This window comes from Njordella calcicola, from assembly GCF_056494125.1.
The window spans coordinates 3,921,662-3,979,332 of the sequence record NZ_CM151396.1; the positions used below are offsets into that span (position 1 = coordinate 3,921,662).

Genomic DNA, 57,671 nt, shown 5'->3' on the forward strand with positions numbered 1-57,671 from the left:
TTCCCGTAAGTACTTCTGCTCATGCGATTGACGCTGTTTCATCAACGGATCGGTAATTGGCAACGGACTGAGCACTTGATTGATGACCCACGCGTAGGGTTCAATCTCCGCACGACGTAAGTCTCGCTGCAGCGCAGCCGCCTCGTGGACCGGTGTCGCTTCAGGAAGTGTGACGATGAGCACTCGAGTGAAATTGGGATCTCGCAGACGTGGAAGAAGATTTTCAACGGCTTCCGGCATTTCGCTCGACTGTCGCGTTACTTCCCGGTGGTAGGCAAGCGCCGAATCAAGCAGGAGAACTGTGTGGCCAGTAGGTGCCGTATCGAGCACGACGAATTTGTTCGTGCCGGCGGCGACTGCGTCGGCGAACGCTCGGAACACGGCAATCTCCTCGGTGCACGGCGATCGCAGATCTTCTTCTAAAAGTGCTTTACCTTGCGCGTCGAGATTTTTGCCAGCCTTGCCGAGGACCTCTGCTGAATACTTGGCTGTTTCCACTTCGGGATCGATACGACTGACCGACAAGTTTGGCAGGCTTTCATCGTTTATCGCTGCAGCGATATGCGCTGCTGGGTCGGTAGTGGATAGATGCACTTCGTATCCACGCTCGGCGATGGCAACAGCGATAGCCGCAGCAACCCTGGTCTTACCGACGCCACCCTTGCCCATAGCCAAAATCACGCCATGACCAGGTGCAACTAAATCATCGATTAGCTCTGATAGTGGTGGCATTAGCCGGTACGCGTTAGCGTCCGGTTCTTGGCTGGATGTGGAGTTAGAAGGAAACCGGGGGCTAACGCCCTGCGGCTGATGGGTGGACTTGCCGAGTCGACGTAACGAATCGATTCCAAGGACTCCGTCGGGACTTAGAGGAACAATGGTTTGCGGAAAGGCCTTTAAGCCTTCTGGAATCGCAGCCAGTGCAACGGTTCCTCGTTGCTCAAGCGCTACCGCATACGGATCGTTAGCATCGACCGCCCTAAACACACCGTTGACGACAAGGTGTTGATTCTTCACGCCCAGTTCGGCCAACTCACCGCTGGTTCGAGTCGCTTCTCGCAGCGCACTTGCTTCAGCACGCGCGACTAACACCAGAGTTGTCACGGCTGGATCGCCGAGCGCTTTCACCGATTCCTGATAAAGCTTCTGTTGGTCCTGCAAGCCGGCTAAAGGCCCGAGGCAACTGGTGCCTGTCGTGTTCTGTTCCATGAAGCCATCCCATGCGGAAGGCAGTGTGAGCAATCGTAATGTGTGGCCAGTTGGTGCTGTGTCGAAGATCACATGATCGAACTCAGCGGTGGCTTTGGGATCGCCAAGTAAGCGTGAGAACTCATCAAAGGCAGCGATCTCGAGCGTACACGAACCCGAAAATTGCTCCTCCATGCTTTTGACTGCAGCCTCGGGTAACAAGCCTCGATAAGGGCCGACCATCCGTTCGCGATACTCGGCCGCTGATTTCTCAGGATCGAGGTTCATCGCAAACAGAGTTGCGATAGCTCGAATCGCGGTTGGGTGGTTACCCAGCGTGACACCTAAGACCTCGTCGAGATTGGACGCTGGATCAGTCGATACGAGCAAGACTTTCTTGCCAGCATCGGCAAGCTTTACTGCGGTCGCACATGCAACCGATGTTTTGCCAACGCCGCCTTTGCCAGTGAAGAAAAGGTTGCGGGTTGGATGTTCTAAAAACTTCATGATACATGTTCCTTATATTGGTCCTTCATCGCCGGCGAAATGTCGGCGATAGGTCAGCGATTGGGCTTTAGCAACAGCCGCTGGTCCCACAACATCCGCCAGCGTTGCTAACGGGCAGGAGTTGCTTTGCTGGCGAACCGGTAACCCATCCTGCTAGATCGTCACGCGATGGATATACGGTTTGGCTGACGATCTCGCCGTCAACTACGACGACTGGCAGGCAGTCGGTCCCCGCGGTGCTTAGCAGTTGGTGAATCGCTTTGTTTTCGATAAAGGCTTGTGGCTGCTGTGCGAGGTTGTATCGCTCGACGTTGTGACCTTGGTTCTTGAGCCAGTCGAGATCCGCTGCGAACTTTGGCAACACGGGATCAACGTCTGGACCACAGACGCCGGTCGAGCAGCACATAGGTTTGTCGTAGACTTGTACAGTTTTCATAACTTTCTCCTCGGAGATTGATTGAAGATTCAAAACGGGAATGGTGTTCAAGGCGTTGGCCGAAGATTGTTTCAGCGCGTGGACTCGTACGCTTGCGGCATAGGCATTGGCATCGAATGATTGCATGACCGAGGCGAGCCCGTCGTGCAAAGACTTTTCGTCTGATCCGCACGAACCGCCGCCACAGCATCCGCCGTCGCTGGCCATGGCGTATGCGTTTAGGTCGGACCCGGTGTCCGTCACGACCACGGAAGCAAAACCAGCTTGTTCCAATTGGCTGCGATAGTCGTCGATAAGAATGGCACCGGAGATGCAACCGACATACGCTTCGACACTTTGCTTGACTTCGCTCGGCAGCTCTTGCTTGAGGGCGATGTCGCTCAGTGCCACGCGTCCGCCAGGTTTCAGCACTCGCAAGATCTCGCGAAACACAGCCAACTTATCGGGCACCAGATTGATCACGCAGTTGCTGATCACGCAGTCGACCGAGTTGTCTGGCAACGGCAAGCGATCGATAGTCGATTGATGGAACTCGACGTTCGTAAGACCTAGTCTCTGCTGACCAGCCCGAGCTCGCTCAAGCATCTCGGACGTCATGTCGATACCGATCACGCGACCCGACGCACCTACTTTGCGAGCAGCCAGGAACACATCCATGCCACCGCCGCAACCGAGATCGACAACGACTTCCCCTTCGCGGATGCCAGCCAGAGCCAAAGGGTTTCCGCAGGACAGACCCATGTTGGCCTCCGATGGCAACTGATTGAGTTCATCTTCGGAATACCCAAACGCCGACGCGATGGACCTGACCGCAGTCGACTCGTTGGATAACGCGCCCTTGGCAACGCCAGCGTATTGGTCCCGCACATCATCAATAATCATCCGCTCGCTCATTGTGTGCTCCTTTGCACGATATCGCCTATCGCCGAAGTACGATAGGTTTGGGTAAAAAAATGTGTACACTCGGGGCGTTGCCCACGCGGTTAAACTGCCTTACAAGTCCGCGATCAGCTTCTTCAATTTGGCCATCGCCTCGTTGTTGATGCAGTAGCAAACGCGAGGCCCGTCGATCTCTCCCTGCACCAATCCGGTTTCCTTCAGGATTTTCAGGTGCTGGGAAACTGTTGATTGAGCCAGCGGCATTTCCTCGACGATCTCTCCGCACATGCAGGAAGTTCGATTCAGCAACAAACGCACAATTCGTACCCGGGCCGGATGGGCCAGGGCCCAACTGAGCTTGGCTAGCTCTTCGGCCCAAGTGACGTCGGGCAACGCGAGTTGCTCGCTGGTCGTGCAGCATTTCTTGGATTCTGCTTTTGCCTTGACCATCGTTTTTCGCTTTCAGACCTCGGATTGCCTTTTGCCACTAAATTGCTTATCGTCGATATACGATACGCGACTTGATTCATTCTGTCAATGCTGATCTTTCAAGTAAGATGGTGTTGCATTTAACCTTCGGGTTTTCAGCAAATGTTTGCTGTCCAACTAAATGCGGTGAAGTCCCGGACTGGTTTAAAGCTCAAAATCGATACAACCGTTAGTGGGGATGCAGGTATTGCATGTGGGACTCCCTCACGGAAATCTCACTGCCGTAAAGGTGACATAATGTTCATCTGACTTACGAGTTCTTGTCACATGTATCGATTAGGCGTCGCACTGATGTTGGCTGCGAGAGAAAGAGCAAAAACGATCCAACAGCTTCGTTCAGGAGCTGCGATGCTAGAGTTCGCGATTTGTCTGCCCATTCTTACAATCCTCGTAATGGGCACGATCGAAACAAGCCGCATGATGTACCTCCGGCAGTCTTTAAAGATTGCCGCTTATGAGTGCGCACGCTTGGGGATCGTCAACTCTGTCACCGCCGAGGACCTACAGGCCCAATGCGACGTGATCCTGCTCGGGCGAAACATCAAAAAATATCAGTTTACTTGCGAGCCCGAAGATCCTCGCACATTGAAGTACGGAGATCTGCTCACAACCAAAGTCCAGGTACGAGCCGAAGATAATGCGATTCTTGGTACTTGGTTTTATAAAGACAAAATCTTCACCGCAGCAGTCACTATCATGGCGGAGAACTGAGCCAGCATCATGCAACCAATAATCGCTAACACCCAGTCTAGAAGAGTTCGCAGAATCCGAAACCGCAGGGGCGCGAGCATCATGATGTTTGTGATGCTGTTCCCAGTCGTCTTGTCGGTGTCTGCCTACACGATTAACGTTTCCTACATGGAGCTTGCGCGTACCGAATTGCAAATTGCGGCTGACGTTGCCGTGCGTGCCGCCGGCCGGACATTAGCGGTCACCGGAAGCCAACAGGAAGCGACCGCTGCGGCGGAATTGTTGTTGCAACGCAATCCGTTCGTAAATCAAACTTTGACGCCGGATGGCATCCAATTGGAATTTGGTGTCTCCACGCGTTATTCGGAATTCGAACGCTACCATTTCCAGCCAGGGCAGAATCCCAATGCAGTTCGCATACGTTCTAATGGCACCATCAATGTCCCAATGCTTTTCCCAACCATGGGTGTTGCGATTGATTTCAAGCCGATCAAGTCTGCGATAAGCACACAAACCGAATTGGATATTGCACTGGTTATTGATCGTTCGGGTTCGATGGCATTTGCGGACAATGAGTCCTCCAATAAAAGCGTGCCCGATGCGGCCCCGATTGGTTGGACCTTTGGAATGCCAATACCTCCCAATGCTCGCTGGTCGGATGCAATAGAATCGGTAAAGCATTTCCTGGATCTGTTGAGCCAGTCGGGGCAAACGGAATCTGTTTCACTGGCCAGCTACTCGCATACTGTTAGCGTTGATCAAGAGCTGACATCCAACTACGCCCAAATCATTCATCACATGAATCTCCACAGCGCCGCGTTTCACGGAGGATGGACAAATATCGGAGACGGCATGATCGCTGGCCTAAGTTCGCTGGCGGACAAAAAGAAAGCCCGACCTTGGGCTAGCCGAGTGATGATCGTTCTGACCGACGGCAATCATAACTATGGCACCGATCCAGTCCTCGCCGCACACATCGCGGCTGAGGAAAACGTGCAGGTCTTCACCGTTACTTTTTCTGCAGAGGCGAACTCTGGCAAAATGCAAGAAGTTGCGGCGATTGGCTCAGGTGAACATATCCATGCCTCCAATGCGGCTCAACTTACCACCGCGTTTGAAGAAATTATTAGTCGCCTGCCAACTCTGATTACTTATTGATCCATTGCTCGTGAAGAAGATGATATCGCGAAAAAAAAAGAGGCTACATCGCAGCGGAGCAGTATTGCTCGAGTTCGCTATTGTCTTGCCGCTCATCTTCCTCTTTTTCGCAGGCGCCATCGAGCTGAATAGGATGCTCATGTTGCAGCACACGGCCGACGCGGCGGCTTACGAAGGTGCCCGCCATGCGATGGTGCCTGGAGCATCGACTCAGGAAGCCATTCAGAAAGCGGAACAACTGTTGAAACAGAACAAGCTGTCTGACTTCCAGATCAATGTTACCCCTGAAACGATCAATGAAGACACGTCTTTGATCTCAGTTCGAGTCGCGATCAATGTTAGTGCCAATACATGGATTTTGCCCAGATGGATTAGTGATCAGGACATTGTCAGCGAAACCACACTTTTCTCTGAACGTCCTCCAGTCGTAAAGCTGACCGAACTGCCTCAAATGAAGGCCAAAGCGCAAAAGCTCAAATCGAAGCCTGCCAAAGGGATCGACCAAAAGTAAATCCGGCCTCCCCTGTTCAAATGCTTCCAGTGTTTGGTCAACATTTAGTTTTAGGGTACGACGGACTTCCAGTCCGCCCAAAAAAGCCTCGCACCGACGAACTGGAAGTCCGTCGTACGCAAGACCTTCAACCCTCAGTTTAAGTCTTGACGAAGCACTAGTGTTTTTGTCAACGTAGGGCTTACGTTATACCGGAGTTGGCCTCGTTTTGGATAAAACAGACTTTTGGATTCCGTCAGTTGGTAGTGCGTTCTGGCAATAAATAATTAGAATCAGTCGTCTTCAACAGCTTGGTCGCCCCTGAAATGTGTACCAAGTAATGCGTCCGCCCCGGGAATTGTACCAGTGACTGATGATCGATCTGCGGAAGTCGAGAAGGAATCTGCGAATGAAGCCTCGCCAATCGTCGATAGGAATGCGCGAGTATCGTTGCGAATTACCTCAGGCGCTCACCAGGGGCAGCATTGGACTTTTGACCGACCAACGACACTGACGATCGGCCGCGAAGCGCCCGCAAACATTCGGTTAGCCAACGAACCCAAGTGCTCTAAGCTGCATTGCGAGCTTCAGATCAATCCGCCCAAAGTTCACTTGGTTGATTTGAATAGCACTCATGGGACAAGCTTAAATGGCATCTTGGTGGCTGAAGCAGTTCTGACCGATGGAGACACGTTTTCCTTTGGCGAGACTTCGGTAGTGGTTCAAGTTCAACCAACACATCCCTCCCAAAAGTCAGCCGAAAGCTCTAGCGATATTCCGACCATTCCCCTGACGCAATCAACTTCAAGCAATACCAATGACAATTTGCCCACAGAACTTTTCTCTGCATCGGGCTCGCCGTCGGGAAGTTTTGCCGAGAGTGAAACTCAGTTTGGTGCCTACGATTTAATCGAGAAGATTGGTGAAGGCGGTATGGCTTCTGTTTTCTCGGCCAAGCATCGCAAGACAGGCGAACAAGTAGCCATTAAATTGATTCAAACGTCAGGGGCACCCTCGGAAAAGATGTTAAGCCTCTTTGTGCGAGAAGCTTCCATCTTGATGAAGCTGAATCATCCACGCATCGTAAGATCCATTGAATTCGGATTTCAAAACCAGCAGCCGTTTCTGGTCATGGAATGGATTCCAACGATCAATCTTTTGGAGTTGGTGGATGCAATGCAGCCCGACCGTAAAGTGCGCATGGGTTGCTGGATCGTATCGCGAGTGCTGCAAGCCCTAGCGCACGCTCATCAGCAAGGTTACGTGCATCGAGATGTGAAGCCAGGCAATATTCTGGCTTATCGAGAGCGGCATCGCTTGCAAGTCAAGCTTGGTGACTTCGGCTTGGCCAAGTGCTACGAAGACGCTGGGCTTAGCGCGATGACGGATCAGTTTTCCTTGCGCGGAACACTCGCGTATATGTCACCGGAGCAGATGCAAGACTCTCGACTCGCTGGTCCCCCGACCGATATCTTTGCGGCTGGCTCTTGCCTTTATCGATTGGTGACTGGCAAGCATCCGCTGATGTCGGCCAATGGAGTCCAGTGCGATTTCGCAATGTTGGAACAGATGGCTTTGCCGCCGCGGTTGATCCAAGTCCTCGCTACCGCGATGAACCACGACATCAAAAAGCGCTATGCTTCCGCAGAGATCATGGAAAGCTTTCTGCAGCCTTTTCATGGCAAGTGAATGCGACTACAAACGCCTGATTCGAATCATTCGGAACGCCACGTCGCCAGATTGGCTTTGTAAAAGCAAGACTCCGGTTTGCCGAACATTGTCCTTGATTTGTTGTGCATAAGCATTTCCACTTTGTGCTGCCTGCCATTGAGTACTTGCGGTGTCATAACTAAGGACCATCCGACCATTGAGCCAGTGCTCTGCTTTCGTTCCGTTTGCGACAATCTTCGATTGGTTCCATTGCATGAGTGGATTGGGAGCTGCACCTACTGGCTCTACTAATCCGTACAGCGAGCCGGTCAGTTGCTGAGGCCCCTGTCGATCTGCATAAGCCTTATCGTCAAGAATCTGATATTCACGACCAGCAGCCACCGTTCCAATAGGAGCTTCGCGATAGTAAACGCCGCTGTTTCCATTAGGCCCGATTCGCCACTCGAATTCGAGTTCGAAATCTCCATAAGCCTCTCGTGAGATCGCATTGGACCGTCCTCCGCTCGCCACAAGCAATCGATCGACTACTTGAAAAGGCCCCAGCGTACTCCAAGCACTGACATCTGAACCATCGAACAAGTAGACCCACTCGGGCAAATCGTCAATCGGCTGTATTGGTGTGACCGGACTGGTAGGAAGTGATGCAGATGGATCGACTTCTGCAGCGGAAGCAATCGGCAGGCTCGCCTCCGGATCCAATTTTACTGCAGGCAGGTCCGCATTGGGTAACATGCTCGCTGCGGCTGAGTTGCTGCTGCTAACTGTCTGCCGCGTCGAATCACCTCGGGATAGCGTCACTGCTGCTACAATGCCTAGGCTCAATAGAACCGCCGCCGCTATGCTAAGCTTTACTTTCGGATTCAATGCTTTTTGCGCCGCCAAGCGCGGTGACTTGCGTTGGCTGTTCGGCGGTTGCGTAATAAGGTTCGCTTTGCCCTCGATCCAACGTGACAACGCTGCCGCAAACTGTTCGCAGTTCAGGAAACGCTCCTCTGGCTGGCGGGCCATCGATCGCAGACAAACCGCTTCCAAATCTTTAGGAATGTCTGGCTTGATGCCGCGCAGCGGAGGAACATTGGCTGTTGCCACCATCGCGACGACCGCATGTGGATTGCCTTCGAAAGGCCGACGGCCCGTTAACAGTTCGTACAGCATAACTCCCAAACTGTATTGGTCGCTCGCGGGGCCGATACGAGCTGTTTCACCGCGTGCTTGTTCCGGTGACATATAGGCGGGCGTGCCTAGCAATGCACCATCCACCGTCATCGCCGAATCATCATTGGTACGTTTGGCTAAACCAAAATCCATCAGGAACGGCATGCCCGCTTGATCTAACATCACGTTGTGAGGCTTCACATCGCGATGGACGACTCCTTGCGTGTGCGCATAGAATAAAGCTTCCGCGAGTTGCTTGACCAGTATTGCTGATTGCCTGTAGCTGAATGGCTTTTGTTTAATGACATCCGACAACGTTTTGCCCGAAATGAAAGCGGACGCAATGTAATATTTGCCATCGGCCTGCCCGCAGTCGTAAGTCGGAACGATATGCGGATGGCTGAGTTTACCGGCCGCTTTCGCCTCGGACAGAAAGCGCTGCACGCGCGCTTTATCAAGCTGATTGAACAGCGGGACTTTTAAAGCGATCTCGCGGTCCATCGCCGGGTCATAAGCTCGATACACGCGTCCAAACCCGCCTGTTCCCAGCAGCGAGCGAATCTCGAATCGCCCGAATTTTTTAGTCTTAGCCGTCGAACTGCTGGCGTCCGTTGAGGAAGAAGTCGAATCGGATGCGACTGAGCGACTTGACTGTTCGACACTGGTATCGCTAGTCGAACGATCGACTTTGGTGTCTAGCACAGCCTCGCTCAGCAAACTAGCCGAGGCGGATTGCGACGGGTCTTTTGATTGAACGGAACTGAGCTTGAACCTCTGGCGGCAGTGAGGACACTGGAGCGTCTTTCCAAAGTGCTCGATGTTAACGCGAATTGACTTGAAGCAACTGGGACACTCTGTTTTTTGTTGCTCAACCATATCTCGCTCGCTTGCCTATTCAACGGTGGACGCATTTGGGGAAGGCTGTTTACGACCAGGCCTTTGGGTCCAATTCTTCATCGCAGTCACTAAGATCCAGATGTACGCTAACAGCAAGAATACCGTCGCGGCGGTTGTCAGGCTGCCTTGCGTAAACATTGCCCAGTCTTCCTTTCGCAACCCGCCTAGTATGGAAGGAATGAAGCTGTCCTGCAACATTCGAACGGCTGCGACGATAGAAGTCAACGATACAAACGCAAGCGGAACCAGCGTCACCCATGCATAACGTCGCTTGTCCCCTTCAAAAAGCACCGATGTCACAATGATCAGCGCGATCGCGGCCAGAAGCTGATTTGCAATGCCAAACATTGGCCAAATCGTCTTGATCGAGCCGGTCCAAATCAATGCGCCCCAGAGCAAGGACACGACCAGACTGCCAATGATCACTCCCGGCAGCCAATCCATGCGTTCCATAGGCTTGATAAACTTTGAAAGGATTTCTTGCAGCAGAAAACGCGCGATTCGCGTCCCCGCGTCGATGGTCGTCAAGATAAATAACGCTTCGAACATAATGGCAAAGTGGTACCAGTACTTCATCAACCCGCCAATGTCCATCGATGAACTAAAGCGAGCGATCGCATTGGACATGATCTGCGACATGCCAACTGCCAGCGTCACGGCTCCACCGGTTCGCCCACGCAAAGTCTCGCCGCCAACTTGCTCTTCTAGGACCGGTAAATTATCGATGTCGGCTCCCATCTGCGTCAGTTTGTCGGCATACTTCTCGACACTCGATATCTCGATATTTATCGCCCAGTAGTCGCCTTGCGGTAGAGATGCCGCTGCGATCAAAGCAACAATCGCCACTAGGCCTTCCAGCAGCATACTTCCGTAACCGATCATGCGGATGTCGCCTTCGCGATTCACCATTTTGGGGGTCGTACCCGAGGAGACCAGAGCATGAAAGCCCGAGATCGCGCCGCACATAATGCATATGAAAACGAACGGAAAGATCGCTCCATTAAAGTACGGTCCACCACCTTCGGCAAAAATCGGATTAATAGCCGGCGCGTTGATCTTGGGATTCGCGATCAAGACGCTGATCACCAGAACGAAAAGAGTGCCCAACTTCAAAATACTGGAGATATAGTCACGGGGACACAGCAGTAGCCAAACTGGCAGAACGGATGCAACAAATCCATAAATGCAGATAGCAAGGATGCATCCTTCGCGGCTAAGCGAAAACCATGGCTCCAGCACTGAACCTGGTATCCAGTTTCCAGCAAACGTGGCCAGCAGCACTCCAGCGGCACCTATGATCGATGCCTCCATCACTCGACCTCGCCGTATACGATACAAGTACAGCCCGACAAACAGCGCAATTGGAATCGTACATGCAATCGTGAACATTCCCCACGAGCTGCCTTTGATCACCTCGGTCGTGCCTTCTGGCAACGTAAGCTGGTTAGGATTCGCCGCCAAGTCTGCGGCCGGGATCCTCAACTGAAAGGCACTGGACCGCGTGACCGTCGAACCGCTTGGGTAGTGAATTTTTGCATTCGGAGCGACCGTCACCATCTGCGGATTGGCTGACGAAGGAGCTGCAAATCCGCCTTCCTCCGTAGCCGACTGAATGACGGTGCCCGTTGGCAGCTTGACTTCCTCGCCGCCCAGTGCTTTTACGACGACCACCCCCAAACCAGACAGCGCGATGATGACAATAAAGAAAATCGCAATCGAAGCAACCGAACCAGCGCTTGCTCCCAACGATCGTCTTGCAAGTTCAGCTAACGATTTGCCATCGTTACGTACAGAACAGGTCAGCACGAGCATGTCTTGGACTGCGCCGGCCAAGCAGACGCCGACCAACAGCCAAATAAACCCAGGCATGTATCCAAATTGAATCGCCAGCACAGGCCCGATCAAAGGCCCCGCTCCGCTGATCGCCGCGAAATGATGTCCGAAAAGCACCCAACGGTTCGTTGGGTCGTAATTCTGGCCATCATTCAAACGGTGCGCTGGTGTCACCGCTTTATTGTCCAGCATGGCGATGCGAACCGCGATGAACTTGGAGTAAAATCGATAAGCGATCGCCATCGTGGCAAGCGCAAAGAGCAACAAAGGAAGGGCTGACATAGATCAATTCACGAGCGTTTGCGAGAAACCCATCGTTCCAGTAACTACGATTTGGTAGAGCACTATATTAAAGGCATGACACGCGACATCCAATAGGCGGAAATGATTCCAAAGACGGATAAACTCAAAAGTAAGACGGTCCACGACTGCAGTGTTTGCTTTTGAGTGAAGCCCCCCAGTCGGCTGACGACCCAAAATCCGCTATCATTCATCCACGAACCGCCCATCGCACCCCAACCAATCGCCAGATACAGATACAAGGGGTGGCAGTCCAACCGCTCGAGCATCAACGGCGCGACGACAATCGACGCCGTCGTTTGCATGGCGACCGTCGCACTGCCCTGAGCGATACGCACAATGGAGGCGATAATCCAAGCCAAAAACAGCAAATTGATTCCACTGTCTTTCGTCGCGATTTCTACCGCGTCACCAACTCCAATCGCTCGCAACATACCCCCAAATGCGCCACCGGCACTGGTGATCAAGATAATCATGCCCGCAGTTTCTAGCGGCGGCCCCACTCGCCTTTCAAGCTCTTTCAAACTCAGTCCCGCTTGGCGTGCCAAGATCGCAAGCGAGATGAACGCGCCGATAAACAAAGCGATATTCTTGTTGCCCAGAAAGTCGATGTAGCCTCGCAGATTACTGAACCCATCTGCTCCGAACAAGTTATAGATCGCAGCACACCACGGCGTCGGTGTATCGCTGGTCGCGCCGCTTTGAACCACCAATGCCAACGATGACAAGCTAATCAGGAATATTGGCAGCAGGACTGGCAGCAGCGACCAAAACAGTGTCGGTAATTCTGATTCCGGAATCTCGCGATCATCCTCAGGAGCCGTCGCGCCATCCAGTTCGACATTTTCACCGGGTCGCACCGGCAATCGTTTGTTGATCCACACGCAAACGTAGTAACCTAAAACCGCTGGGATGATACCACCCAACAATCCTGCTAACAAACTAACGCCGGGATCTAGGTTTAATTTTTCCACCATCACCAATGGACCAGGATGCGGGATGGTCATGGAATGCGTAATCACGCCGCCACAAGCAACGCACATGGCATACAACATGTAATCCTTGCCCGTTCTCTTTCCCAGAGCTTTAGCAAGTGGGGCCATCAGCATAAACATAGTATCGAAGAAGATCGGAATGCTGAGAATGTAAGTGGACCAGAGCAACGCCCAACCCGCTCGCTTCTCACCAAAGATGGCCAGGAATCTTCGAACCACTTTGTCTGCCGCACCGCTTTGCATCAAGCTCATCCCGATGATTGAAGCGAGAGCGATAGATATCGCAACGTCACGTGCTGTGTCCCCGAGCCCTTTGGACGTAAGCTCGATCGTGCCTACCAGCCCCGAGTAAACTTTCTCAACGCCGTCTTTATTGACGATCGTCCATTCGCTTTTGCCTGTCATGATACCGGCCAATAAGGCGGCTAGCAGTAAGGCTAACATCGCATGCATGCGAAGCTTTGCAATTGCGATGATGATAAAGACGATACACGCAATAACGATTGCGAACGGCCACCATGGTTCATTAACGATTGAATACATGTCTTCGATTTGTGGGGCTAGTGGGAGGGCGAGCGCCCGATGATTGCAGCGTCATGGGCAAGCGACGATCAATATTGACCAGCAGGCGTATCGTTAACGAAAGCACCTCGATCCTCGCTGGCACTATAGTAATCTAGATGGACCGCTTTGAGAGCAGGGGGGAGGCTGCCTTCAGCGACTTTCGTTACCAATATCTCGCGTTAAAGTCCGCAAAATTTCCGCCACAGGCAGTTTCATCGCATCCGCGATCCCTTCTTGCGCATGTTCGAAATGCATGGTCGAGCCGTCTGCTTTGTAGAAAGTCGCTGCATGGTCTACACCACACTCCGCCGATTCAAAAATCAAGGAACTGTGGGCGTCGCGTGGAATTGGATTCTCGTTTTCCTCACTGCTGGCGCTATGCGAAACGCGGCTGTCAGGCACCGAAAGCTGCCCACGATTCGCTGCAAGCTGCGTTACACTGGGTTGTACTAATTGTTGCAGTCGGATATGTGGTTGGGTGCCAGCTTCCTGGATATCGACCATCAAGCGTGAGGCACCTGGGCTAGCAAGAAACTTTTCTGCAGTAAACAGCCAAGGATCATAAGTCGCCTGACCCTTGAAGAACTGGATTCTGCCTGGGAAACCGGTCAGCCAAGTGCAAACCTGCGTGAACATCGCAGTCGCTCCGGAGACGACTAAACATTGAACCCGTTGGTCTGTGGACAGTTCGAAGACCAAACGCATCAAGGCCTGATAAAAATTCGAGCCGCCGGGATACTCGGATGTTGTCGATACTATCAAGACGGGATAGCTTGCCGATTTTATCTCGGTTAACAATCGCAACGCGACGCTCTCCAGCAGTGGTTCGGGTTTGATCGTCTCCAACGCATAACATGCTTTCCAAAGCTGCGCTAGCCGCGAATAGGGAAACGCAATAACGTCTACTTCGATCGATCGTTCTGCTAAGGTTGTATGGACGCTTGCCAGCGCATCTTGGGAGTACTCCCCAAGCAGTATTACCTTTGGCGTGCGCAGCGAGTCAGGACAATCGCTGAGTTGTTCGAGAATTCGAGGATGATTGCGCAGCAGAGCGTCATTGCCAACCAAGATCAACAGATCGCTGCGAAAGCGAGCTTCAGCAATTGTGGTCGTCATGGCTCCCGCGGCTTGAACCGCTTGCAACCAGTCGAACGTGGGTTGGCTATGTTGCAAGTCAACAGTCGCATGATAACGCCTTGCCAAATCGATCGCCGCCCGCGACGCTTCCAACGTAATGATTCGGCCTGTAACCAGGACATGGTCAGCTTGGTTGAGCCATTGTGTGGCCAATTCCAACTCGGTCCGGAACTCCGCGGGTTTAAAGCATAAAGCTTGGGAGGGACCGGCGGATCGCTGTCTCGGGTGCAGTCGCTCGTTGCGCAGCGAACATGCATCCAAATGGTTGCCAGGCGTGTGGCTACACAGCAACGAACAATAGATGCAATGCTGCATTGCCGTATCCACTTTAGGGTTCAGGGAAATCAGATTCGTTCCAGAACTGCGGCCGCCATCGCTTCGGTTCCGATGGTGTTGCTCGACCCACGCGCCAAATCTGCTGTACGCAATCCGGCAGCCAAAACGCCTCGCACCGCCGCTTCGATCGCTTGAGCTTCCGCTTCAAGGTGCAAGGAGTGCCGCAGAAGCATCGCGGCCGCGAGAATCGTGGCTAATGGATTAGCGATGCCTTTGCCCGCGATGTCTGGCGCCGAGCCGTGGATAGGTTCATACAGTCCTGGTCCGCTAGATCCCAGCGAAGCACTCGGCAGCATCCCCAGCGAGCCCGGCAGCATCGACGCTTCGTCAGTCAAAATGTCGCCAAACATATTACTAGTGACAACGACATCAAAAGAGCGTGGTCGCGAGAGTAAATGCATCGCCATGGAGTCAACCAAGACAACTTCATATTCCAAGTCAGCAAATTCCTCCTTCATGATCTTGGCAGATACTCGCCGCCACAGTCGCGACGCTTCCAAGACGTTCGCTTTGTCGACCATTGTCAGTTTCTTGCGTCGTCCTCGCGCGGCTTGGGCTGCCATTCGGACGATTCGCTCGATTTCCGGTGTTGTATAGACTGCCGTGCTGAACGCTCGCTCGACACCTTCGCTGATAGTCTCGCATCCAGATTCGCCGAAATACAATCCGCCGGTCAGCTCGCGATAAAACAGGATATCCGTGCCCTCGACGATCTCCCGCTTGAGAGGGGAAGAGTCGATTAATTCATCAAAGCAAACGATGGGACGCAGGTTAGCAAACAGCCCTAACTCTTTGCGAATGCGAAGTAAACCGGCTTCAGGCCGCGTTTTGGCCGAAGGGTCATCCCATTTCGGCCCACCAACAGCTCCAAGCAAAATCGCTTGGCTCGCCTTGCAAGCTTCAACGGTCTTTTGTGGCAGCGGGTCACCGGTTTGATCGATGGCGATTCCACCCAACAAGTGTTCGGGCATATCGAACTGATGCGAAAACTTGTCCGCAATGCGATTTAACACCTTAGCAGCTTGTGCGGTGACTTCTGGCCCAATGCCATCACCGGGTAACAAAACGATCGTCGCTTGCACGAAAGATTTCCTTGGATTTGAGTCGGCAGTAAACAAAATGCATTTATAATCCAACGCAGTCAAAACGCCAAAGGGGGGCAAGTTGTTCCAATTCTTGAGCGTCTGAGTCAGTTTTACCCGTCGAAACGCACTAGCCAAAATCTGCATTCTCGTTTATGGTTCGTGCTCGAAATTGAAATCAACTATCCGCTGTAATTCTCGAGTGAAAGCCTACGAATGACGACAGTGATTATTCTGATCTTTGTGATCGGCTATCTGGCAATCGCCTTAGAGCATCCTATCCGAATCAACAAAGCCGCTTCTGCGATGTTCACCGGCGTTCTCTGTTGGACTCTGTGCGCGATCAACGTCGAGCAATTGTTGCCAGAAAAGACCATTCCCCATTGGTTCGAAGAGTTTTACAACGGGCACAGTGCCGAGTCTGACACGCACTCGGAAACGGACCACGCCGCAGACCACGCGGCCGATCAACCCACAGACGCCGCAGTTTCGACTCCGGATGCGGCAGAAGCGATGACGGCAAGTGCTTCAACCGCCAGTCGTACTGCGGGCGGCGATGCGGCCACCAGTCCCAAATCGGTTCTGGCCACCGCCGACCTATCTGGCAAAGTGGGCCAGGAATCGATGAGCCTACATTACTTGGTTGATGGCCTGCTTGGACATCATCTGTACGAGATCGCCAGCATCCTGTTTTTCTTAATGGGCGCGATGACGATCGTCGAATTGGTCGACGCCAACGAGGGCTTCAGCATCGTGACCGATCGCATTCGAGCGAAAAGTAAAGTGAAACTATTGTGGGTGGTGGCTTGGATAACTTTCTTCATGTCGGCGGTGCTTGACAATTTAACCACGACGATTGTGATGATCTCGTTGCTTAGAAAATTGGTGCACGACCGTCCAACGCGCGCGATCTTTGCAGGGATGGTCATTATCGCTGCCAACTCCGGCGGAGCTTGGTCTGTCATCGGTGACGTAACAACGACGATGCTATGGGTGAAGCATAAGATCTCGACGCTGGCGGTAGTCCAGGAACTGCTGCTCCCCAGCATTGTATGCTTGTTGGTTCCGCTGATCCTTATATCACGGACGATCAAGGGCGAACTGCATCAAGTCGAAGTCTCGGAAAAGCATCACGAAAGCAAAGGCTTGTCGGTCGCTCATCAATGGTTATTTTTAATCCTTGGCATCTGCGGCTTGCTGTTCGTGCCAATATTCAAGTCGGTCACGCACCTGCCTCCATTTATGGGCATGATCTTGGTACTATCAGTCCTCTGGATTGTATCCGAGTTGATTTCCCATACGGTGGATGAGCGGACTCGCAGCTCGACCGGTGTCTTACACGTTCTGCGCAACATTGACATGTCGAGCATCCTGTTTTTCTTGGGGATCCTTTTGGCGGTTAGTGCATTGGGATCGATTGGTTTGCTGGGCAATCTAGCAGTATGGCTCAATGCGACTATCCCATATCAATGGTTAGTTGCCACGATCATCGGTTTGTTATCAGCCATTGTCGATAACGTTCCGTTGGTTGCTGCAGGGATTGAGATGTATGGCAATCAATATCCAACGGATGCGTTCTTCTGGATGATGTTGGCCTTTTGTGCGGGCACCGGCGGAAGCTGCTTGATCATCGGTTCGGCCGCAGGCGTTGCCGCCATGGGATTGGAACATCTTGAATTTGTCTGGTACCTTCGAAAAATTGGCCCATGGGCGCTAATTGGTTACGCTTCTGGCGTAATCACTTACCTGCTGCAAGTATCCATATTGTCATTGTTCTCTTGACGTTTGCTCAACCTTCGAACATGGTTGCCACGCGATGAATACCGAAAGTTCCTCGCCGCGATTTGATTACACTGACGCGGTTCGGTACCTATTCGATCGGATCAATTACGAAAAAGTAGGCCAACGTTCTTACTCCCAGAAGAACTTTCGCTTGGCGCGAATGCATAAACTGCTTTCCGGACTTGGCGAGCCGCATCGTAAGTATCCGATTGTGCATATCGCTGGCACCAAAGGCAAAGGGTCGGTCGCGTGGCTAATTGCAGAATCGTTCCGCCACAGCAATAAACGCGTTGGTCTGTATACCTCGCCGCATATTACAAAGCTTGAAGAGCGATTTTGTATCGATGGCCAACCTTGCACTACCGACCAACTAACGGATTGTGTCAATAAGATCCATCCCATATCCGAAGCGCTGGCTAACAGCGGTGAAGGACAATCAACTTTTTTTGAACTAACAACCGCTATCGGATTTTTGTTGTTCGCGGAAAGCCAAGTGGATGTGGCAGTCATCGAAGTCGGTTTGGGCGGGCGGCTGGATAGTACCAATGTCTGCACGCCCATAGTCTCCGTGATCACTTCGATCAGCTTCGATCATCAAGCTCAACTGGGGAACACGATCCCGGCCATTGCAGGCGAAAAGGCCGGGATCATCAAACCCAAATGCCCAGTGGTCAGCGGCGTGCTGAACCCAGAAGCGATTCCTGTGATCGCGAGGAAAGCGGCCGAATGCGGGTCCGAATTGCGGCAAGCGGGCGTCGATTTTCTTGGTAGCCCAGCCAAACAAGCGACACAGACTACTACCGAACAAACGGAATCAAGTAGTGGGGTGATCGGGCAGCGAATGAATTACGAAGTGCTCAAGCCCGACTGGCCTGCAAGCCAAAGCCGCCAAAACATCGCGTTGAAAATGCTGGGAGACCATCAGATCCAGAACGCTGCGACGGCTTTAGCCGCGATTGACGTATTTTGCGATGCCTTGAAGTGGCCAGTGGACAACGACGCGATTAACGCAGCGTTTGTCTCCACGCAAGTTGCCGCTCGCATGCAGTACTTGCCATTGCAGCCACCTGTGGTGTTGGACTCGGCTCATAATGTTGCATCCATCGATGCGTTATTGAAAGCGATGGATACGAACTTCCCGCGCGGCGCCGAATCGGGCTTGAACCGCGTCATGATTTTTGCGGCCAGTTCTGACAAAGAGTACGAGAAGCTACTGAAGCAACTTATTCCTGCAACCGACACTCTGATTATCACTCAATACTTCAACAATCCTCGCGCAGTCGAATCGATCGCTCTTTATGATTTAGCAATTAGCATTCGCAATGACATTATCGCAGCCTCGCTGGCCCTCGACGCAAAGAGACTAAGCCCCAGCCACGGTCGTCCGGTAGCGGAGGTTCATCGAGCGAAATCGCCTGCCGAAGCGATGCAAATGGCTCGCAGGTTATGCAAACCGAAAGGGATCATTTGCATCACGGGTTCATTTTTTCTCGCCGGTGAGATATTGCCAAGTGTCATGAAGACCGCGACAGCTCCGATTGCATGCGTCTAAACGAGGATGATGCGATATGATTTAGTTATCGAGCGTTAGTAGTACCGCCTTTAGGCGGAATGGCGTTGTGTTGACAGCGTGCATCCGGCTAAAGCCCAATACCGCTAAGTTAGTATTCCAAAAAGGCAGGCTTCCTGCGAGGATCGGAGGTGTTGAATTTCATCACCAAGCAAGGAAGCTGCCATGACTCATGTTCGCACGATCTCTCAATCAAAGCAAGATAAGTTACTTTCACATGAGCGAATTACTTGCCTCAAGAGGACTGTTCGCAGTTGCATGCTGAAAGCCGAAGTACGCCGTCGCAAGCTCGAAAAACGAAGCAGTCGAAAGTGCCCGGCTGACATGATGGTTTGGTTTACGATCGCCTTGTGGCTATATGGCGACGATTGCTACACACACGTGTTTCGCTGGTTGCACCGATTCTCCATTGGGCTCATGCCCTCATCCAGCGCCCTGACTCAAGCCCGAGTGCGGCTGGGCGTTGCAATCTTGGCATTTGTCTACCAGAAGTTGGTTCACTGCCTATGTGATAGCCAGACACCTGATTCCTTTTACGCAGGTCGTAGGCTCGTGGCGGTCGATGGATTTGTATTGAACCTTCCTGACAGTGATGCCAATCGCCGTGCTTTCGGAAGGCCCAAAAACGGAACAGACTTCGGTGCGTTTCCACAAGCCAGGATCATCGCACTTTGCGAAGTGGGCTCGCACGTTTTTATCAACTTTCTTATTAAGCCAATGCGATGTGGCGAAGCGACCATGGCGAAACACGTTTATCGAAAATTGCCAGAGAAAAGTCTACTTTTGTTCGACATTGGCTTTTGTTCGTACCAACTAATGAACCAGGTCATTGATCAGAAGTCGGACTTCCTGGGGCGTTCGAAAATGAACCGTTGTTTCAAAATTATGCAGGTGCTTTCCGACGGAACGTTTCTGTCAAAGATCTATGCCAACGAGTATGACCGGCGCCATGATCGTAACGGCCAAAGCGTTCGCGTGATCGAATACAAATTGGATGACCCTCAGCGTACTGGCCATGGCCAGACGCATCGTTTGCTGACAACACTGCTTGATGAGCATGAGCACCCAGCCCAGGCACTGATAGTTCTATATCACGAGCGTTGGGAAGAGGAGATTGCTATTGATGAGGCTAAGACTCATCTTCGCAATTCCCCAAAACTCCGCAGCCATAGTCCGGCCGGGGTTGTGCAGGAAATCAATGGTTTACTGATAGCACATTTCGTGATTCGCAAGTTAGCACTTGAGGCGGCAGTCCAAGCTGTAGTGTCGCCGCGTCGGATATCATTTACAGGTGCGATCAAGGTACTGCGAATGTGTTTGGTAGAAGCTCCGCGTTCGCAAAAGTTGTTCCAGCCATGGTACAGCAACATGGTCTTGCAGATCAGCCTTGAGGTAGTTGAACCACGTCGCAACCGCCTCAATCCACGAGTGATAAAACGCACACAAAGCAAATGGCCCAAAAAACGCGACGAACACTGTAATTTGCCGCCTCCAACGCACACTTTCCCAGAAACCATTCGCCTGCTAACTTAGCGGTATTGGGCTAAAGCCGTGACTACGAACAAGTCCCCCAGCCAGCTCCTCTGGCTGAAGGCAAAGGTCAAAGGCTAAGAATGTGCCCCCCGGTCGCTCGTGGAACTCGCGGCCGACCGTCCCGAATCTGGACGGTGAAAGACGTAGGCCGGAACATCGGTCGCTGGAAACTAGTCGACGTTACTGACTCAATTTTGTCTTGCGTAATAGGCTTTGCGCAGTTCCGGCAATAACACAACGACCTTGTTACCGGCCTACGTAAGCTCCCGAATCGGTAGGGTGAAGAAAAATCGCGTACGCCTACGGCTGACGGTTAAACGAAATCGATCAGGAATTCGGATCGCCGATCCCTCGAATTGCGACACCCAAACGCCCTGATAGATCCAAAAGCAATTGCCATTGAATCTGGTTGATCGTCACATGAGAACCCGTGCCGCTGACCTTGCTGGAACTCATCACAGCCGCCAAACGGTTGGCTACTTGCTCCAGCAACTCGGACAACTGAGCCGACTGGCAAGGCGAAAGTCGCTCTGGGATCTTGAATTCTGCGCGAGTATTCTGGAGGTGCTTCATCACCATCCCAACACTCGAAGACAATTCAAAGTCGCCATCCTCGGGGGCCACATCCCCTTTGGCTTCGCCCGTGGCCGTTAACGACTCCACGTGATCGGCGATTTCCTCTTTGGAACCAACCAGCAGCACGGAACGCCCTGCCGCAATCACGTCGCCAATGCGGATGATGCGCAACTGGCAATCCTGCCCGTTCACTTGAGTCCCGTTGGTGCTGTCAAGATCGGTCAGGACCAAATGGTCGTTGTCTTCCTGGATTTTGATGTGGTAACGACTGATTCGCTCGTCGTTCAACTGTACCGCATTGCCCTCTTCACGTCCGATCGTGATAGGTGTTGTGAGATCGCTATAAACCTTACCGCGATCTGCACCTTGTAATACTTGCAGGCTAATCTTTGCCATAAACAGATTCGAGCAGTTCGACCCAACGACGAAGTTTCGTTGACCACCGAAGGGACTCGGTATCAGTCCCATGTCTAGCAGCCAAGCCCACTTTCAAAAACTCAATACAAAACGATACAGTGCATAGTGTAATAGTCCCGCAGCCCAAAACAAAGCCCTAGCAATTAAGCTAATTTCTGAAATAAGTGATGCTTTTCTTCAATCTTCGGCTCAGACAACCCAAAGCGTGCGATCGGCAGCAGCAGTCCTAGCGGTCATTGCCACTTTCCAGCACTGCCATGAATGCTTTCTGCGGGATATCGACCGATCCGATCGACTTCATGCGTTTCTTGCCTTCCCGCTGCTTGGCCCAAAGCTTCTTTTTGCGGGAAATATCGCCACCGTAACACTTCGCGGTCACGTTCTTTCGCATCGCAGGCACGGTCTCCCTGGCGATGACCCTGGCTCCTAAAGCAGCCTGTACCGCTACTTCAAACATGTGGCGGTCAATCTCCTCCTTCAGCTTCTTCACAACCGCTCGCCCGCGACGGTCGGCATCGCGGCGGTCACAAATAATCGCCAACGCATCGACTTTCTTGCCATTGACCAAAATATCAAGTCGCACCAAATCCGCTGTTTCGTAGCCGATGATCTCGTAATCCATCGTCCCATACCCGCGCGTTGCACTCTTCAGTTTGTCATGCAAATCATAGATAACCTCCGCCAACGGTAGATCGTAAGTGATCAGTGCTCGCGTTCCCGACAGGTACTCTTGTGATTTCAGCACGCCTCGTCGATCCTGACATAACGTCATGCAAGTCCCGATGAACTCCGTAGGCAACACAAAGTTCACGCGCACGATCGGCTGACGGAATTCCTCAATCTCTCCACTATCAGGCACATCTTGCGGTTTATGAATCTCCATCCTCTCGCCCGAGCGAGTCAAAATCTCATAAGTCACATTGGGCGCAGTTTGGACCAAGTCTAAGTTGCATTCGTTCTCCAGCCGTTGCTGAATGATCTCCATGTGCAGCAAGCCCAGAAATCCGCAGCGAAATCCAAACCCTAACGCATCGCTGGTCTCCGGAGCGAACTCAAAACTCGGATCATTAATGGCAAGTTTCTCCAGCGCATCGCGCAGCTCGCTAAACTCCTGACCATCGCTGGGATACAAGCCGCAGTAGACCATCCGCTTGGGCGCTTGATAACCAGGCAGAGCGGGCGTGTTCTCATCCGCCGCGGCGACGACCGTGTCACCAATGTGAACATCCTTCAGCGACTTGAGATTACAGATCAAATAACCGACCTGCCCCGCTCGCAAACGATCTGACTGCTGGCGTTGCGGTACGAAATGGCCTAACTCCAAACATTCATGGCTGGCCGCCATCCGTTTGAAACGCACTTTCTGACCAACGGAAACCGTGCCCTGCATGATTCGACAATAAGTGATCGCGCCGCGATAGTCGTCGTAATGCGAATCGAACACCATCGCCTGCAACGGCGCGTTCTCATCGCCGGACGGAGCGGGAATCCGCTCGACAATTGACGCTAGCAACTCGTCGATACCAATGCCTGCTTTGCCGCTGCACAATACCACTTCGTCCGGATCGATCCCGAGAATCTGCTCCATCTCCTCCTTGACTTCATCAACCCGCGCATAAGCCAAATCGACCTTGTTGATGACCGGAATGATCTTCAAGTTATGTTCCATCGCCGCATAAGCGTTGGCCACCGTTTGCGCTTCGACCCCTTGAAAGGAATCGACCAGCAGCAGTGCTCCTTCGCAGCAAGTCAACGAGCGCGAAACTTCATACTGGAAGTCAACGTGACCTGGTGTATCGATCAAGTTCAACTCGTACGGCTCACCTTGATGAATGTGCTTGAGCGTAACCGCTTTGGCTTTGATCGTGATCCCGCGCTCGCGTTCAAGATCCATCGCATCCAGCAATTGCTCTTTCATTTTGCGCAGTTCGACGGTACCAGTTCGCTCCAACAGTCGATCGGCCAACGTGCTTTTGCCGTGGTCAATGTGAGCGATGATACAAAAATTGCGAATATGAGAACGTGGAACGGGTGCCATTCAATCATCCAAATGAGCGGTCAAAATGCCACCGAATCTTTCGGCGGTGACATATCCAATGCAATGATATAGCCTTTGCAACACTCCCATTATAATCGACGCGACAAATTCCCCGAAGTCCAAAGCGTATCGCTTCTGGGCCATCTACAAAGGACGTGCTGTAGGCCGGAACAAGGTCGCGTGGGTCCGTGCCGCAACTGCGCAAAGCTCATAGAGCAATGGCTGAGTGAGTTAGCGAGCGTGGACTAACCTTAAGCTACCGATGTTCCGGCGGCATTGGAGTGGGCTTTACTTGTTACCGGCCTACGCACCAGATCAGTTTCGTTTAACCGCGCGGGTATCGCCCCGCGATCGTGGTGTCGCGCAGAAGTAACGCGGCCCGCTGGGCACGCGGTTAAACGAAAACGATGAACAGCTAGTTCTTTGCCACTAAGCGTTTGGCAATTTCAGGGGGCACGAATTTTTCTAAAGCGCGACCGTCAGACAAGGCCGCGATCTGCTTGATCAACGAACTAGAAACGTGAGCGAACGTCTCGTCGGCCATCAAGAATACCGTTTCAATCTTTTCATCCAGTTGGCGATTGGCCATCATCATCGTGAACTCGCCCGCAATATCTGTCAGCGGTCGGACGCCACGAATCATCACTCGCGATCCACAACGTCGCACAAAATCGACCGCTAAACCATCAAACGATTCGATCCGCACGTTGCTCCAACGCGTCGTAACTTCCCGCAGCATCTCCAAGCGCTCTTCGACAGTAAAAAGCGCTTGCTTGGTCGTGTTGATCCCGACGCCCACTATGACTTCTTCATATAACGCGGCACTACGCTCAATAATATGCAAATGCCCCAGCGTGACTGGATCAAACGAACCTGTGTAAACCGCGACCTGCGAAGATAACTCGGAATCAATATTCATGAATCAAATGAACGGAACGAAGTGGCTGGTAGTGCGCTAGGTCGCTTGAATCGCATCGATCAAACGCTCGATGTCATGGGCATCATTATAGCCATGAACGGCGATGCGTAGCTTCCCGTGACGTACACTGAGAATAACATTTTGAGAAAAGCAGCGGTTCCGCACGGCTTGGCTGTCTTGGTCGGGGATCTCAAAGCTCAGAATGCCAGAGTAATTTTCTTCAGGGTACCGCCGATCGACCACCGCACCGATTTCAGTAAGTCGCTGCTGGGCCACCAACGCATTCTGCAGGATTGCGTCTGCAAAGCCGCTTGCCTCTCGATGGCAACCGCAATCCAGCAGCGTTTGGACGGCCGCTCCAAAGCCAATCATGCCCACCATATTGGTCGTGCCGCCTTCAAAACGCGATGCCGCGGGCTTCAACGTCATATTCTGGTTGCCGAACTCCGCCGCCCCCACAACGCTATTCCAGCCGATCATCTGGGGAGCGATTCGATCAAGATTACGCTGAGCGATATACAGCAACCCCGCGCCTTCGGGCCCCAACATCCATTTGTGTCCATCGGCCGCCAAGTAATCGATTTGCAACGCTTCGACGTCGATGGGAAAAGCGCCCAGGCCCTGAATCGCATCGACGAAGACTTGAATTCCGCGAGCGTGAGCTTGCTGGATCAGCGGCTGCAAATCCAAACGAAATCCGGTTGCGTAGCCGACCCAACTGACGGCAATCAACCGCGTCGAATCGTCTGCCCGCTCGAAAATCGACTCCAATTTCACTTCTCCAGTCGGCTCAACCTCCGCCAGCCTGACGTCGACGCCGCGGCTTAGCAGGAGCTGCCAGGGCAAAAAATTGCTTGGAAATTCATTCGCCGGCACGACAATCGAATCGCCCGGTTTCCAGCCCAGGCCATTGGCGACAATGTTGATGCCGTACGTCGTGCTGGGGACAAGACAAATTTCGCTGGGCCGAGCGTTCAGCAAATCAGCGCACGCCTGTCGAGTTTGCTGGGCGGCCTGATGCCACTCCAGCCAGTGGGCGTCGCCGGAGGAGTGTGCCTGGTGCAGCCACCTGGAAATCGCTTGGCTGGCTGCAATTGGAAGCGGGCTGACAGCCGCATGATCAAAATATGCGTAATTCGCTACAACCGGCATCTGAGAACGCAGTTTTTGAGAATTTGCATTAACTTTTGTTCGATAATTTGGCATTGGGCAAGTAAGGTAATTCTATTCGATGTCGTAAGGGGTCAGTAGTGTTGCTGATTTCTTGGGGCGGCGATCCTCTCCAAAGCGAAACGTTTGCATTGGATGCATTGCCACTACGTGACACGTCAAAAACTTCAACTATACTAGCCGCGACTTAGTTTCCTTTTTCGTCCTAGCAGCGTTTTTCCAGCAATTCATCGAGGTTCTTGATGCCAAGGGTTCTGTGCATTATAGGCTTGATCCTTTCCGGCCTAACTGCGCTGCTATTTTTGTTGGATTTGATTCTGGGCAAACCTTTTGGTGGTCACAGTATCACCATGGACATTGTGTTCCTGGTCTGCTCGCTTGCAGTCGCGACGCTCAGCTTTCTGACTTTGCGCGAAACCGTCTAAACACTTGGGCTTTGCTTGCGGCCAATCCCCACGTCGAGCCGCCGGAAATCTCCGCGGCACGCAGCAAGTTGCCCGGCGATGTATTTTCCATTTGTGGGAAATACCCGGTCGATTGCCGCCTACGCTTTTCGAACGATTAGTCCCGATCTGTCTTCGTCTAACCGCCTTGGGCATCGCCCCGCGTTGACTGTGCAAGTCAACTGAAGTCCGCGAACTGCTTCAGATACGTATACGATTGACGCAACGAATCAATTCTAGTCTGCAAGCTGCCTTCATAAGATCGATCTTCAACTTCCACGCACACAGGACCACGATACCCCGAATCCAAAAGCACTGAAAAGAACTTGCCCCAATTCACATCGCCCAAACCTGGAAGTTTCGGCGTATGGTACTCATTAGGATGCGCAAGTATTCCAACCTGATTCAGCTTGTCACGATCCAAACGAACGTCTTTCGCATGCACATGGAAGATTCGATCGGCAAACTGTGTCAACGGCAACAGATAATCCATCTGCTGCCAGACTAAGTGCGAGGGGTCATAGTTCAAGCCTAAATTGGGGCTGCCTAGATCATCAAACAGTCGCCGCCAAACTTTGGGAGAGTTCGCTAGATTCTTCCCACCCGGCCATTCATCGGCAGTGAACAGCATGGGACAATTCTCGATACCAATCTTAACCTCATGCCGTTCTGCTAAATCAACGATCGGCTTCCAGGTCTTCAACAAACGGGGCCAGTTTTCGTCGACGCTTTGTTTCTCATTGCGACCAATAAAGCTGGTGACTCGATGGATTCCTAATCGCGGAGCAAACGCAATCAATCGCTTCAAATGCTCGACCGCGACTTCCGCCACCGCTTCGTCGGCGGTTAGGCAGTTTGGATAGTAACCTAGGGAACTAATCGACACGCCCGTATCCGCTTGAACCTTCTTGAGGTGTTCAATCTGCGCATCATCGCACTGGTCCAAGTTGATATGGGTAATGCCTGAATACCTGCGTTCCGCTTTACTCAGCGGCCAGCACATGGTTTCAACGCAGCGAAATCCAATCTTGGCTGCGGTTGCAAAGACTTCTTCAAATGACAAATCAGGCAAAATAGCACTTGCAAACCCTAGCTGAATCACAGTCGCGCCCTCAGATAAATGGTGAACCAAATGAGTAAGCTATCAGTTTACCATCTCAAGCTTGGACGAAACTACCGCTCGAACCATTTTACGATCTGGACAACCATGTAAGGATTCGCTGTGGCCGATTTATCATGCAAGGATGTCGCGCTGCGAGCCAAGTCCAGGAACTGAGATTGGTACTTGGGATCGTTCGTCGCTTGGGAAAAATACATCAGGTTCTCGGCCGTCACACTCGAACCGCTGGGGGTTGGCCCATCGACGGGATCTTGGTACCGAATAATCACTTCTGCATGCTCACGAGAGGGGAAAAAATAGCCGCCTGTCGCTTCATCGCAGAATAATTCGTGCTGAATATCTTGCCAGTCAACCGCTGCCGCCAGCCAACGTGGATCCTGTGTCGCTTGATGCAGTCGCAGCAGAGCTTGAATCACATACGCGTAATCATCAAGATAGCCCAACGTCGCCGAGCTATTAGTTTCTAAAGTCCGTCGCAATCGCGGTGGTTCATTTTGGACTCGAACTAGCAACTCGTCCATCGCCTTTTGGCTGGCAGAGATAAAGTCTGGCCGCTCGAACCGCCAGCCTACTTCCGCAAGCGTTCCAATCATTAACGCATTCCAGTTGGTAAGTAGTTTGGGATCGGTCGTCGGCTTGGGAGATTGCGTCCGAAGCTCCAGCATTTGCGATTTGGCAACCTTAAGTCGCTCCATCCACTCATTAACAGACACACCGTCGTTGTCCGCCAACTCTTTTAAGCTTAACGGCCTTTGCAATACATGCTGGTCGGATTCGAAGTTCGCGGAATCGGTAAGCCCATAGGTCTTGGCGACCAAGTTATAGTCGGCGATCGTCGCTTGCGCCTTTTGAAGCTCTTCTACATTCCAAGCGTAGTACGTGCCCTCTTGGCCATCGCTGTCAGCATTCACCGAGGCATAGAACAACCCGGTGTTGTCGCGCATCTCATTGAGCACGAACTCACAGATTTCAACGGCCGTCGATCGATAATCGGAGCGATCGTGCTCCTGAGCCGCGGATGCGTAGACGCGAGCCAACAATGCATTGTCATAAAGCATCTTCTCGAAGTGAGGAATTCGCCAGTAGCGATCGGTCGAGTAGCGATGGAAACCACCTGCCAAGTGATCGTAGATTCCGCCCGCGGCCATGGCATCGAGCGAGGTGGTCAACATCGCAAGTGCTTCTTGGCGTTGCTGCGGCGAAGCGACGTTGCTTTGCGTTCGATGAATCAGGAAACTGAGTACGTTCGGCTCAGGAAACTTAGGTAAGTTTGCATTGGAGGGACTAAAGCGGAATCCACCGTAGTCAGGATCGTAATCCGCAGCGATAGCTGCTTGAGTTTTGGCCGCCATAGCTACATAGGCCTGGGAGATATCTTGATCTGTAGATTGTTCGACCAGTTGGCGTTTGGCCTGGCGAATTGCGGCCGTGACCGCTTCGGCTTGTTCGATCATGCCCGCGCGGTTTTCCCGCCAAACCTTTTGAACGTGCTGAATAATGCCTAGAAAACCTGGCAGCCCGTCGCGATCGCCATCACGTGCAGGAAAGTAGGAACCGCCTGTTATGGGCTGAGCGTCCGGAGTGAGGAAGACCGAAAGCGGCCAACCCGCTTGGCCAGCCGTAAGTTCAACGGCCGCTAAATAGATTTGATCGACGTCCGGTCGTTCTTCGCGATCGACTTTGATGCAGACATAATGTTGGTTCAGGTAAGCCGCTATTTCCGGGTCGCTGAATGATTCACGTTCCATGACGTGGCACCAATGACAAGCGGAATAGCCGATCGATAAAAAGATCAGTTTGCCTTCCGTTTTCGCTTTGCGGAAAGCCTCTTCTCCCCAAGGATACCAATCGACCGGATTGTGTACATGCTGCAGGAGGTAAACGCTTGATTGGTCGCGCAGATGATTTCCCGCTGGTGCTTGAGCGTCCAAGTTTGGCAGTACTCTGGGCATGAAGTGCCATAGAATCAGCCAGCAAAGCAGATGCCTGCCGAATCGCGAAAGTTGCGAGAGTTGATGTGGCGTGTGTTGGACGTAAAGCATAGTGGGCAACGTTCAGCTCAGGAGTTTCGAAGAGACGCCTGCCGGAGTCGGATCCTTGCAAAGCATTGATTGTAGCGTAACACGCGACCGTCCGACGAAGCTCAAGGTAGTAGGCACACTCCGTGTGCCGTAACAGAATTCTGCGAACGGCCCACGGAGTGTGCCTTCTACTTTACGGCCCACGGAGTGTGCCTGCTACTCTACGAAAGCTCTTTGCGTGACAACCAATCCGTAATCGAATGCACGATGTATCCCGTCCCGCCCGCGTCGCACCATGCCTTAGGCTTATCTGCGAACGCTGGCCCAGCCAGATCAATATGAGCCCACGGAGTATCATCCACAAACTGCTCTAAAAACTTTGCCGCCGTGATCGCTCCGCCCCAACGGCCATCGCCAACATTCTTTAAATCAGCCACCTTCCCTTGCACTTGATCATCAAACAACGAGAACATCGGCAACTGCCATATATACTCGCCAACACGCTGTGCGGATGCTTCAATCTCCGACGCGAAATCCTGATTGTTGACCATCAAGCCGCCAACATCATTTCCCAGTGCAACGACACACGCGCCCGTCAATGTGGCAAAATCGATGATGTGGCTGGGCTGCTTCTCGAGCGCCACGTCTAACACGTCGGCTAGGACCAACCGCCCTTCCGCATCCGTGTTATGAATCTCGATCGTCTTGCCCGCGCGGCTACGCAACACATCGCCCAATTTATAAGCGTTACCAGAAATCACATTCTCCACCAAACCCACCAGCGCGATGACAGGTCGAGCGATCTGGAGTTTTGCTATGGCAAACATAATCCCTACAACGGTCGCCCCCCCGGCCATATCGCACTTCATCGTCAACATCGATTCGCTGGGTTTGATCGACAGCCCCCCGGAATCAAAGGTAACGCCTTTTCCGACCAGCGCAACAGGTGGCAAATGTTTGCCCGCTTCCGTCCCCGGATACTTTAGAAACAGCAGTCGCGGCGGTTTGTCGGACGCTCGACCAACGGCCAACATCGTTTCGCAACGTTCTGCCTTCAAGCGGTGTTCGTCCCAAACTTCGCTTTGCAGATTCGTGCCCGATAATTGCTCTAAAGTTTGATCGACAAACGACGCAGGATACATGTGGTTTGGAGCCTGATTGACTAAGTTTCTTGTCATGGCAATCCCAGTCGCGATCGCTTCGCCGGGAAGCGTATTTAGCTCCTCTGCTGCGAAGACGATGATCTGCTTTGGTGGATTCAGATTCTTTTTGTCGCGGTAAAGATCTTGCCCGATCGCGCCGGTCAAGCTGCCGACGATAACCGCATCGACATTCGGCTGCTGGTCGCTGCGAAGCGGGAAGCCGGCAAGGCCCACTTTGTCATACTGCTTGGCGCTAACTTGCTTGATCGCTGCGGCAGCCGCACGGTAGAGCGTTCGAGGTTCGACTTCTTTGCCTATACCGATGGTAACGACGCAGCGAGCCGCGATTTGCTCCGGATTGAACCAGACTGAGGTCTTCAGTCCATCTTTAGAGACCAACCCTTGCTCGAGCGCCTTGCGAAACTTGCCGCCAATCAGCCGATCGAATTGATCAATCGCCGATCCTTCAAGGATTTCGTCTTGAACTCCAACGATTAAAACGTCCAATTCCGCGTTAAACGGGTTATCGCCAGAGCGGGTCAGTTGAGTATCTAATTTCATGTGCAAGAACCGTTTAAGCAAATTGTTCACGAGCATTTCAAAATTGTTCTGCATGATAAGATACGCTGGTCAGAACGATTTGTAACCCCATCAAAGTTGGAACCCATGAGCGGCTTTCGAAGCACCCGCGCTGTCGTCGACGATCTCATTCGCCACGGACGTTGTATTGTTGTCGAAGAACCGATTTCACCAAATCTAGAAATGGCCGAAATCCAGCGTCGTGTCTACGCGTCCGGCGGTCCAGCCGTGCTTTTCGCCAAGCCGATCGGGACGTCGTTTCCCATGGTAGCGAACTTGTTCGGGTCTCTGGCGCAAGCTCGGTTTATCTTTCGACATACCATCGACCAAGTCCGCCGAGCGATCGAATTGAAGATTGACCCCACCGCGTTTTGGAAGAACCCATGGCGCTATCGGTCGGCTCCGCTGGTCGGACTGCGCATGAACCCACGGCAAGTGCGACGCGGCGGCGCGGTGCGAGCTCATACCATCCAACTTTCTCAGCTACCGCAACTAAAGTCTTGGCCTGACGATGGCGGCCCGTTTGTGACGCTGCCCCAAGTGCTCTCACAGTCGATTGGTGCAACCGGTTTTCGCGATATCAATTTGGGGATGTACCGCATCCAGATGGCCGGAAACGCCTATCAATCCGATCGCGAAATCGGATTGCACTATCAGATCCATCGGGGAATCGGCGTGCACCATCAAGCGGCCATTGCAGCCGGTTGCGACCTACCGGTAACGATCACCGTCGGTGGCTCGCCAGCCATGACCGTCAGCGCTGTCATGCCATTGCCGGAAGGGATGAGCGAACTGACGTTTGCCGGCGCGCTGGCGGGGCATCGCATCCCGATGATAACAGAACAAGGCGTTGCACCGATCTATGCGGATGCAGATTTTGCGATCGTGGGTAAGATCAACCCACAACGCACATTGCCCGAAGGGCCCTTCGGCGATCACCTCGGCTACTACGCAAAACAACATGATTTCCCCGTCGTGGAGGTCCAAAGGGTCTATCATCGGTCAGGAGCAATCTGGCCATTCACGGTCGTGGGCCGACCACCGCAGGAAGATACAACCTTCGGCGAGCTTATCCACGAACTGACTGGGCCGATCTTGCCAACTGTGCTACCGGGAGTGCATGGCGTGAATGCCGTCGATGCCGCGGGCGTTCACCCATTATTGCTGGCGGTCGGCAGCGAAAGATACTTACCTTATCGAAAACCCAATCGACCCGCAGAATTGCTCACGCAAGCCTGCGCGATCTTGGGACAAGGCCAACTGTCGCTGGCAAAGTATCTGTTGATTGTGAACAAGTTTGATGAACCGAACATCGATGTGCATGACAGTGAAGCGTTCTTCCAACATCTGCTGGCCCGCGTCGATTGGACTGGCGACCTTCACTTCTTGACCCGAACAACGATCGATACACTCGACTACAGTGGCGAAGGTTTTAACGAGGGTTCAAAGCTAATCATCGCAGCCAATGGCACTCCGCGGCGCGAGTTAGCGGGTAGTCTGTCATCCATTTTGAAGCTCCCGAGCTGCGTGCAGCAGATAGCGTTCTGCGGCAAAGGAATCCTAGCAGTCGGTTTGACGAAGGAAGCCCAGGCGTCTGCTGGCATCTCCGGCTTTGTGGAACAGTTCAGTGATCTGTATCGCGGGGGTGGGCCGCAAGTGCAAGCCGCCTGGAACGAGATACCTTGGATTGTGGTGGTAGACGACGCTGCATTTACAGCCCGTAGTTGGAAGAATTTTCTGTGGGTCACATTTACTAGATCCAATCCAGCCAAAGATGTATACGGAGTTTGTTTTGCACAGATCGACAAGCACTGGTCGTGCGAAGGCCCGCTTGTGATTGATGCGAGAATCAAGCCGCATCACGCCCCCCCATTGATTGAAGCTCCTGAAGTTACCGCTCGTGTAGACGCACTGGCCGCTCGAGGCGGACCGCTCGCGGCGTATTTGTAGGCGCAAGTTCGTAGTACCGCCTTCAGGCGGATGTTCGTAGTTTGTAGTACCGCCTTCAGGCGGATCTTCGTAGTTTGTAGTACCGCCTTTACAGAACGTCCGGCTTAGATTGGTTCGTTTTTGCGGCGTTCTTCTCGTTTGTAAAGGGTCAAGGTATTCTGAGCCACGACGAGCAGTCCAACTTCCGCTTTGACACGGTCCAGGCCGCAGCCGTTTTGACACTCTTGCCCGCGGTGCCGTTTGCCATCGGCGAAGCGGCGTTCGATCACTTGCGAACGCAAGCGTTGGCTGCGCTTGCCTGCGTCGGTACTCATCTTCGCGGCTTGTTCGTCCAGTAACGCCTGCTCGGTTTGACGCGATACGGTGCGACGTTTACCGCTACCGCCAAGGCAGCGGGCCGCCAACGCACAGCCACTACAACGCTCGGGAAGTTGCTCATAACGAAGCTCCCCGACGCAGCGCCCGTCAGCTCGGGGAACCTGAGCTTCTCGTACTAGTTTCATCGTGTGACCAGCCGGGCAGGTCATTTGCTTGGTCGACTCATCGTATGCGAATTCGCGAGAAGGTATCTGCGCTTGACCACTTGCCGCCTTGCGTCCCAGTAGCATCGTTCCGTCTTGAACCGGTGCATATAAGTCGATGCCCAGAGCTTGGCAATCCTTCAGCTCAAGGATCGAGCAGTAGCCAGAATCGGCATGCAGTGTTGTGAATGTTGACCCGACGATCCACTGAGTCAGCGCGATCATTAAAGCCAAGGTGCCTGCATCCGTGTTTTGCGCCAAAACGTCATAGGCGACGATCACATCGCTGGCACAATCGGTGACGTACTGCGTGTTATACAGCGGTCGAAGAACATTCTTCTTGTCTCGTCCAATCACCGCATCGAGATCCATCGGACTCACTACCATCTTCGATTCGTCACGACGATGGCGGGCGTGTTTTTCGCGGTTTTCTTCGATTTTTCGCAGCAGGCATCCCTTGGCACGCCGCAATCGCTCCAGTTGGCCGTGGCGTCCCGCAGGGGTCGATGCGATCCACCCAGGGACTGGCGACAATGGTTTATTCGAAGCAACTTGATCTTTGTGATCCAGAGAGCGTATGGCACGTTTGAGCTTGTTCAGTCGCCGACTGATTTGTTTGAGACTCAAGATCTGATGGCGAGATGCATGCGCAGCAGTGAAGGTGCCATCGATCGCACACTCTACAGGTTCGATGAGTGATTCACAAATGGCGCTTTGGACTAAACTGCGATGCACTTTGTCGATGAACTTTGCAGCCCGATCGCGGAATGCATACCAGGTGGAGCGAGCTGGCGAGATGCCTTGCCCTAGAAGTTTGCACTGATCGCGGGTTGTCGCGTCCTTGTGCCACTTAGCAGGCGAGGTGTTGCCGTTGAGGATTTCGTAGAGGGCAATCGCCAACATGTTCTGAGGTGGAAATGCGTCCGATCCAGTTCCCCGATAGGCTTGGTACAAGTCGTCCAAGTCGACTTGGCGAATGGTTCTCAGAACAGCTTGCACATGGTCATCGTCTTTGAAACGTTGATTGAGCAGTTGGAGTTCTTGCGAACCGGACTGCAGCAGTGTTTGGGAGAAGTGGACTTTTTAATTGCGGCATTCATGGTTAAATTCCATTGGTGGCCCGTCGGTCTGGAACAATTCATTCGCATTATTAATGCGAAACCCACCATGCCGGCGAGGCCACTTTTTTGCTAGCATCGAAAAATTCTAAGCCGGACGTTCTGTTTAGGCGGATCTTCGTAGTTTGTAGTACCGCCTTTAGGCGGATCTTCGCAAGTTCGTAGTACCGCCTTCAGGCGGATACGGCAGCACGGAACTGAATTGATTCCGCCTAAAGGCGGTACTACAAACGAGTGACTCCCCCCTATTGAACGGTATTGCGGTAAAACGGTTACAGTTCTTCGCATCAAGTGATACTCGTTCACTTGGCGTAGATCGCGCGCAGTATGAACGATTGCTCGTACCCTTCGCTGAACACTCCCAAGCCGAGGCCAGTCTGCACTTGAAACCTTTCTGCGATGTCATAGTGAAACTGGGGCACGAAGATGAATTCCGAGGTGCCATCTTGCTTCGCAGCGAAGTTTGTTTCGATACCCAGTTTGGTATACTCGGTCGTGTCGGCGAACAACGACCAGTTCAAGAGTCGTTCAAAAGTTTTCGAGTTGCCGGGCCCTTCTAGATCCATCCGAGCACCAATCATAAACAGAGCACTCCACGTTTCCGTGAATCGAATACCGCCAAGATAAAGGAGCGTAGAGTTCCAATTCTCCCATTCTGCAGTTGGCTGCACCAGCGCTTGGAATCCATGGATGTATTGATTGTTAAATGCTGTTCCAATTGTCCATTGCACGCCCAATTTGTACTCCTCAAGTGTTGAGGATTCAAACGGGAATTCAAACTCGACTGCGAAGTTGTCCCAGATAGCGTATTCGATTTCCGGAGCCCATTCGATGCCTTTCAAATCGCGAGTCGTTGAACCTGAACCGAACGGGTCGTCGGCAAGATTTGTATTGCGCGCTCGCCATGGAAAGATTGCGAGCGTGTTGAACTCCAGTTCGCCTTGTCGCGCCCCCAGCGGCCGCACCAAATCAAATAACAAAGGCTCTGGCACGCTGACCGCAGGATGTCTCGAATGGGCTGGCGAAGAGGCAGCTTGCTGTGCAAAGCGGCCGAACGAACGAAACTGAATAGGCGATTCGAAAGCGGCCGCTTGACGAACCTCGCTATCGATCGCAGCAGCTTGTCCGATCGCCCAAGGGTCATTAAGGGTCGCACCAATAGCTTCAGTGACCTCTTGCCCCCCTGCGCATGAGATCATGCAACCGACGGCCCAAACAAGTTGGACGGCAGCAAAAGAGACTCTCATTGAAATGGATCGAATCCACAACCGCATCAAACGCAGCTCCGAACGGCGAGTACACTGGAAGCAAAAGGATGAGTTTTGATTGGCATCGGTTGAAAATCAGCCGCGCACATCACAGATTTGTTATCGTCGCCGACCGGCATGAGTCTCCAGCAGCATGCGATGAATTGAGCAGAGTGCAGCGATGTTGCACAGGAAATTTTTGAGATTCGATGAGCTTGGGAGAGCCTACGGAAAACAGGCAAATTGGGTAATAATCGATTGCCGCTACGTACCGTAGCGGAACCTTGAGAGTAAAGCTAGAATTTGCCCTCAGTTGAGCGCCAGTCGTTGCCTTCGAGCAGCTAAATCAATAGGTTTCCGAGGCGTCAATGACGACACTCAACTTCCGAACCATCCCAAGCTAGATATACGTAAAAGTTTTATTGGACGATAGAAATCAAGATGACAACTGAAGACGATCGCGAAGAGATTCTGGAATTGACTCAGCGTTTACTCATGGCTGCGACCAGCGGCGACTGGGATACTTACGCCGAGTTATGTGACCCATCGATCACCTGTTTTGAACCGGAAGCGATGGGCAACTTAGTCGATGGGCTCGACTTCCACCACTTCTACTTCAAGCTTGGTGATGGCGATAATGCCCCAGTACAATCAACCATCGTTGCGCCTCATATTCGAGTCATGGGGGACGTCGCCGTGATCGCCTATGTAAGGCTAACTCAAAAGATTGGCGACAACGGCAAACCCATGACAGCCGCCATGGAAGAAACTCGACTGTGGCAGCGTCAAAAGGCCGGTTGGAAGCATGTGCATTTTCATCGCAGTCCTACTCGGTAGGTGTCATAGCACAGCGGGATCTTTGTTCGTAGTACCGCCTTAGGGTTGGTAGCAAGGGTATTCACGAAAGAGCATCGCCTATATGTATGCACTGGGACGAGGTTGCCTCGAACTGATCATTGCTTGGTTGCTCGTTGGCAGTGGCTTGTACTGGTTCTTTGACGGTCGATTTACCGCGCCTGGACCATTGTACGGAGCCATCATCGGAGGCATGTTGGTCGCGAGCGGTTGGGGCCTCTTTCGTAATGCACTGCAAGCGAGGGGACAAGTCGCTTTGATACGCAGATCGCTGGCAGGTGACTTCCCCCAAGATGGTGCTCCTTATGCTGCCGTTGGATTGGCCGTGCCGTTGAACGAAGCGCTGACCACGCCCTTTCGAAACGTTGCTTGTGTTCTGTATTCGTATGAACTATCGCGAACGGAACGTGTGCGTGTCCGAGGTAGCAAAGGCAGTCGAACCGAGACGCAACGCACGGTTTACATGAGCGGTGTGGCGATGGCACCCTGGGGCGTTCAATCGAAAGCGGGGACCATTCGAGTCATTGGATTTCCGATTCCGGACCAGTTTCCAGAAATCAAATCGGCCGCTACCAGCTATTCCGGCGCGCTGCGAAAGTTCTACGCTGAAACCGCGTTCACGAGAGTCGGTAAATGGGAAGTTGGCAAGCTGTTGGCTCACGCCAAATCGCTGCTGTCCGAAGACGATGGGCAACTGCGAGAGGACTTAGCATTCGCAGAAAGCGAATTCGTGTTTGACAAGCTTGGCTTGGAGGGATGCGATTTGATCGAACAGTGCGTCCCCGTATCTGAGCCGGTCTGCGTTATCGGGACTTACGATTCAGCCAAGGGGGGGCTGCTGAACGAGTGGCGGCATGGTGGCTTGGAGATCATTCCTGGCGACGGATCGGCGGCCGTGGATGCCATGACTGCTCGATGGAAGTTCTATCGATTGATCGCCTTTATTCTGGTCACGCTGGGACTAGCGGGAAGCTTCGGAGTACTGACCCTTCGCGAAAACAGCGAGCCACTGAAAACGCAAAAGGCAGAGCGTTTGAACGAACAGCTTTGGCAAGCGTTCGAAGCCGATGACCTATCTGCCATGGCGGCCGCTTTGGAACAAGGTGCTGCACCGGACCAAAGCGACAAACAAAATCGATCGTTACTTTCGCAGGTAAAATCCAAAGCGATGTTTGACCTGTTGGTCGCACACGGGGTAAAGTTGAACGCGCAGGATGACATGGGCCGCTCTCCTTTGCTGGCCGCTTTTGATCAGCGGAACACGCAGCTTGTGCAGTGGTTACTGGAGGCCGGTGTGGACGTCAATCAACCGCAAGCTGGTTGGCAGCGGACGCCGCTTGAGGCCGCACTGGATCGCGGTGACCGAGCACTTGCGGATCAACTTCGAGCCCAAGGGGCGATTGGTGATTTTGTTGAGAAGAGCCAAGGGCGCGCACTGGAGCCCTTGGAAGTTGCAGCGGTGGAACAGGTTTTGAAACTTTACAGCCAAGCTCTGAATGAAAGTGATTTCGCTTTGGTTGCCCGGATAACGGATCGTTGGCCAGACGAATATTACGAGCGAGTGCAACGCGGCTTTTATGCTAACACACGTCCTGCTCAGTGGATTATTCGGGAAGGTTATCGTGACGGTGCGATTTGTACCGTCGTCGCCGAAGGCGCGAATTTCGTTGGCATTCCCGAGCAATATGTCGTCACGTTGATCAACAAGGATGGCCGCTGGCAAATTCGCCGCGATTACTTTGATGAAACCAGGTCGTTCGCGTTTGAAAACTAGGGTATTCGTATTTCGTACACGAACGTCATTTTGGGACTGCTGTCGGCAAATCACGTAGGCCGGTAACACGGTCGCTTTGTTCTTGCCGGAGCTTCTTCACCCTCCTGCGGGAGGGTCGGCCGCGAGTTCCACGAGCGACCGGGGAGGGCGAGCCGTCTACACGTCCACTTGCCAATTGACAGTGCAACGCTTTCGTTTAACCGTCAGCCGTTAGGCGTACGCGTTCTTCTTCACCCTCCTGCGGGAGGGTCGGCCGCGAGTACCACGAGCGATCGGGGAGGGCGAGCCACCTACGCGTCCACTTGCCAATTGACAGTGCGGCACCTGTCTCATCAAGCCAACGGCTTGTCACAATTGCTGCCGTGGCCGATTCGGCCACGGTTTGCATCTGCAATTGTTCCCTCAGGCCCGGAGGGCCGAGATAATTGATTTGTGCCAGCCCTTCGGGCTTATCGGTCTCACTGAACCCCAAGGTCCGGTGGCCTGCGGCACACCGGCAATAATTGCTACGGCCCTTCAGGCCGCTATCCCAAAATTCTGCCATATATCCCGCCCATCTCGCACCACCGCTCAACTGTCGCTCTCTATAATGGCACGCATGCCGTCTCAAGCCTCATCACTTCCGCTTAATCCTAGATCGAATCGAGCGTCCTCGACTATTGATTGGCCTTCAGAAGTTGCACTAGCGCAGCATCGCAACCAACAATACTCGATCTACGCTATGACCAATTCCAGCGGCAGCGTCATTGAGCGTTACGCTTATACCGCTTACGGTCAACCAACGGTGCTCAATGCATCTGCGTCAGTCATAGCTACAAGCGCTTATGATAACCGCTACACCTACACCGCCCGCGAGTGGGATCATACGATCGGTTTGCATTACTTCAGAGCTAGATGGATGAGCGGGTATAGTGGAAGGTTTACCGGGAGAGATCTCATCGGCTACGGTGACGGACCGAACCTGTACATGTTTTTGCGATCACATTCCCTTCAACTTTTGGACTCGTCTGGAACCAAAGGAAAAGCAACGCCACAGTTTAACCCAGGTTGTGATTGCTGCTGCTGTCCACTTGGCGTTCGAATTGATCTCAAGGAACATCCTTATGCGCAAGGCCCAGCACGTAACCATGTTTTCGGTGTTGCATTCGAGGTTGTGTTCACAGTTGAATACAAGCCTGCAAACCCTAATTACTCAAAAGGAGAAGGAGAAGACTGTCAACTCCAATGGTGGGAGTATTCCAATCTCGGAGCCCCTTGGTATGGTTCAGCTAATACATGGAACGATTCAAGAGATTTCCCTCGTGCAGAGAATTCAATTGTATTCAAGGACTGGTTTTCAAAACCAAGGCCGACGAATTGTAAGCCCGCTCAGATCGTTACCTACGTGTTTCCGGATCATCCAAAGTTTAGTAACGTACCAGTTACGCTAAAAGGTGAAGCGCATATTGGAATTCGAATGAGAGGTAGTTTTGCCTGTGATTGCAATCCCAACGACGTCTACCTACGGATTACAATTTCGTTGGATGGTTCTGGAAAACCGCCAAACGTTTCGTTTCCCGGTTCTTTTCCTTCGCCGCCTGGTGAACCAGACCCACATTTTTAATAACTGCAGAGCAGAGACAAAACTTGCTTCCTTATTGCACAGCATAAAAAGCTTTACAGAAGGGCTTCGGACGCCTGATTCCGCACGGATTTTATTTTTGGCTGAGATAAAATGTCTTTTCGACGAACGGTAGTTATTATTGGGGTTCTCATCTGCATTGGAATATTGATTTATCTCTCGTCAGTCCAATTGAATCAGATAGTGGCAGTTGAAGTAGTGACATCGGATGCGGATTCCGTTGGGATGATTCTAGACTCCCTTGGTGTTATCTATCGAGGTATGTCTTCCCTTGGCGGGGCAAGGTGGACGATCACACCCGAGGAGTATATAAGATCTAAAGATCTGCTCATTCAAAATGCTGCACAGAACGATTCCTTTTTGAAGCTCGAAATCAAACGCAAGGGTAGTTTTCTTAATAGCAGTATTGTTGTTAATGGAGATTAGACGTATTCGGAAGTTCACCAAGTAAGAGATAGCAACGAGTGAGTAAAGCGGCTGCGAGCTGTGGATGGTCCTTCTCCCCAGCTTTGCGGTTTCTCAATGTTTTTCTCTACAGAATTACCAGCTACTAATCTAATTTGCAGTAGCTGTTTGCAGGGCTCAAGAATGAGTTAGAACGCAGTTTAATGGCCACAATCCGTGTTGATAATTGTTCATTAAATGCGGATTTCTCAGGCGAAGGCGGATCTTCGAATTGCTCAGCCATTAATGGCAAGTTGCATCGGTAATTCGAATCGTGGATCTCGTTAGCGACCGCCTCAAGACCGCAACGCGGTCAAACATCAAAGCCCAGGGTCGCGCAGCGCACCCTGGGTGAAGAATTCACACACATGTTTTCAACACCAGCGGGGTTGGACGACGGTTCCACGTAAGCGTACATCAGAACCAGTGGGTTTTTAGTCGGCGGGGGCTTGATTTGGAGGGTAGGGTTTGATAACGGCGACCGATGGGGTTGCCGAAACCTCTATGCCAGGAACCTACAGCATGACTCGTGATCTTTCCAAGTCCCAACTCTGGGCTCAACGACTCCTACGTTTTCAGTCGTCGGGTCTTAGCATCGCTCAGTTCTGTCGAAATGAAAACCTTTCGTTCCATGTCTTCAACTATTGGAGAAAGAAGCTTCACTCGAATCCAACAGCCCTTAATCCTAATCCAACAACTCTTAGCGCAACGTCACCAAGCCAAACGCAATCCGATTCAAGCAACAATACGCTTCACTTCACCATCGAAACACGTGGCATCAAGATCCTTTGCCGCTCTGATTCCTCCAGCGCTGTCGAGACTTTGTTGACATGGGCCGCTCGACAGCATGACTCCGGCGATCATCTAGACGCCGGTTTCCAGCAACTCATTGTTCGCAATTAGCCATCCGCAACTTATTGAGTCCGTCTATGCTCGCTGTCGCCTCAACCACTCGGGTCTACCTCTACATGCAAGCGGTCGACATGAGACGTTCCTACGATGGCCTGCACGCCATCGTCCAAGCCAACTTTCAACGCGATATTCGACTTGGTGATTATTTCATGTTCATCAATCGTCGTCGTGATCGCGTCAAGATACTCTGGTGGGATCGAGATGGGCTCGCCATCTTCATGAAAAGATTAGAAGCTGGTACCATCCAGGTGCCACTTACTTCAAGCCAGTCCAAGAGCCTAGTCATTGATCACGCTCAGCTTTCCATGTTGCTCAGTGGCATCGATGTCTCCAACATCAAGCGTCGAAAACGATTCTCGGTGCAGGCTCATGTTAGCAACAATACTACCTCGTCATCAGGCTTGTAAAATCTCTTTATCAAGTTACTCTTTTTTGAAGATATTGCGGAACCACTTTAGGGCTTCATGCGTTCAATAAGTATGCAAGACGCGACCTCGAATAATCATCCATCTGACAAGCCTCTCTCGGCAATCGAATTGCTGCAGAAAGAGAACGAGCAACTCAAGGCCAAGCTCCAATGGTTCGAGACAGAGTACCGCAAGTTGGCAGCGATGCTTGCCAACATGCACAAGAAAAAAGAGAAGCATATTTCGCCCGGTGCGACTCCTTGGCTCCCCTTCGATTCGCAAGAAGAACTTGAGCAAGCTCGGCAAGAAGCGGAGGCCGAAGCACAAAAGGTTCTGGATGACGCTCAATCCAAAAGCACGCCCAAAGCCAAGAAGAAACGCAATGAATCGCTCCCGTCGCACCTTCCTGAAGTGAAGGAACTTCGCGATGTTCCAGAGCAAGATCGCATCTGTCCAGAGCATGGTCCCATGGCGATGATCGGTGTCGATAGGACCGAAACCTTGGTTTATGAACCAGCCAAGCTTTATAAGCGAGTGATCGAGAACCCCAAGTATGGCTGCCCATGTTGCAAAGAGCATGGAATCGTTTCTGCCGAGCGACCAACCGGATTGGTTGAGGGTAACAAATACGATTCGAGTATCGGTGCGGTGGTGGTCGCTCAGAAGCTTGACTTGCATCTTCCGCTGTATCGTCAGACGGATGTCTTTGCCAGCAGTGGTTGGACGCCCAGTCGTTCGACATTGCAGAATCTGATGGTGCAAGTGGACTTTGCGTTGCTTGGGTTCTTCATGTTCATGGCCAGGCGTGTGCAGAAGGACTCCGCAGTCGGACTGGATGAAAGCAGTTGTCGAATGCTGATGCCAGAGGAGGAGCCGAAGGTTAAACCCGGTGACCTGAAGACGCAGCGGTTGATCGAGAAGATGCGTGAAGCGAAAGGCAAGGGTGAAGATAGCTTGATAGGGAAGATGTGGGCTTATCGGGGTCTAGATCAAGCGCCCTATAACATCTTTGACTTTCGGATATCGCGTCACCGGGATGGCCCGGATGAATTCTTTCGAGAGAGTCGCTGTATTATTCAAGGTGATTGTTTCTCAGGAAATGAAGCCGTGGTGCTTGATAACCGCGATCGCTTGCAGTTCGCGGCTTGTTGGGCGCATGCGCGTCGTAAGGTTTACGAGGTGTCCAAGGAGAATCCGTATCGGCAAAAGCTGTTGGATATGCTGCAGGGGCTTTACGATGTGAACGCGCGCGAGCAGGGGATGAATGCGGAATCACGAGTGGAGCATCGTCAGCGTTATGCGGTACCGTTGTTGGAGGCGATGAAGAAGTACATTGATAGTTTGGATGAAGGGCAATTGTTTCCCAAGTCGGACATGGCAGGAGCGTTGGGATATATCCGTAACCACTGGGATGCTCTGACGATCTACACGGCGCATGGCCAGATTCCGATCGACAACAATCGCGTAGAGCAGTTGATGCGTCAGGTGGCATTGGGACGGAAGAACTGGTTGTTTGTTGGCAACGTGGAATCTGGCGAGCGGGTGGCTAGGTTGATGAGCATTGTGAGCAGTGCCAAACGTCACCACTTGGATGTCTGGCAGTACTTGAAGGACATTTTGGATCGCGTACTAGCAGGCGAGACTCAATACGAGAAACTTTTGCCGGACGTATGGAAGCAGGAGCATCCCGAAGCGATTCGCGAGTACCGGGCAGAGGAAAGCCGCTATAAATCAGACCGCAAGCAGATAACACGAGCCCGCAGAATCATCTCCGCCAAGCTCAAGCGACAGCAAACCCAGGGCCAATCCAACTAACCCCAACAACTGGTTGTGGTGGACGCTTACGGTTCCACGGCGTTCTTGGATTGTTCTTATGGATTGTTGAACCCCGTTGGGGTTCTCGTGGCCCAGGTCGCTCTTCCTGGGGTGCGCTGCGCGACCCCAGGCTTTGGTGTCACCCCCCGTTGGGGTTGGAAGACTGGGCAAGAGAATGGGGGCAGGAGAATGGTCTTGGAATCTATTCTACTGCCCTGATTCTCCTGCCATAAGAAATCCGGTCGCTCTTAGCGCACCAATCCTATTGCGACGACTGGGCACAAGGCCCAGCTTCGCTTCGATGCTTGCACCGCAGCGCGATCCAAATCCCACTGGCTTGTCCAGTGGATCGTTGGGTTTCTCGCTACACGACAGAGGCCGCCATAGCCTGCCGAATCCCACCGGCTCGTCCGGTGGATTGTTCGGCTTCTTGCTTTGTAGTAACGACTTTAGCAAGAAACGGAACGAGCTCCTGGGCAAGCCAGGAGCATTAGTGGTAGAGGGGTTGTTTGTTCATAGGAATGTAGCGAGAAACGTAACAATCTCCCGGGCAAGCCGGGAGCATTGCAAAGACAGTAGGCCACAAGGCACATCGTTCTGTGATCGCGAGCCCTGAGCGACCGTTGGGCTTGCCCCAACGCGTCGCAATAGGATTGGTGTGCTAAGTTCGTCCACGTCCCCGGCTCCCTCTGCTAAAGCCAGTCGACGAAGGCGACTGGCTCTAGCTGGAGAAGGGTCCATTGGGTACGCTATCTAGAACGTCAAAACGGTGTCCGACGCGGCAAGCCCCGATCGGACATGCTCGCGAGTGAGAATTGCTTTAGCGCTCCAATCCCATAGCGAAGACTGGGCAAGAGAATGGGGGCAGGAGAATGGTCAAGGAATCTATTCTACTGCCCTGATTCTCCTGCCATAAGAAATTCGGTCGCTCTTAGAGCAACAATCCGATTACGAAGCCTGGGCACAAGGCCAAGCTTCGCTTCGATGCTTGCACCACAGCGAGAACCAAATCCCACCGGCTTGTCCATTGGATGGTTGGGTTTCTCGCTACACGACAGAGGCCGCCATAGCCTGCCGAATCCCACCGGCTCGCCCGGTGGATCGTTCGGCTTCTTGCTTTGCCGCAGCGCCCTTTAGCATGAAACGGAATGATCTCCTGGGCAAGCCAGGAGCATTAGTGGTAGAGGGGTTATTTGTTCGTAGGAATGTAGCGAGAAACGTAACAATCTCCCGGGCAAGCCGGGAGCATTGCAAAGACAGAAGGCCACAAGGTACATCGTTCTGTGATCGCGAGCCCTGAGCGACCGTTGGGCTTGCCCCAACGCGTCGCAATAGGATTGGTGTGCTAAGTTCGTCCACGTCCCCGCCCACCCTTGCTAGAGCCAGTCGCCTTCGGCGACTGGCTCTAACAGGAGAAGGGTTCCATTGGGCATGCTATCTAGAACTCCAAAGCGGTGTCCGATGGGGGCAGGAGAATGGTCTTGGAATCTATTCTACTGCCCTGATTCTCCTGCCATAAGAAATCCGGTCGCTCTTAGAGCACCAATCCGATTACGAAGCCTGGGCACAAGGCCCAGCTTCGCATCGATGCTTGCACCACAGCGCGAACCAAATCCCACCGGCTTGCCCGGTGGATCGTTGGGTTTCTCGCTACACGACAGAGGCCGCCATAGCCTGCCCAATCCCACCGGCTCGACCGGTGGATTGTTCGGCTTCTTGCTTTGCCGCAGCGCCCTCTAGCGAGAAACGTAACAATCTCCCGGGCAAGCCGGGAGCATTGCAAAGACAGAAGGCCACAAGGCACATCGCTCTGAGCTATCTAGAACTCCAAAACGGTGTCCGACGGGGCAAGCCCCGATCGGACATGCTCGCGAGTCAGAATTTCTTTAGCGCACCAATCCTACTGCATGGTCTGGGCAAGATACCAGACGGAGATTTGTGCAGTACTGATTGACCTTAAACGCAGTAGATTAGTTCATCATCTTTGATGCTCGACGAATCAACTCAACTGCTTCTTGACGATAAGCGTCGCTGCCGGCGGCTGCACTGGCTTGTTCAATCAGCACGTTCCAATCCAGCTTCGACATAATCGCCATGTGACGCAGCTTCATCCCAAACTGGGCTATCACACTCGCCCATCGAAAATCTTGGTCGACGGGCTGATTGTAAGCGTCAACCGTCAAAGGGAACTCCAGCTTGGTACTTACGTCCTCCTCAGGCTTTTTGTAACGCAATTTGACCAGCAACAACTCATTCGATAGAGTTTCATCCAGCGGCGGTTTAACAGACACCGGGTCCTGAGCCGCAGCCACATTGCTACTGGCTGCTGCTGGAGCGGCATATCGCAGCGGCTCTTCATCGGGCACAACGGTCGGTAAAGCGACTCCTTGTGGAACAATCTCATACAGAGCCGTTACGTTATGCCCTGCTCCAATCTCGCCAGCATCTTTGGTATCGTCATTAAAATCCTGGTTGGCCAACTTGCGATTTTCGTATCCGATCAGTCGATATCCGGCTACATGTTGCGGGTTGAATTCGACTTGAATCTTCACATCCTTTGCCACGGTCACCAACGTTGCATTGATTTGTTCGATCATCACCTTACGAGCTTCTAGCTCGGTATCAATCATGGCATAATTGCCGTTCCCTTTGTTAGTGATCTTTTCCATCATTGAATCGTTCAGGTTTCCCATCCCGAATCCCAAGCACGTTAAAAAGACCCAATTCTCTTTCGCGTTGCGTTCGACCATTTGCACCAACGCCTCATCACTGGTCGTTCCGACGTTAAAGTCACCATCGGTACACAGTACAATTCGGTTGATGCCACCTTTGATATAGTTAGCGGCTGCGATTTGATAAGCGAGCTGAATGCCCTGGCCACCGTTGGTCGAGCCCCCGGCTTGCAAGTTATCTAAGGCCGACATAATCGCCGCTTGGTTCATCCCGCTGGTGCTAGGCAAGACACAGCCAGCCGCACCTGCGTAAACTACGATGGCGACTCGATCGTTCTCGCCCAACTGACGAACCAACATGTTGATCGCTTTTTTAACCAGCGGCAACTTGTTCGGTTCATTCATCGAACCAGATACATCTAGCAGGAATACCAAATTCGATACGGGGCGAACTTGCGATTCCAGCTTCTTGGCCTGCACTGCGATCCTGACCAATTTGTGTTGTGGTGCCCATGGACAATCTGCAGCCGCCAAATGAGCGGCAAACGGCTTGTCATCCAATGGGCCAGGATAAGCGTAATCAAAGTAATTCAACATTTCTTCGATGCGCACCGCGTTGGGATTGGGCAACGATCCAGCTTCGAGGATCGATTGACGCACTTTGGAATATGCCGCTGTATCGACATCGATGGAAAAGGTCGTCACCGGTTGCTCGGCGACCAACTGAAACGGCGTGGCCTCAATCGGTTCGAAACGATCGCCCTGTAGTCGGTCTCGGCCCAAGATTCGTTCCTCTTCTTCTTGAGGAATTATGATTCGAGGCGTCTTATTCATCAAAGTTGAATGACCGGTTGGACTAGAGCCTTGCCCATACCCCCCCCTGGCCGAACTCAAACCCTGGCCCAGCGCAGGTTCGACAAAGTCGGTTGTCATTGTGCTGGCGTCACCAGCGTAACCTCCGCCACCGTAACCTCCGCCACCGTAAGAAGAGTCGCCGTAACCGCCACCGTAACCGTAGCTTTGCCCGGCCTGAGCGACCTCGGCAGGCATGCCACCACCGTAAGCTCCGCCATATCCTGAGCCTGCCGCCAGTGCCTGGCCGCTTCCGGCATAGCCTTCGTTAGCCATGCGTGCTGGCGATGACGTCGCACCACCATAACCCATGCCATAGCTGCTGGCAGGACTTTGCGGTTTGGCTGGTGCGACCGGGGATAAATACAGTGATTCACTTTCCGCCACTGAGCTTGATACACCGTTGGCTCGTGTCTCTTGCTCAGCCGCTTTCCTATGGTACACACTCCCTTGAGGCGATTCCTGACGTGCGGCCAACTCCGGCGCAGATTCGCGTTCTGCTAAGCCGTCTTCCATGTCGGAAAGTTCAACCATAGGCGCATTCGATGATCCAGCGGGTGACGCGTACGCATCCCATTCGTTGGGCCCGCTCTCAGCCACCGCTTGTTTGGCAGCGACATCCTCTGACGACATCGAAAGCGTTTTGAACTCTTGCAACAAAGCTGGCGCAAAGGCAATGCCCACGATACCACTGGCAGCGACCGCGGCCAGCCCGATCCACAACGAGCGTTTGAACCTAGTTCGTTGAGCGAGCTGAACTGGCTGCAGTGGCACGGTTTGCTGACGATTCACCATCGCGTCGCTGATCGATTGCCGCATCGCTGATACCTTGGCCGGCTCAACCGTGGTTGGAGCGACATTCTGCAATGCTTGGCTAACCGTCGACAGCGTTGCACGGATCGCCGCTACTTCGTCTGCTAAATGAGGGTCTTCCGACAAGGCCGCTTCTACCGCTTGCTGATCATTGGGTTCAAGGTCGCCCAGGACGTGAGCGGTCAACATCCAATCTTCGATAGGCTTTTTCATTTTCTTCTCACTTGTCAATTGTGACTTGGTTGGGTGCAGTGTGGGGTAAGGTAGGTTTACGTCGCGAGAGCTGTACGCAGTTTTTGGATCGCTTGATGCAACGTGACCCCCACGTGAGTGACGGTCATTCCGGTAACTTCAGCGATCTGTTTGTAAGACATCCCATGCGTCATCCGCAGTTGCAGGATTTCTTGTTGAGTACTGGGCAACGTCGCGATCGCACTGCTGCAGCGTTGCATTTCATCTTCGTGAGAGATTCGAGATGATGGATCGGAATCGGACCGTCGATCGGCGACCGACGCGGTTTGGCTGGAAGTGGACATTCGATTGCTTTGCCTCATTTGATCAAAAATGTAGTTCCGACAAGTTCGAAACAGCCAAGCTTCGACATAAAGTTCAATCGCTTCGCGACGCTGTTTGCACAGCCGCAAAAATGCTTCCTGAACCGCGTCGACGGCTGCATCTCGGTCGCCTGCAAGCAGCCCGGTGGCGTAGTTGAGCAGTTTCTGATGATTCGCATCGAATAGGCCAGCGACCCATTGGCTGTGCGAAGAGTTGGCCGATTCACCGCGACGGGCTGACGGGGGCTGGTTCATGGGCAACGCTTCCTGGAGCTCATCGGGAACAGCATTCTTCATGACAAACCGGCTTTTCTGACGGGATTTGCGGAGCATGCACATGGAGCGTGTCATGCGGCGACAAAGGTATAACGAGGCAGTAGGGCATATCTTAGTGAACTTCCGAAAAAAATTGTTTCTGCTACAACAGAAGTTTCACTTTGACGCCAATTACCAGTGCAGAATTCGAACCAATGAACACTCATCCCATGCGAGCGGGCGATATCCCCGAAGCTTCGCTTCAACCGATCAATGGCCTGCACGCAGGACATTACTTCTATCGTTGGGACCGATGGAAGTTACGTCAATTGCTAGGTGATAAATCCCTTTCGTCGCAGGCGATGCAGCAAGAATTTGTCGCGGCGATCGATTTGCCAGATGACCTGAAGACCACGCGTTACCAGTCATACCTGATCAGTGGCCAGAAAGCCGATTTCGCTGTTGTGTTGATGGACTCCGATCCACTGAAAATCGACGGTATTCATCAACGCATCATGGCAACGACGTTGGGTGCGGCACTTGAGCAGACGTATTCATTCGTTTCCATGTCGGAAGTGAGTGAGTACTTGCCAAACAAAGAGCAATACGCGGAAAAGCTAAAACGCAGCGGTGAAGACCCCAACTCGCCTGGCTTCCAAGCGAAGGTCAACGGCTACGAAAAGCGATTGCCCATCATGCTCGCTCAACGCTTGGCGCCTGATTTCCCAGAATGGCCCGCGATGTGTTTTTACCCGATGAGTAAAGCGCGCGACCCGCAAGCAAACTGGTTCTTGCAACCGTTCTCCAAGCGAACGGAGATGATGAGCGAACATGCGCAAAGCGGCATGGTATACGCCGGCCGCGTCACTCAGCTAGTCACCGGCTCAGTCGGGCTGGACGATTGGGAATGGGGCGTGACGTTGTGGGCAAAGAACCCGCAATACCTAAAGGATATCGTTTACAACATGCGATTTGATCAAGCGAGTGCTCGATACGGTTTGTTTGGTCCGTTCTACACGGGCTACCGCGCCGAAGCTGCAGAGATTCTTAAGCACTGTCAAATCCAATAGATTTAACGCTCCAACCTTATCCAAAGTCCGATGACGCTTCAACTGCACTGCTTGGGGACCGCTGGTTATCATCCCAATGACCATCGTCATACGTCATCGTACTTTCTCCCTGAACTTGGCATCGCATTGGACGCTGGCAGTGGATTCTATCGCAGCTTCCCCTTGATCCAAACAGACCAGTTGCATGTACTGATCAGCCACGCCCATTTAGACCATATCGTCGGGCTGACATTTTTGTGGAATGCGTATCAAAACAAGCGGCTTGGCCAAGTGCATGTATATGGTGAAGCGGCGAAGCTACAAGCGATTCAAGGGCACGTGTTTTCTGAGTTCATCTTTCCGGCGCTGCCAAACATTCAATGGCATGAGATCCAAGCGGATACGACATTTGAAATCCAAGCTACCTCAATTCAGACCTTTGCGTTAAATCACCCCGGAGGCAGTTTAGGCTTTCGACTGCAACATGCCTCAAAGTCGCTGGCTTATATCTCCGATACGACAGCGAGTTTGGATAGTGCCTACTGGCCGCTCGTTTGCGACGCGGATCTTTTGTTACACGAGTGCAATTTCCGAGCAGGCGAATCGGAGATGGCGATAAGAACAGGACACACGGATCTTGGCACGCTTGTAAGTTGTCTTGCAAAGCATTCGGTTGGCCGCGTGGTGCTTACTCACTTTAATACCATGGATGATGATTTGACGCTTGAGGTCCAGCGGTTGCAAGCTGCTAGCGCAACGTCCTCAAAAATCTTGCTTGCAGCCGATGGTTTGGTTGTAGACGTGTGAGACGAGTCGAGAGGCTTACAATAATTGCAGCCTCGCTATCGTTGAACGGCTTGGGCATCACGCCGTGTTTGTTGGTCTGGTGCAGGCAACGCGGCCCGATGGGCACGCGGTTAAACGAAGCTGATGCTGAATCAATTGGTGAGCTGGCTTCGCTATGGTGCCCCCCTCCCCGGTCGCTCGCGGAACTCGCGGCCGACCCTCCCGAAACGGGAGGGTGAAAGATCCGCCTAAAGGCGGGACTACAAACACGGCTGACGGTTAAACGAAGCTGATGCTCTGCGTAGGCCGGAACAAGGTCGCGATTGTGATTGCCGGAACTGCGCAAAGCCCAGAGAGCAATGTCTGCTCGAGTTAGTGGCGTTGGCGTGTACCAAGCGACCGATGTTCCGGCGCGGGGTGGGCTTTACTTGTTACCGGCCTACGTTTACTTCTTCACCTTGAAGTTATAGTACTCCGCCAACGTGATCTGACCGTCACCGTCGGCATCGACCGTGTTGAAGTCGCCTTCGCTGGCGCTCCACTCGTTTACCGTGATCTTGCCATTCCTGTCAGTATCCATCCGTTGCAACTTGCCTTTTGTGAACGTCACCCAGCGCTCCGAAGCGTCTGCGGGCAAGCCTTCCATCGATATCTCGGCCCCGCCCGAACTGGATGACGCGGCGGCCGGACGTGGACTTGATGGGGCTGCAGCTCCTCCCGACGGTAATGACACCGCTCCGCGAATTACGCCCTTTCGGACCGCCGCCAGACACTCCTTGGTACTGATATAGCCGTCGCCGTTTTGGTCGAATTGCTCGAATTCATAGATCTGACGCTCGTCCCAGTCGCTCGCGAATTCATGCATCGCAACTTGGCCATCTCGATCCGCGTCCGCAGCCGTAAACCAACTAGGCAGCCCTTGCACAGTCGAACCTTTGCTGTTGCTAGTATCCACGCGGTAGCTAGCTCGAGTGTCCCAGATCGCCTTTTGGTCTGCTGTGGCTGACGCAACATTGGCGACAGGTTCTTGGCCTTCACCCGTCCAACCTGCCCACCGACTGCGACGATCCCCCTCACTACCCGGATTACTCGCCGAAGCGCTGGAACTATTTTGAGCTTCAAGCTCCCGGCGGCGAGCATACATGGCCGCCAGTTCATTGACCTGCAGTTTGCCATCGCGATTGCGATCGTACTGCATGGGGTTATCGCTCCATCGTCCGCGGCTCAATTCATCTTGATCCAAGACCCCATCGCCGTTGCGGTCATAGCGCCGCATCCGTTCGCTAGCCTCTTGCCGATCTGCATCGGTGACTTTGACCGCTAACGTGTCGCCGTCTTTGCCGAATCCTGGCGGTGGAGCCAACGTCGCGAAACCAGTGAAATCTGGGACAAGTGGACCATCATTGGCCGCCGTAGGGCTTGTGCTTCCAGAATCCTCCATCCCGAAACCTTCCGTAATGACAGAAAGCGGAATGGGACGTGTCATATCGATACGCGGATTATCGCGAGCCAAGCGTTCAAGCATAAATCGCGCAGAGCCCTGCATCTCGTCAAGGTCAATCATTTTGTTGCCATTGGTGTCCAAGCGAGACAAGATCGCCGACGGATCAAAACCGCCGCCGCCGAATCCACCTCGACCGCCGCGTTCACCTCGTTCGCCGCCAAATCCACCGCCGCCAAATCCGCCGCGTTCACCTCCACCAAAGCCACCGCCGCCGAAGCCGCCGCGTTCGCCGCCGCCGAAGCCGCCTCCGCCAAAACCGCCGCGTTCACCTCCACCAAAACCGCCGCCGCCGAAGCCGCCGCGTTCACCGCCGCCACCCCAAGCTGGTGGACCACCTTCGCTAGAACCTGGAGGCCCGCCCTGCCCGCGGCCCATCCAAGGTGCACCGCCCGCATCGCCGCCACCACGTCGCGATGTTCGTTCACCGCCCTCGCCCCGTCCGCCCCATTCACCGCGGCCGCCTCGGCCTTCTTGCTGAGCGACAGCAAACGCAGAAAAAGCGACCGCCAGCAGGCTGGATAATGCGATTCTTTTTGCAAATCGAGTCGAAAATGAATGGCTCACAGTAGGTGTTCCCACAGGCAAATTGCTAGAAAAGGTCGGTTGGACTGGTTTGGTTTCCATCGTAATCTCCCAGTTTATCTTTCGCTTGGAAAAATGATCTCTAAACCGAGTGCGGACAAGGATCGCCCTGTAAAATCATTACACAGCGACCAAGAACGACAAGCCAATTGGTTCCCTAACCCTGATACCCTGCAAAAGTTCCGACGGCTATGGGATTGGTGTGTGCAGCTCTGGCTGTACTGCCAAACGCTCGATCGCACTGACGCCCCGCTGTAAGTAGGTCTCGTAACGAGCAGGCACACCGTCGATTTTTTTATCCATTTGCTTCAAACCCGACGGAATTTCGCCTTCCGCCAAATTTAGAGCCGTCATGCAGTCCAACGCCATCATTTGTACAAAGGGATCCTGATCGCTGACCGCCAGCACTTCCATCAGTTGCTTCGCCGCTTGGCCTTTCTGGCCAGTCTGCGGCAATCGCCCCAGGCCTTCGCTGGCCACGCATCTAACGACCAAATCTTCGTCTTCAGCCATTTGCTGCAGCCGCCCGGCCGACGTTTCTTGCCCCATCAAACCGCGATACATCAGCCCAATAGCGGCCCAGTACCGCACGATCGCGTCGCTCGATCTGCTTGACTCTAGCACATCGGCCAGCGGAGCGGACGGAGCGGTCGCCAGATCTGCCGCATCCCAGATCCGAGCGACCGGAAACGTAGCGTCGTCGGCAGCCATCGTCCACTCGGTCGCTGTTTTGTCGGCTTGCCGAGCGACATTCTGCTTCATATGAGCTTCGGGCATCAATCCTAAGTCGCGTTGCTGGATCATCCACGCACGAAGCTCGGACTTCAAACGGTCGCGTTGCTCAGCAAACTTCGGGTCATCTGCTAGGTTCTTTAGCTGGTCAGGATCACTTTGAATGTCATACAGTTCTTCAGCAGGCTTGGCTTTCCAGAAGAACGTCTGCGCGGCGTTGGTCTGACCCGCTTTGGCCGCCGCTAGCCAAGCGATCGTGGTTGGCGTTTCGTACATGTACTCCAGGTACTGGCCCTGCGGGCGATGTGGCATGAAGTTCTTGATGTACAAAAACCGTTGATCGCGAATTGCGCGAGAGCAGTCGTAGCGTTCATCCATGCGATCGCGGAAACCAAAAGCATACTCCGGTGCAGCGGTGCGTTCTGGCCCCAAGACCGCGCGGCCATCCATGTGACTGGGCACTTTCAAACCGCACAAACTTAACATCGTTGGTGCCAAGTCCAGAAAACTGACTAGATCGTGATTCTCGGTATTGTGCTGGTACGCTGAGCCCGCCAAGCTCCGAAACTTTTCGGGGACACACACCATCAAAGGCACATGCAAACCGGACTGATACAGCCATCGCTTTCCACGCGGCATGCCGCTGCCATGGTCGCCAAAGTAGACAATGATCGTCGAATCGGTCAAACCATCTTCGCTCAGTTGGTCCAGCACCTTGCCAAGTTCGGTGTCCATTGCCGTCAGTTGATCATAGTACTGAGCCCAGTCCTGACGTATCTCAGGCAAGTCGGGATGATAGCCCGGCAGTTTGACTTCGTCGGGGCGATGGACTTGACGGTGAGGCCGAGTGCGGATCTGTGATTCGTGGCTAATCGTTGAATTGAATACGGCAAAGAAGGGTTGGCCTGGAGCACGATTGCGCCAATGCGCTTTCTTGCTTGACTCGTCCCACACCTTTCCTGATTTTTCGACGTTGTAATCCTCTTTGGAGTTATTTGTGCAATAGTAGCCCGCTTGGCCCAACAGCGTCGGTAGCATCTTAAAGCCCTCTGGCACGCGAACTTCACTGCGCATGTGCGATGCCCCCAAACTGGGTGGCCACATGCCCGTGATAATCGCTGTTCGAGCCGGCGCACATACCGGCGCGTTGGACCAAGCGTTCTGAAACCTCATTGATTGCGTCGCCAGTCGATCGAGGTTCGGCGTGGTCGCATAAGAGTCACCGTAGCACCCTAGCTCGCAGCCATTGTCTTCACTGGAAATCCACAGAATGTTCGGACGATCGGCGGCAAATGTTGCTTGGCAGACCACGGCGGCAAGTACCAAGGCGCAGCGAAACAGAATCTTCATCGGCAGGGGGCTCCTAATGGGCGAGGCGTTTTGCAGGGGATCTCGCAGGGAGATCAGTCCGCATTATACAGATTTGTCGCCTTCAGGCGGGACTCCTAGTTCGTAGTCCCGGCTTTAGCCGGTCTTCGTTTGCGCTTGGCAAACATTCCGCGTGTTCCGCCTGAAGGCGGGACTACGAACTGAGCCCCCCTCCCCGGACGCTCGCTGAACTCGCGGCCGACCCTCCCACGGGAGGGTGAAGCGGGTGCGGGCACATCTGGTGAATGGGCGTTAATATGGTGCCCCCCTCCCCGGACGCTTGCTGAACTCGCGGCCGACCCTCCCACGGGAGGGTGAAGAGGGTGCGGGCTCATCTGGTGAATGGGCGTTAATATGCTGCCCCCCCTCCCCGGACGCTCGCTGAACTCGCGGCCGACCCTCCCGCGGGAGGGTGAAGAGGGTGCGGGCTCATCTGGTGAATGGGCGTTGATATGGTGCCCCCCCTCCCCGGACGCTCGCGGAACTCGCGGCCGACCCTCCCGCAGGAGGGTGAAGAGGTGCGGGCTCATCTGGTGAATGGGCTTGATATGGTGCCCCCCCTCCCCGGTCGCTCGCTGAACTCGCGGCCGACCCTCCCGCGGAGGGTGAAGACAAACGGAATGGCCGCCAAGCTACTTAAATTTAAATCTCGCGCCGAGGATTGGCGGGCTTGGGCTCGCGAGGTACGCGGGCGGGAGATTTAGGACCTGCACGAAACGGCGACGGCTCGACATCCGAAGCTGGCTTTTCTTCCAAATCCGGTTTCGCATCCGATTCGGGCTGTGCCGTTTTCGAACCGTCGTCTTGGCCCGCGCTGCCTACCACGCTCGGTTCACTAGGCGAAGCGGACTGTCCAACCACGGCAGGCTTATCATCAACCGCTGGAATGGCTGGCCCCGCTTGCGCCGCGGCGGGGGGGGGCGGGCTTGTAGTCGCGCTCGCAGACGATTGAATCTTGCGCAATAACTCCGCACGCTCGGCATCCCAATCAGACTGAGCCTGCATGAACATCGCCGCTTGTTGCTCCAACTGTACCCGCATTGCTTCTAGCTGCTCTCCGGCTACCGCCCCATCTACCGTTGCTGGCGATTTTGCTGCAGCCGATTTCAACGCCTTCAGCTCGTCATTTAATGATTGCTTCGCCGCTTCTAACTCCTGCAGCTTGGCTGCCATTTGTCGCTGTACTAAAGCCGCATTGTCAGTAGAAGCTTTGTTATTGTCAGAGTCTGCCTCGCGTCCCGAGGCACTCGAGCTGCGCAGCAACTGCTGCTGCACCGTGGCTAGTTCACGTTCGAAACCATCGCGTTGTCGACGCAGAACTTCTGCTTGAGACTTATACTCGTCCAGTTCATTCATCGCCTTCTTAAGCTGGTTGTTTAACTCCGCGATCTGCGACTGCGTCGAGTTACCCGATTCTTGACTTCGCAGCTTCTGATTGGCCAAGGCGACGCTCAACTCACGCTTGGCCGCTTCCAAATCTCGCTGCAACGCATTCAGCTTTTGCGTCGCTTGTTCGTTCTGCGTGCGAAGCTGAGCGTTCAGTCGCTCTGCCGCTTCGCTTTGGCTCTTCAAGCTCGATTCGTATTGTTTGTTCGCCAACGACAACTGGTTAAGTTGCGATTCCAATTGCGATTGATTCCTGCTGAACTGCTCAAGCATTTGATTGCGTTCGGATAACTGCCGCTTGGCAAGCTCCAGTTCAATCTGCGTCGCCGTCGGGGAACTGAAGCGGATGGACGAATCGGTAGGCATGCTCATGGCTGCCGACGTCGATTCGCCGGTCGACAAGCTCGATGCCTCCGATGGAGAAGCGAACTGAGAAAGCCGCCGCGAGTTGCCCGCTGGCAGATCGCTCGGCGAACCGGGTGCGCTTGGCAGTTCACTTGATGATGCGTTTGATGATGCAGACGGCGAAACGATCGGTGATGCGTCATCAAGGACCGCTGTCGCAGCAGATGGAGCTTCGGAAGGCTGCTCTTCTGCGGGCTCAGGCAACGCTTCGCTATTGCTGCCTGCAGCCTGCGACATACTAGCAGAATCTTTGTCTAACACTGGGCTGACCGATTCGGCTGGCAATGCTGGTTCGACTGCTGCTGAAGGAATCAGCGGCTGCGTTTGGCTTGCGACCGATGGCGTTGCAGGCTCCGTGTTCTCTTGATTTGCAGCGGCCGCGTCATGCGCTGCGACATCTAGAGTGCCTCCGCCTGGAATCGGAGCTAGCCCCAATCGCATGCGACAAACGTTGCAGTTCAACACCTCTGGCGGCAGCGTCTTGAGATCGATTTTGATGACGGGTTGCGACGCATAGCCGGTCGAACTGGTGACAACCTGCTGCGCGAAAACTGATTCAGCAGTGCCAAGGCCAGCACAACAACTTGCCATCATCGCAAAACGAAATAACGATTGACGGACCGAAGCGGTGGAAGCAGAAAAGAGCCCTAGGAACGTGCCCGGCTTGAGATGGTGCATGACTGGACATTCGTGAAAGTGGCGAATTGAATGTCCACTAGTATACTTCAGCAGTGCCGCGTCGCAAGAATTCGACGGATCGTGTCGGCAATCGTCGCGATCCGAAACGGCTTATCGACCACCCATTCGGGCGATAAAGTCATCGCGGAATTCTTGAGCGGCAGGTCCCATTGGGCCGACATCAAGATACAAGGCAAATGGCTCGGCAACGCCCGAACACGAGCCAACATCTGCAAACCGTCCAACCGCGGCAT

At 53.2% G+C, this 57,671-nt stretch carries 42 protein-coding genes (2 of these 42 running past the window's edge); 18 read left to right on the forward strand and 24 right to left on the reverse strand.

Translation table 11 applies throughout. The features are described 5' to 3' along the window. The 3 genes from arsA to SH302x_RS15325 form a co-directional block, all read right to left on the reverse strand. On the reverse strand, nt 1-1,695 hold the 5' portion of the coding sequence (gene arsA, locus SH302x_RS15315; RefSeq protein WP_479363266.1) for an arsenical pump-driving ATPase. It extends 129 nt beyond the left edge of the window; the window shows 1,695 of its 1,824 coding nt (coding positions 1-1,695); the start codon lies at nt 1,693-1,695; the stop codon falls past the left edge of the window. Between the two features lie 67 nt (nt 1,696-1,762). Further along, nucleotides 1,763-3,025, reverse strand: a complete 1,263-nt coding sequence (arsD, locus tag SH302x_RS15320) for an arsenite efflux transporter metallochaperone ArsD (RefSeq protein ID WP_479363267.1) — start codon at nt 3,023-3,025, stop codon at nt 1,763-1,765. A gap of 99 nt (nt 3,026-3,124) precedes the next feature. Next, complete coding sequence (locus tag SH302x_RS15325; protein ID WP_479363268.1) at nt 3,125-3,460, reverse strand: ArsR/SmtB family transcription factor; 336 nt, start codon at nt 3,458-3,460, stop codon at nt 3,125-3,127. Between the two features lie 306 nt (nt 3,461-3,766). On the opposite strand from SH302x_RS15325, the gene SH302x_RS15330 reads away from it, so the two are divergent. From SH302x_RS15330 to SH302x_RS15345, 4 genes are all read left to right on the forward strand, one after another. Beyond that, on the forward strand, nt 3,767-4,210 hold the full coding sequence (locus SH302x_RS15330) for a TadE/TadG family type IV pilus assembly protein (RefSeq protein ID WP_479363269.1): 444 nt from the start codon (nt 3,767-3,769) through the stop codon (nt 4,208-4,210). 81 nt (nt 4,211-4,291) lie between these two features. Then, nucleotides 4,292-5,347 carry a vWA domain-containing protein gene (locus tag SH302x_RS15335; RefSeq protein WP_479363270.1) on the forward strand — a complete coding sequence of 352 codons (1,056 nt, stop codon included), beginning with the start codon at nt 4,292-4,294 and terminating at the stop codon, nt 5,345-5,347. A 19-nt stretch (nt 5,348-5,366) separates the two neighbouring features. After that, a complete protein-coding gene (locus SH302x_RS15340; protein ID WP_479369272.1) occupies nt 5,367-5,858 on the forward strand; it encodes a TadE/TadG family type IV pilus assembly protein in 492 nt (163 codons plus the stop codon). Between the two features lie 345 nt (nt 5,859-6,203). Then, nucleotides 6,204-7,526 carry a protein kinase domain-containing protein gene (locus SH302x_RS15345; RefSeq protein WP_479363271.1) on the forward strand — a complete coding sequence of 441 codons (1,323 nt, stop codon included), beginning with the start codon at nt 6,204-6,206 and terminating at the stop codon, nt 7,524-7,526. Nucleotides 7,527-7,532: 6 nt separating this feature from the next. On the opposite strand, the gene SH302x_RS15350 is transcribed toward SH302x_RS15345, so the two are convergent. The 5 genes from SH302x_RS15350 to leuB all read right to left on the reverse strand — a co-directional run bounded on the left by SH302x_RS15350 (nt 7,533) and on the right by leuB (nt 15,807). After that, nucleotides 7,533-9,539, reverse strand: a complete 2,007-nt coding sequence (locus SH302x_RS15350; protein WP_479363272.1) for a protein kinase domain-containing protein — start codon at nt 9,537-9,539, stop codon at nt 7,533-7,535. 15 nt (nt 9,540-9,554) lie between these two features. Next, nucleotides 9,555-11,675 (reverse strand): carbon starvation CstA family protein, encoded by a 2,121-nt coding sequence (locus tag SH302x_RS15355; RefSeq protein ID WP_479363273.1) that lies wholly within the window; start codon nt 11,673-11,675, stop codon nt 9,555-9,557. 62 nt (nt 11,676-11,737) lie between these two features. Further along, on the reverse strand, nt 11,738-13,231 hold the full coding sequence (locus SH302x_RS15360; protein ID WP_479363274.1) for a GntP family permease: 1,494 nt from the start codon (nt 13,229-13,231) through the stop codon (nt 11,738-11,740). A gap of 171 nt (nt 13,232-13,402) precedes the next feature. Further along, the gene (locus tag SH302x_RS15365) at nt 13,403-14,704 is read right to left on the reverse strand and encodes a molybdopterin-binding domain-containing protein (RefSeq protein ID WP_479363275.1); all 1,302 of its coding nucleotides are present in this window, start codon (nt 14,702-14,704) and stop codon (nt 13,403-13,405) included. A gap of 29 nt (nt 14,705-14,733) precedes the next feature. Continuing rightward, nucleotides 14,734-15,807 (reverse strand): 3-isopropylmalate dehydrogenase, encoded by a 1,074-nt coding sequence (gene leuB / locus SH302x_RS15370; RefSeq protein WP_479363276.1) that lies wholly within the window; start codon nt 15,805-15,807, stop codon nt 14,734-14,736. 216 nt (nt 15,808-16,023) lie between these two features. Here leuB and nhaD point away from each other — a divergent pair, with 216 nt between their 5' ends. From nhaD to SH302x_RS15385, 3 genes are all read left to right on the forward strand, one after another. Then, complete coding sequence (nhaD, locus tag SH302x_RS15375; protein WP_479363277.1) at nt 16,024-17,589, forward strand: sodium:proton antiporter NhaD; 1,566 nt, start codon at nt 16,024-16,026, stop codon at nt 17,587-17,589. A 34-nt stretch (nt 17,590-17,623) separates the two neighbouring features. After that, a complete protein-coding gene (locus SH302x_RS15380; RefSeq protein ID WP_479363278.1) occupies nt 17,624-19,141 on the forward strand; it encodes a bifunctional folylpolyglutamate synthase/dihydrofolate synthase in 1,518 nt (505 codons plus the stop codon). 183 nt (nt 19,142-19,324) lie between these two features. After that, nucleotides 19,325-20,692: an IS4 family transposase gene (locus tag SH302x_RS15385; protein WP_479363279.1), complete on the forward strand. Its 1,368-nt coding sequence runs from the start codon at nt 19,325-19,327 to the stop codon at nt 20,690-20,692. Between the two features lie 327 nt (nt 20,693-21,019). Here the strand turns inward: SH302x_RS15385 and SH302x_RS15390 are convergent, their stop codons facing one another. From SH302x_RS15390 to SH302x_RS15410, 5 genes are all read right to left on the reverse strand, one after another. Beyond that, complete coding sequence (locus tag SH302x_RS15390) at nt 21,020-21,664, reverse strand: FHA domain-containing protein (protein ID WP_479363280.1); 645 nt, start codon at nt 21,662-21,664, stop codon at nt 21,020-21,022. 247 nt (nt 21,665-21,911) lie between these two features. Beyond that, nucleotides 21,912-23,723, reverse strand: a complete 1,812-nt coding sequence (gene lepA / locus SH302x_RS15395; protein WP_479363281.1) for a translation elongation factor 4 — start codon at nt 23,721-23,723, stop codon at nt 21,912-21,914. Continuing rightward, entirely contained in the window at nt 23,724-23,867 is a 144-nt protein-coding gene (locus tag SH302x_RS15400) for a hypothetical protein (protein ID WP_479363282.1), read from the reverse strand. 271 nt (nt 23,868-24,138) lie between these two features. Then, entirely contained in the window at nt 24,139-24,642 is a 504-nt protein-coding gene (gene coaD, locus SH302x_RS15405; RefSeq protein ID WP_479363283.1) for a pantetheine-phosphate adenylyltransferase, read from the reverse strand. Between the two features lie 36 nt (nt 24,643-24,678). After that, nucleotides 24,679-25,848 (reverse strand): aminotransferase class V-fold PLP-dependent enzyme, encoded by a 1,170-nt coding sequence (locus SH302x_RS15410; RefSeq protein WP_479363284.1) that lies wholly within the window; start codon nt 25,846-25,848, stop codon nt 24,679-24,681. Nucleotides 25,849-26,054: 206 nt separating this feature from the next. On the opposite strand from SH302x_RS15410, the gene SH302x_RS15415 reads away from it, so the two are divergent. Further along, nucleotides 26,055-26,237 carry a hypothetical protein gene (locus tag SH302x_RS15415; protein ID WP_479363285.1) on the forward strand — a complete coding sequence of 61 codons (183 nt, stop codon included), beginning with the start codon at nt 26,055-26,057 and terminating at the stop codon, nt 26,235-26,237. Nucleotides 26,238-26,433: 196 nt separating this feature from the next. On the opposite strand, the gene SH302x_RS15420 is transcribed toward SH302x_RS15415, so the two are convergent. From SH302x_RS15420 to SH302x_RS15430, 3 genes are all read right to left on the reverse strand, one after another. Beyond that, nucleotides 26,434-27,357, reverse strand: a complete 924-nt coding sequence (locus SH302x_RS15420; protein ID WP_479363286.1) for a sugar phosphate isomerase/epimerase family protein — start codon at nt 27,355-27,357, stop codon at nt 26,434-26,436. 71 nt (nt 27,358-27,428) lie between these two features. Beyond that, nucleotides 27,429-29,417, reverse strand: a complete 1,989-nt coding sequence (locus SH302x_RS15425; protein ID WP_479363287.1) for a thioredoxin domain-containing protein — start codon at nt 29,415-29,417, stop codon at nt 27,429-27,431. A gap of 200 nt (nt 29,418-29,617) precedes the next feature. Then, on the reverse strand, nt 29,618-31,099 hold the full coding sequence (locus SH302x_RS15430; protein WP_479363288.1) for a leucyl aminopeptidase family protein: 1,482 nt from the start codon (nt 31,097-31,099) through the stop codon (nt 29,618-29,620). A gap of 105 nt (nt 31,100-31,204) precedes the next feature. Between SH302x_RS15430 and SH302x_RS15435 the strand changes: the two genes are divergently transcribed. Next, complete coding sequence (locus SH302x_RS15435; RefSeq protein WP_479363289.1) at nt 31,205-33,067, forward strand: UbiD family decarboxylase; 1,863 nt, start codon at nt 31,205-31,207, stop codon at nt 33,065-33,067. 104 nt (nt 33,068-33,171) lie between these two features. Here the strand turns inward: SH302x_RS15435 and SH302x_RS15440 are convergent, their stop codons facing one another. Next, on the reverse strand, nt 33,172-34,587 hold the full coding sequence (locus SH302x_RS15440) for a transposase (protein WP_479363290.1): 1,416 nt from the start codon (nt 34,585-34,587) through the stop codon (nt 33,172-33,174). Here SH302x_RS15440 and SH302x_RS15445 point away from each other — a divergent pair, their 5' ends adjacent. Beyond that, nucleotides 34,588-34,782, forward strand: coding sequence for a hypothetical protein (locus tag SH302x_RS15445; protein WP_479363291.1), 195 nt, complete (start codon nt 34,588-34,590; stop codon nt 34,780-34,782). Between the two features lie 226 nt (nt 34,783-35,008). On the opposite strand, the gene SH302x_RS15450 is transcribed toward SH302x_RS15445, so the two are convergent. Further along, entirely contained in the window at nt 35,009-35,953 is a 945-nt protein-coding gene (locus SH302x_RS15450) for a hypothetical protein (protein WP_479363292.1), read from the reverse strand. Nucleotides 35,954-36,394: 441 nt separating this feature from the next. On the opposite strand from SH302x_RS15450, the gene SH302x_RS15455 reads away from it, so the two are divergent. From SH302x_RS15455 to tnpC, 6 genes are all read left to right on the forward strand, one after another. Further along, complete coding sequence (locus SH302x_RS15455; protein WP_479363293.1) at nt 36,395-36,790, forward strand: DUF4440 domain-containing protein; 396 nt, start codon at nt 36,395-36,397, stop codon at nt 36,788-36,790. Between the two features lie 82 nt (nt 36,791-36,872). Then, the gene (locus tag SH302x_RS15460; RefSeq protein WP_479363294.1) at nt 36,873-38,582 is read left to right on the forward strand and encodes an ankyrin repeat domain-containing protein; all 1,710 of its coding nucleotides are present in this window, start codon (nt 36,873-36,875) and stop codon (nt 38,580-38,582) included. 598 nt (nt 38,583-39,180) lie between these two features. Then, nucleotides 39,181-40,185 carry an RHS repeat domain-containing protein gene (locus SH302x_RS15465; protein ID WP_479363295.1) on the forward strand — a complete coding sequence of 335 codons (1,005 nt, stop codon included), beginning with the start codon at nt 39,181-39,183 and terminating at the stop codon, nt 40,183-40,185. A gap of 984 nt (nt 40,186-41,169) precedes the next feature. Further along, on the forward strand, nt 41,170-41,550 hold the full coding sequence (gene tnpA, locus SH302x_RS15470) for an IS66 family insertion sequence element accessory protein TnpA (RefSeq protein ID WP_479363296.1): 381 nt from the start codon (nt 41,170-41,172) through the stop codon (nt 41,548-41,550). 26 nt (nt 41,551-41,576) lie between these two features. Then, nucleotides 41,577-41,966, forward strand: a complete 390-nt coding sequence (gene tnpB, locus SH302x_RS15475) for an IS66 family insertion sequence element accessory protein TnpB (RefSeq protein ID WP_479363297.1) — start codon at nt 41,577-41,579, stop codon at nt 41,964-41,966. Between the two features lie 72 nt (nt 41,967-42,038). Continuing rightward, the gene (gene tnpC, locus SH302x_RS15480; RefSeq protein ID WP_479363298.1) at nt 42,039-43,781 is read left to right on the forward strand and encodes an IS66 family transposase; all 1,743 of its coding nucleotides are present in this window, start codon (nt 42,039-42,041) and stop codon (nt 43,779-43,781) included. A gap of 1,970 nt (nt 43,782-45,751) precedes the next feature. Here tnpC and SH302x_RS15485 read toward each other — a convergent pair. After that, the gene (locus SH302x_RS15485; protein WP_479363299.1) at nt 45,752-48,331 is read right to left on the reverse strand and encodes a YfbK domain-containing protein; all 2,580 of its coding nucleotides are present in this window, start codon (nt 48,329-48,331) and stop codon (nt 45,752-45,754) included. A 56-nt stretch (nt 48,332-48,387) separates the two neighbouring features. Beyond that, nucleotides 48,388-48,969: an RNA polymerase sigma factor gene (locus SH302x_RS15490; protein ID WP_479363300.1), complete on the reverse strand. Its 582-nt coding sequence runs from the start codon at nt 48,967-48,969 to the stop codon at nt 48,388-48,390. A 173-nt stretch (nt 48,970-49,142) separates the two neighbouring features. Between SH302x_RS15490 and hemQ the strand changes: the two genes are divergently transcribed. Both hemQ and SH302x_RS15500 read left to right on the forward strand, forming a co-directional pair. Then, a complete protein-coding gene (gene hemQ / locus SH302x_RS15495) occupies nt 49,143-49,997 on the forward strand; it encodes a hydrogen peroxide-dependent heme synthase (protein ID WP_479363301.1) in 855 nt (284 codons plus the stop codon). Nucleotides 49,998-50,027: 30 nt separating this feature from the next. Further along, a complete protein-coding gene (locus SH302x_RS15500) occupies nt 50,028-50,783 on the forward strand; it encodes an MBL fold metallo-hydrolase (RefSeq protein WP_479363302.1) in 756 nt (251 codons plus the stop codon). Nucleotides 50,784-51,207: 424 nt separating this feature from the next. Here the strand turns inward: SH302x_RS15500 and SH302x_RS15505 are convergent, their stop codons facing one another. The 4 genes from SH302x_RS15505 to SH302x_RS15520 all read right to left on the reverse strand — a co-directional run. After that, complete coding sequence (locus SH302x_RS15505; RefSeq protein ID WP_479363303.1) at nt 51,208-52,890, reverse strand: EF-hand domain-containing protein; 1,683 nt, start codon at nt 52,888-52,890, stop codon at nt 51,208-51,210. A gap of 147 nt (nt 52,891-53,037) precedes the next feature. Further along, entirely contained in the window at nt 53,038-54,930 is a 1,893-nt protein-coding gene (locus SH302x_RS15510; RefSeq protein WP_479363304.1) for a sulfatase-like hydrolase/transferase, read from the reverse strand. A 660-nt stretch (nt 54,931-55,590) separates the two neighbouring features. Next, nucleotides 55,591-57,417 carry a coiled-coil domain-containing protein gene (locus tag SH302x_RS15515; protein WP_479363305.1) on the reverse strand — a complete coding sequence of 609 codons (1,827 nt, stop codon included), beginning with the start codon at nt 57,415-57,417 and terminating at the stop codon, nt 55,591-55,593. A gap of 47 nt (nt 57,418-57,464) precedes the next feature. After that, a protein-coding gene (locus tag SH302x_RS15520) for a response regulator (protein ID WP_479363306.1) crosses the window boundary here: on the reverse strand, nt 57,465-57,671 show its 3' portion. Its footprint extends 171 nt past the window's final position; the window shows 207 of its 378 coding nt (coding positions 172-378); its start codon lies beyond the right edge, outside the window; the stop codon is at nt 57,465-57,467.

What these genes read in the sequence shown, in the direction of transcription:
- SH302x_RS15485 (WP_479363299.1), bottom strand. Translation starts at nt 48,331, where the DNA reads ATGAAAAAGCCTATCGAAGATTGGATGTTGACCGCTCACGTCCTGGGC.
- SH302x_RS15490 (WP_479363300.1), bottom strand. Translation starts at nt 48,969, where the DNA reads ATGAAGAATGCTGTTCCCGATGAGCTCCAGGAAGCGTTGCCCATGAAC.
- SH302x_RS15505 (WP_479363303.1), bottom strand. Translation starts at nt 52,890, where the DNA reads ATGGAAACCAAACCAGTCCAACCGACCTTTTCTAGCAATTTGCCTGTG.
- SH302x_RS15515 (WP_479363305.1), bottom strand. Translation starts at nt 57,417, where the DNA reads ATGCACCATCTCAAGCCGGGCACGTTCCTAGGGCTCTTTTCTGCTTCC.
- SH302x_RS15340 (WP_479369272.1), top strand. Translation starts at nt 5,367, where the DNA reads ATGATATCGCGAAAAAAAAAGAGGCTACATCGCAGCGGAGCAGTATTG.
- tnpA (WP_479363296.1), top strand. Translation starts at nt 41,170, where the DNA reads ATGACTCGTGATCTTTCCAAGTCCCAACTCTGGGCTCAACGACTCCTA.
- SH302x_RS15430 (WP_479363288.1), bottom strand. Translation starts at nt 31,099, where the DNA reads ATGAAATTAGATACTCAACTGACCCGCTCTGGCGATAACCCGTTTAAC.
- tnpC (WP_479363298.1), top strand. Translation starts at nt 42,039, where the DNA reads ATGCAAGACGCGACCTCGAATAATCATCCATCTGACAAGCCTCTCTCG.
- coaD (WP_479363283.1), bottom strand. Translation starts at nt 24,642, where the DNA reads ATGAATATTGATTCCGAGTTATCTTCGCAGGTCGCGGTTTACACAGGT.
- tnpB (WP_479363297.1), top strand. Translation starts at nt 41,577, where the DNA reads ATGCTCGCTGTCGCCTCAACCACTCGGGTCTACCTCTACATGCAAGCG.
- SH302x_RS15460 (WP_479363294.1), top strand. Translation starts at nt 36,873, where the DNA reads ATGTATGCACTGGGACGAGGTTGCCTCGAACTGATCATTGCTTGGTTG.
- SH302x_RS15380 (WP_479363278.1), top strand. Translation starts at nt 17,624, where the DNA reads ATGAATACCGAAAGTTCCTCGCCGCGATTTGATTACACTGACGCGGTT.
- SH302x_RS15330 (WP_479363269.1), top strand. Translation starts at nt 3,767, where the DNA reads ATGTATCGATTAGGCGTCGCACTGATGTTGGCTGCGAGAGAAAGAGCA.
- SH302x_RS15445 (WP_479363291.1), top strand. Translation starts at nt 34,588, where the DNA reads ATGGTCATCGTCTTTGAAACGTTGATTGAGCAGTTGGAGTTCTTGCGA.
- SH302x_RS15350 (WP_479363272.1), bottom strand. Translation starts at nt 9,539, where the DNA reads ATGGTTGAGCAACAAAAAACAGAGTGTCCCAGTTGCTTCAAGTCAATT.
- lepA (WP_479363281.1), bottom strand. Translation starts at nt 23,723, where the DNA reads ATGGCACCCGTTCCACGTTCTCATATTCGCAATTTTTGTATCATCGCT.
- SH302x_RS15360 (WP_479363274.1), bottom strand. Translation starts at nt 13,231, where the DNA reads ATGTATTCAATCGTTAATGAACCATGGTGGCCGTTCGCAATCGTTATT.
- SH302x_RS15425 (WP_479363287.1), bottom strand. Translation starts at nt 29,417, where the DNA reads ATGCTTTACGTCCAACACACGCCACATCAACTCTCGCAACTTTCGCGA.
- SH302x_RS15435 (WP_479363289.1), top strand. Translation starts at nt 31,205, where the DNA reads ATGAGCGGCTTTCGAAGCACCCGCGCTGTCGTCGACGATCTCATTCGC.
- SH302x_RS15335 (WP_479363270.1), top strand. Translation starts at nt 4,292, where the DNA reads ATGATGTTTGTGATGCTGTTCCCAGTCGTCTTGTCGGTGTCTGCCTAC.
- SH302x_RS15415 (WP_479363285.1), top strand. Translation starts at nt 26,055, where the DNA reads ATGCCAAGGGTTCTGTGCATTATAGGCTTGATCCTTTCCGGCCTAACT.
- SH302x_RS15365 (WP_479363275.1), bottom strand. Translation starts at nt 14,704, where the DNA reads ATGCAGCATTGCATCTATTGTTCGTTGCTGTGTAGCCACACGCCTGGC.
- SH302x_RS15450 (WP_479363292.1), bottom strand. Translation starts at nt 35,953, where the DNA reads ATGAGAGTCTCTTTTGCTGCCGTCCAACTTGTTTGGGCCGTCGGTTGC.
- SH302x_RS15500 (WP_479363302.1), top strand. Translation starts at nt 50,028, where the DNA reads ATGACGCTTCAACTGCACTGCTTGGGGACCGCTGGTTATCATCCCAAT.
- arsD (WP_479363267.1), bottom strand. Translation starts at nt 3,025, where the DNA reads ATGAGCGAGCGGATGATTATTGATGATGTGCGGGACCAATACGCTGGC.
- SH302x_RS15455 (WP_479363293.1), top strand. Translation starts at nt 36,395, where the DNA reads ATGACAACTGAAGACGATCGCGAAGAGATTCTGGAATTGACTCAGCGT.
- nhaD (WP_479363277.1), top strand. Translation starts at nt 16,024, where the DNA reads ATGACGACAGTGATTATTCTGATCTTTGTGATCGGCTATCTGGCAATC.
- SH302x_RS15325 (WP_479363268.1), bottom strand. Translation starts at nt 3,460, where the DNA reads ATGGTCAAGGCAAAAGCAGAATCCAAGAAATGCTGCACGACCAGCGAG.
- SH302x_RS15510 (WP_479363304.1), bottom strand. Translation starts at nt 54,930, where the DNA reads ATGAAGATTCTGTTTCGCTGCGCCTTGGTACTTGCCGCCGTGGTCTGC.
- SH302x_RS15385 (WP_479363279.1), top strand. Translation starts at nt 19,325, where the DNA reads ATGACTCATGTTCGCACGATCTCTCAATCAAAGCAAGATAAGTTACTT.
- SH302x_RS15390 (WP_479363280.1), bottom strand. Translation starts at nt 21,664, where the DNA reads ATGGCAAAGATTAGCCTGCAAGTATTACAAGGTGCAGATCGCGGTAAG.
- hemQ (WP_479363301.1), top strand. Translation starts at nt 49,143, where the DNA reads ATGAACACTCATCCCATGCGAGCGGGCGATATCCCCGAAGCTTCGCTT.
- SH302x_RS15400 (WP_479363282.1), bottom strand. Translation starts at nt 23,867, where the DNA reads ATGGCCCAGAAGCGATACGCTTTGGACTTCGGGGAATTTGTCGCGTCG.
- SH302x_RS15410 (WP_479363284.1), bottom strand. Translation starts at nt 25,848, where the DNA reads ATGCCAAATTATCGAACAAAAGTTAATGCAAATTCTCAAAAACTGCGT.
- SH302x_RS15465 (WP_479363295.1), top strand. Translation starts at nt 39,181, where the DNA reads ATGCCGTCTCAAGCCTCATCACTTCCGCTTAATCCTAGATCGAATCGA.
- SH302x_RS15355 (WP_479363273.1), bottom strand. Translation starts at nt 11,675, where the DNA reads ATGTCAGCCCTTCCTTTGTTGCTCTTTGCGCTTGCCACGATGGCGATC.